Origin of the sequence: Agrobacterium tumefaciens str. B6 (assembly GCF_001541315.1) — a bacterium.
Taxonomy (GTDB): domain Bacteria; phylum Pseudomonadota; class Alphaproteobacteria; order Rhizobiales; family Rhizobiaceae; genus Agrobacterium; species Agrobacterium radiobacter.
In genome coordinates this window covers 1-53,271 of record NZ_LMVK01000004.1, presented here as the reverse complement: position 1 = coordinate 53,271, position 53,271 = coordinate 1, and the positions used below count along the sequence as shown (strand labels likewise).

General features: G+C 57.3%; 69 protein-coding genes (1 of these 69 only partly in view). 53 read left to right on the top strand and 16 right to left on the bottom strand.

Annotated elements, in window-relative coordinates:
• The 4 genes from ASB65_RS05185 to ASB65_RS05170 all read left to right on the top strand — a co-directional run.
• Positions 1 to 164: the end of a helix-turn-helix domain-containing protein gene (locus tag ASB65_RS05185; protein ID WP_139786511.1), read on the top strand. Its footprint begins 202 nt before the window's first position; 164 of the gene's 366 nt are visible here — the last part of the coding sequence; its start codon lies beyond the left edge, outside the window; its stop codon occupies positions 162 to 164.
• A gap of 15 nt (positions 165 to 179) precedes the next feature.
• Entirely contained in the window at positions 180 to 728 is a 549-nt protein-coding gene (locus tag ASB65_RS05180; protein ID WP_065695029.1) for a hypothetical protein, read from the top strand.
• A 105-nt stretch (positions 729 to 833) separates the two neighbouring features.
• On the top strand, positions 834 to 1,187 hold the full coding sequence (locus ASB65_RS05175) for a winged helix-turn-helix domain-containing protein (RefSeq protein ID WP_158006589.1): 354 nt from the start codon (positions 834 to 836) through the stop codon (positions 1,185 to 1,187).
• Positions 1,184 to 2,005, top strand: coding sequence for a hypothetical protein (locus ASB65_RS05170; protein ID WP_236734545.1), 822 nt, complete (start codon positions 1,184 to 1,186; stop codon positions 2,003 to 2,005). The genes ASB65_RS05175 and ASB65_RS05170 overlap by 4 nt, the downstream gene beginning before the upstream one ends.
• 2 nt (positions 2,006 to 2,007) lie before the next feature.
• Here the strand turns inward: ASB65_RS05170 and ASB65_RS05165 are convergent, their stop codons facing one another.
• The gene (locus ASB65_RS05165) at positions 2,008 to 2,259 is read right to left on the bottom strand and encodes a DUF982 domain-containing protein (protein ID WP_060723225.1); all 252 of its coding nucleotides are present in this window, start codon (positions 2,257 to 2,259) and stop codon (positions 2,008 to 2,010) included.
• A gap of 62 nt (positions 2,260 to 2,321) precedes the next feature.
• Here ASB65_RS05165 and ASB65_RS05160 point away from each other — a divergent pair, with 62 nt between their 5' ends.
• The 31 genes from ASB65_RS05160 (at position 2,322) to ASB65_RS05005 (ending at position 22,006) form a co-directional block, all read left to right on the top strand.
• Positions 2,322 to 2,990 carry a hypothetical protein gene (locus ASB65_RS05160; RefSeq protein WP_060723224.1) on the top strand — a complete coding sequence of 223 codons (669 nt, stop codon included), beginning with the start codon at positions 2,322 to 2,324 and terminating at the stop codon, positions 2,988 to 2,990.
• On the top strand, positions 2,987 to 4,474 hold the full coding sequence (locus tag ASB65_RS05155; protein ID WP_060723223.1) for a replicative DNA helicase: 1,488 nt from the start codon (positions 2,987 to 2,989) through the stop codon (positions 4,472 to 4,474). The genes ASB65_RS05160 and ASB65_RS05155 overlap by 4 nt, the downstream gene beginning before the upstream one ends.
• A gap of 85 nt (positions 4,475 to 4,559) precedes the next feature.
• Entirely contained in the window at positions 4,560 to 5,321 is a 762-nt protein-coding gene (locus ASB65_RS05150) for a DNA cytosine methyltransferase (protein ID WP_060723222.1), read from the top strand.
• Positions 5,318 to 5,617, top strand: a complete 300-nt coding sequence (locus tag ASB65_RS05145) for a hypothetical protein (protein WP_060723221.1) — start codon at positions 5,318 to 5,320, stop codon at positions 5,615 to 5,617. Before ASB65_RS05150 ends, ASB65_RS05145 begins: the two co-directional genes overlap by 4 nt.
• Entirely contained in the window at positions 5,614 to 6,255 is a 642-nt protein-coding gene (locus ASB65_RS05140; protein WP_060723220.1) for a metallophosphoesterase family protein, read from the top strand. The genes ASB65_RS05145 and ASB65_RS05140 overlap by 4 nt, the downstream gene beginning before the upstream one ends.
• Positions 6,252 to 6,584, top strand: a complete 333-nt coding sequence (locus ASB65_RS05135; protein ID WP_060723219.1) for a hypothetical protein — start codon at positions 6,252 to 6,254, stop codon at positions 6,582 to 6,584. The genes ASB65_RS05140 and ASB65_RS05135 overlap by 4 nt, the downstream gene beginning before the upstream one ends.
• On the top strand, positions 6,581 to 7,045 hold the full coding sequence (locus ASB65_RS05130; protein WP_060723218.1) for a helix-turn-helix domain-containing protein: 465 nt from the start codon (positions 6,581 to 6,583) through the stop codon (positions 7,043 to 7,045). The genes ASB65_RS05135 and ASB65_RS05130 overlap by 4 nt, the downstream gene beginning before the upstream one ends.
• The gene (locus ASB65_RS05125) at positions 7,042 to 7,494 is read left to right on the top strand and encodes a hypothetical protein (protein WP_060723217.1); all 453 of its coding nucleotides are present in this window, start codon (positions 7,042 to 7,044) and stop codon (positions 7,492 to 7,494) included. Before ASB65_RS05130 ends, ASB65_RS05125 begins: the two co-directional genes overlap by 4 nt.
• Positions 7,491 to 7,754 (top strand): hypothetical protein, encoded by a 264-nt coding sequence (locus tag ASB65_RS05120; protein ID WP_060723216.1) that lies wholly within the window; start codon positions 7,491 to 7,493, stop codon positions 7,752 to 7,754. The genes ASB65_RS05125 and ASB65_RS05120 overlap by 4 nt, the downstream gene beginning before the upstream one ends.
• On the top strand, positions 7,751 to 8,374 hold the full coding sequence (locus ASB65_RS05115; protein ID WP_060723215.1) for a hypothetical protein: 624 nt from the start codon (positions 7,751 to 7,753) through the stop codon (positions 8,372 to 8,374). Before ASB65_RS05120 ends, ASB65_RS05115 begins: the two co-directional genes overlap by 4 nt.
• A 602-nt stretch (positions 8,375 to 8,976) precedes the next feature.
• Positions 8,977 to 9,123 carry a hypothetical protein gene (locus tag ASB65_RS28040; protein ID WP_153464077.1) on the top strand — a complete coding sequence of 49 codons (147 nt, stop codon included), beginning with the start codon at positions 8,977 to 8,979 and terminating at the stop codon, positions 9,121 to 9,123.
• A gap of 30 nt (positions 9,124 to 9,153) precedes the next feature.
• Complete coding sequence (locus ASB65_RS05110) at positions 9,154 to 9,489, top strand: DUF2493 domain-containing protein (protein WP_060723214.1); 336 nt, start codon at positions 9,154 to 9,156, stop codon at positions 9,487 to 9,489.
• Between the two features lie 30 nt (positions 9,490 to 9,519).
• Positions 9,520 to 9,810 (top strand): hypothetical protein, encoded by a 291-nt coding sequence (locus ASB65_RS05105; protein ID WP_060723213.1) that lies wholly within the window; start codon positions 9,520 to 9,522, stop codon positions 9,808 to 9,810.
• 61 nt (positions 9,811 to 9,871) lie between these two features.
• Positions 9,872 to 10,312, top strand: coding sequence for a terminase small subunit (locus ASB65_RS28840; RefSeq protein ID WP_080868550.1), 441 nt, complete (start codon positions 9,872 to 9,874; stop codon positions 10,310 to 10,312).
• Entirely contained in the window at positions 10,230 to 11,567 is a 1,338-nt protein-coding gene (locus ASB65_RS05095; RefSeq protein WP_060723212.1) for a DNA-packaging protein, read from the top strand. The genes ASB65_RS28840 and ASB65_RS05095 overlap by 83 nt, the downstream gene beginning before the upstream one ends.
• Entirely contained in the window at positions 11,567 to 13,396 is a 1,830-nt protein-coding gene (locus ASB65_RS05090) for an anti-CBASS protein Acb1 family protein (RefSeq protein ID WP_060723211.1), read from the top strand. Before ASB65_RS05095 ends, ASB65_RS05090 begins: the two co-directional genes overlap by 1 nt.
• Positions 13,397 to 13,774: 378 nt before the next feature.
• On the top strand, positions 13,775 to 14,917 hold the full coding sequence (locus ASB65_RS05080; protein ID WP_060723209.1) for a DUF2213 domain-containing protein: 1,143 nt from the start codon (positions 13,775 to 13,777) through the stop codon (positions 14,915 to 14,917).
• Positions 14,918 to 14,920: 3 nt separating this feature from the next.
• Entirely contained in the window at positions 14,921 to 15,397 is a 477-nt protein-coding gene (locus ASB65_RS05075; protein ID WP_060723208.1) for a hypothetical protein, read from the top strand.
• Positions 15,398 to 15,402: 5 nt separating this feature from the next.
• On the top strand, positions 15,403 to 16,389 hold the full coding sequence (locus tag ASB65_RS05070) for a DUF2184 domain-containing protein (protein WP_060723207.1): 987 nt from the start codon (positions 15,403 to 15,405) through the stop codon (positions 16,387 to 16,389).
• 64 nt (positions 16,390 to 16,453) lie between these two features.
• Complete coding sequence (locus ASB65_RS05065; protein WP_060723206.1) at positions 16,454 to 16,768, top strand: hypothetical protein; 315 nt, start codon at positions 16,454 to 16,456, stop codon at positions 16,766 to 16,768.
• Positions 16,769 to 16,786: 18 nt separating this feature from the next.
• The gene (locus ASB65_RS05060) at positions 16,787 to 17,047 is read left to right on the top strand and encodes a spike base protein, RCAP_Rcc01079 family (RefSeq protein WP_060723205.1); all 261 of its coding nucleotides are present in this window, start codon (positions 16,787 to 16,789) and stop codon (positions 17,045 to 17,047) included.
• Positions 17,047 to 17,541, top strand: a complete 495-nt coding sequence (locus ASB65_RS05055; protein WP_060723204.1) for a DnaT-like ssDNA-binding protein — start codon at positions 17,047 to 17,049, stop codon at positions 17,539 to 17,541. Before ASB65_RS05060 ends, ASB65_RS05055 begins: the two co-directional genes overlap by 1 nt.
• Entirely contained in the window at positions 17,542 to 17,898 is a 357-nt protein-coding gene (locus ASB65_RS05050; protein WP_060723203.1) for a hypothetical protein, read from the top strand.
• 282 nt (positions 17,899 to 18,180) lie between these two features.
• Positions 18,181 to 18,444 carry a hypothetical protein gene (locus ASB65_RS05040; RefSeq protein ID WP_065695028.1) on the top strand — a complete coding sequence of 88 codons (264 nt, stop codon included), beginning with the start codon at positions 18,181 to 18,183 and terminating at the stop codon, positions 18,442 to 18,444.
• A 3-nt stretch (positions 18,445 to 18,447) separates the two neighbouring features.
• A complete protein-coding gene (locus ASB65_RS29070; protein WP_269085673.1) occupies positions 18,448 to 18,570 on the top strand; it encodes a hypothetical protein in 123 nt (40 codons plus the stop codon).
• A complete protein-coding gene (locus tag ASB65_RS05035; RefSeq protein WP_141681086.1) occupies positions 18,571 to 19,605 on the top strand; it encodes a phage minor head protein in 1,035 nt (344 codons plus the stop codon).
• Positions 19,605 to 20,099, top strand: a complete 495-nt coding sequence (locus tag ASB65_RS05030) for a hypothetical protein (protein ID WP_060723199.1) — start codon at positions 19,605 to 19,607, stop codon at positions 20,097 to 20,099. Before ASB65_RS05035 ends, ASB65_RS05030 begins: the two co-directional genes overlap by 1 nt.
• A gap of 206 nt (positions 20,100 to 20,305) precedes the next feature.
• Positions 20,306 to 20,731: a phage tail terminator-like protein gene (locus ASB65_RS05020; RefSeq protein ID WP_060723197.1), complete on the top strand. Its 426-nt coding sequence runs from the start codon at positions 20,306 to 20,308 to the stop codon at positions 20,729 to 20,731.
• Between the two features lie 14 nt (positions 20,732 to 20,745).
• Positions 20,746 to 21,234, top strand: coding sequence for a hypothetical protein (locus ASB65_RS05015; RefSeq protein WP_060723196.1), 489 nt, complete (start codon positions 20,746 to 20,748; stop codon positions 21,232 to 21,234).
• An 8-nt stretch (positions 21,235 to 21,242) separates the two neighbouring features.
• Positions 21,243 to 21,629 carry a hypothetical protein gene (locus ASB65_RS05010; RefSeq protein WP_060723195.1) on the top strand — a complete coding sequence of 129 codons (387 nt, stop codon included), beginning with the start codon at positions 21,243 to 21,245 and terminating at the stop codon, positions 21,627 to 21,629.
• A 182-nt stretch (positions 21,630 to 21,811) separates the two neighbouring features.
• Positions 21,812 to 22,006, top strand: coding sequence for a hypothetical protein (locus tag ASB65_RS05005; RefSeq protein ID WP_060723194.1), 195 nt, complete (start codon positions 21,812 to 21,814; stop codon positions 22,004 to 22,006).
• Here ASB65_RS05005 and ASB65_RS05000 read toward each other — a convergent pair.
• Complete coding sequence (locus ASB65_RS05000; RefSeq protein WP_060723193.1) at positions 22,003 to 22,263, bottom strand: hypothetical protein; 261 nt, start codon at positions 22,261 to 22,263, stop codon at positions 22,003 to 22,005. The two genes, ASB65_RS05005 and ASB65_RS05000, sit on opposite strands and share 4 nt — an antisense overlap.
• A 60-nt stretch (positions 22,264 to 22,323) precedes the next feature.
• Here ASB65_RS05000 and ASB65_RS04995 point away from each other — a divergent pair, with 60 nt between their 5' ends.
• From ASB65_RS04995 to ASB65_RS04955, 8 genes are all read left to right on the top strand, one after another.
• Entirely contained in the window at positions 22,324 to 24,444 is a 2,121-nt protein-coding gene (locus tag ASB65_RS04995) for a phage tail length tape measure family protein (protein WP_060723192.1), read from the top strand.
• The gene (locus ASB65_RS04990; protein WP_060723191.1) at positions 24,437 to 25,090 is read left to right on the top strand and encodes a hypothetical protein; all 654 of its coding nucleotides are present in this window, start codon (positions 24,437 to 24,439) and stop codon (positions 25,088 to 25,090) included. Before ASB65_RS04995 ends, ASB65_RS04990 begins: the two co-directional genes overlap by 8 nt.
• Before the next feature lie 270 nt (positions 25,091 to 25,360).
• Positions 25,361 to 25,948, top strand: a complete 588-nt coding sequence (locus ASB65_RS04980; protein ID WP_060723189.1) for a hypothetical protein — start codon at positions 25,361 to 25,363, stop codon at positions 25,946 to 25,948.
• A gap of 4 nt (positions 25,949 to 25,952) precedes the next feature.
• Positions 25,953 to 26,357: a DUF6950 family protein gene (locus tag ASB65_RS04975; protein ID WP_060723188.1), complete on the top strand. Its 405-nt coding sequence runs from the start codon at positions 25,953 to 25,955 to the stop codon at positions 26,355 to 26,357.
• 6 nt (positions 26,358 to 26,363) lie between these two features.
• Entirely contained in the window at positions 26,364 to 29,174 is a 2,811-nt protein-coding gene (locus ASB65_RS04970; RefSeq protein WP_060723187.1) for a hypothetical protein, read from the top strand.
• 9 nt (positions 29,175 to 29,183) lie between these two features.
• Complete coding sequence (locus tag ASB65_RS04965) at positions 29,184 to 29,384, top strand: hypothetical protein (protein ID WP_060723186.1); 201 nt, start codon at positions 29,184 to 29,186, stop codon at positions 29,382 to 29,384.
• Complete coding sequence (locus ASB65_RS04960; RefSeq protein WP_080868441.1) at positions 29,384 to 30,943, top strand: fusion protein; 1,560 nt, start codon at positions 29,384 to 29,386, stop codon at positions 30,941 to 30,943. The genes ASB65_RS04965 and ASB65_RS04960 overlap by 1 nt, the downstream gene beginning before the upstream one ends.
• A complete protein-coding gene (locus ASB65_RS04955; protein ID WP_060723185.1) occupies positions 30,940 to 31,311 on the top strand; it encodes a hypothetical protein in 372 nt (123 codons plus the stop codon). The genes ASB65_RS04960 and ASB65_RS04955 overlap by 4 nt, the downstream gene beginning before the upstream one ends.
• Positions 31,312 to 31,337: 26 nt before the next feature.
• Here the strand turns inward: ASB65_RS04955 and ASB65_RS04950 are convergent, their stop codons facing one another.
• Positions 31,338 to 31,646 carry a hypothetical protein gene (locus ASB65_RS04950; RefSeq protein WP_236734544.1) on the bottom strand — a complete coding sequence of 103 codons (309 nt, stop codon included), beginning with the start codon at positions 31,644 to 31,646 and terminating at the stop codon, positions 31,338 to 31,340.
• Between the two features lie 338 nt (positions 31,647 to 31,984).
• A complete protein-coding gene (locus tag ASB65_RS04945; RefSeq protein ID WP_060723183.1) occupies positions 31,985 to 33,007 on the bottom strand; it encodes a porin in 1,023 nt (340 codons plus the stop codon).
• Positions 33,008 to 33,669: 662 nt separating this feature from the next.
• Here ASB65_RS04945 and ASB65_RS04940 point away from each other — a divergent pair.
• The 3 genes from ASB65_RS04940 (at position 33,670) to ASB65_RS04930 (ending at position 35,203) form a co-directional block, all read left to right on the top strand.
• Complete coding sequence (locus ASB65_RS04940) at positions 33,670 to 34,353, top strand: lysozyme (RefSeq protein WP_060723182.1); 684 nt, start codon at positions 33,670 to 33,672, stop codon at positions 34,351 to 34,353.
• Positions 34,350 to 34,607, top strand: coding sequence for a hypothetical protein (locus ASB65_RS04935; RefSeq protein WP_060723181.1), 258 nt, complete (start codon positions 34,350 to 34,352; stop codon positions 34,605 to 34,607). The genes ASB65_RS04940 and ASB65_RS04935 overlap by 4 nt, the downstream gene beginning before the upstream one ends.
• A 62-nt stretch (positions 34,608 to 34,669) precedes the next feature.
• A complete protein-coding gene (locus ASB65_RS04930; RefSeq protein ID WP_236734543.1) occupies positions 34,670 to 35,203 on the top strand; it encodes a hypothetical protein in 534 nt (177 codons plus the stop codon).
• A 149-nt stretch (positions 35,204 to 35,352) separates the two neighbouring features.
• Here the strand turns inward: ASB65_RS04930 and ASB65_RS28035 are convergent, their stop codons facing one another.
• From ASB65_RS28035 to ASB65_RS04920, 3 genes are all read right to left on the bottom strand, one after another.
• Entirely contained in the window at positions 35,353 to 35,676 is a 324-nt protein-coding gene (locus tag ASB65_RS28035) for a hypothetical protein (protein WP_139786508.1), read from the bottom strand.
• A 257-nt stretch (positions 35,677 to 35,933) separates the two neighbouring features.
• Entirely contained in the window at positions 35,934 to 37,076 is a 1,143-nt protein-coding gene (locus tag ASB65_RS04925; RefSeq protein ID WP_060723289.1) for a ceramide glucosyltransferase, read from the bottom strand.
• A gap of 214 nt (positions 37,077 to 37,290) precedes the next feature.
• A complete protein-coding gene (locus tag ASB65_RS04920) occupies positions 37,291 to 37,560 on the bottom strand; it encodes a DUF982 domain-containing protein (protein WP_035213169.1) in 270 nt (89 codons plus the stop codon).
• Positions 37,561 to 37,773: 213 nt separating this feature from the next.
• Between ASB65_RS04920 and ASB65_RS04915 the strand changes: the two genes are divergently transcribed.
• The gene (locus ASB65_RS04915; RefSeq protein WP_003507987.1) at positions 37,774 to 38,022 is read left to right on the top strand and encodes a BON domain-containing protein; all 249 of its coding nucleotides are present in this window, start codon (positions 37,774 to 37,776) and stop codon (positions 38,020 to 38,022) included.
• Between the two features lie 60 nt (positions 38,023 to 38,082).
• Here the strand turns inward: ASB65_RS04915 and ASB65_RS04910 are convergent, their stop codons facing one another.
• Together ASB65_RS04910 and ASB65_RS04905 are read right to left on the bottom strand one after the other, a co-directional pair.
• On the bottom strand, positions 38,083 to 38,565 hold the full coding sequence (locus tag ASB65_RS04910; protein ID WP_060723180.1) for a DUF192 domain-containing protein: 483 nt from the start codon (positions 38,563 to 38,565) through the stop codon (positions 38,083 to 38,085).
• The gene (locus tag ASB65_RS04905) at positions 38,565 to 39,143 is read right to left on the bottom strand and encodes a cold-shock protein (RefSeq protein WP_035213171.1); all 579 of its coding nucleotides are present in this window, start codon (positions 39,141 to 39,143) and stop codon (positions 38,565 to 38,567) included. Before ASB65_RS04905 ends, ASB65_RS04910 begins: the two co-directional genes overlap by 1 nt.
• A 192-nt stretch (positions 39,144 to 39,335) precedes the next feature.
• Here ASB65_RS04905 and ASB65_RS04900 point away from each other — a divergent pair, with 192 nt between their 5' ends.
• Positions 39,336 to 39,776 carry a VOC family protein gene (locus ASB65_RS04900; protein WP_020809227.1) on the top strand — a complete coding sequence of 147 codons (441 nt, stop codon included), beginning with the start codon at positions 39,336 to 39,338 and terminating at the stop codon, positions 39,774 to 39,776.
• Between the two features lie 156 nt (positions 39,777 to 39,932).
• Entirely contained in the window at positions 39,933 to 41,195 is a 1,263-nt protein-coding gene (locus ASB65_RS04895) for a YcbK family protein (protein ID WP_060723179.1), read from the top strand.
• A 599-nt stretch (positions 41,196 to 41,794) separates the two neighbouring features.
• Here the strand turns inward: ASB65_RS04895 and ASB65_RS04890 are convergent.
• The 5 genes from ASB65_RS04890 to ASB65_RS04870 form a co-directional block, all read right to left on the bottom strand.
• On the bottom strand, positions 41,795 to 43,837 hold the full coding sequence (locus tag ASB65_RS04890; protein WP_065695025.1) for a hypothetical protein: 2,043 nt from the start codon (positions 43,835 to 43,837) through the stop codon (positions 41,795 to 41,797).
• Positions 43,824 to 45,371 (bottom strand): VPA1262 family N-terminal domain-containing protein, encoded by a 1,548-nt coding sequence (locus ASB65_RS04885; RefSeq protein WP_236734542.1) that lies wholly within the window; start codon positions 45,369 to 45,371, stop codon positions 43,824 to 43,826. Before ASB65_RS04885 ends, ASB65_RS04890 begins: the two co-directional genes overlap by 14 nt.
• Before the next feature lie 51 nt (positions 45,372 to 45,422).
• Complete coding sequence (locus ASB65_RS27045; RefSeq protein ID WP_080868438.1) at positions 45,423 to 45,728, bottom strand: type II toxin-antitoxin system RelE/ParE family toxin; 306 nt, start codon at positions 45,726 to 45,728, stop codon at positions 45,423 to 45,425.
• Positions 45,729 to 45,730: 2 nt separating this feature from the next.
• Positions 45,731 to 46,006, bottom strand: a complete 276-nt coding sequence (locus tag ASB65_RS04875; protein WP_060723287.1) for a ribbon-helix-helix domain-containing protein — start codon at positions 46,004 to 46,006, stop codon at positions 45,731 to 45,733.
• 142 nt (positions 46,007 to 46,148) lie between these two features.
• A complete protein-coding gene (locus ASB65_RS04870) occupies positions 46,149 to 48,107 on the bottom strand; it encodes a ParB/RepB/Spo0J family partition protein (protein ID WP_060723176.1) in 1,959 nt (652 codons plus the stop codon).
• Between the two features lie 545 nt (positions 48,108 to 48,652).
• On the opposite strand from ASB65_RS04870, the gene ASB65_RS04865 reads away from it, so the two are divergent.
• Positions 48,653 to 48,904 (top strand): hypothetical protein, encoded by a 252-nt coding sequence (locus ASB65_RS04865; protein WP_060723175.1) that lies wholly within the window; start codon positions 48,653 to 48,655, stop codon positions 48,902 to 48,904.
• 497 nt (positions 48,905 to 49,401) lie between these two features.
• On the opposite strand, the gene ASB65_RS04860 is transcribed toward ASB65_RS04865, so the two are convergent.
• Entirely contained in the window at positions 49,402 to 49,734 is a 333-nt protein-coding gene (locus tag ASB65_RS04860) for a DUF3768 domain-containing protein (RefSeq protein ID WP_060723174.1), read from the bottom strand.
• Positions 49,735 to 50,395: 661 nt separating this feature from the next.
• On the opposite strand from ASB65_RS04860, the gene ASB65_RS04855 reads away from it, so the two are divergent.
• The 3 genes from ASB65_RS04855 to ASB65_RS04845 all read left to right on the top strand — a co-directional run bounded on the left by ASB65_RS04855 (position 50,396) and on the right by ASB65_RS04845 (position 52,917).
• Positions 50,396 to 51,091, top strand: a complete 696-nt coding sequence (locus ASB65_RS04855; protein ID WP_060723173.1) for a hypothetical protein — start codon at positions 50,396 to 50,398, stop codon at positions 51,089 to 51,091.
• Positions 51,092 to 51,426: 335 nt separating this feature from the next.
• A complete protein-coding gene (locus ASB65_RS04850) occupies positions 51,427 to 51,993 on the top strand; it encodes a thermonuclease family protein (RefSeq protein ID WP_060723286.1) in 567 nt (188 codons plus the stop codon).
• Positions 51,994 to 52,173: 180 nt separating this feature from the next.
• Positions 52,174 to 52,917, top strand: a complete 744-nt coding sequence (locus ASB65_RS04845; protein WP_139786507.1) for a hypothetical protein — start codon at positions 52,174 to 52,176, stop codon at positions 52,915 to 52,917.
• Positions 52,918 to 53,084: 167 nt separating this feature from the next.
• Here ASB65_RS04845 and ASB65_RS04840 read toward each other — a convergent pair.
• Positions 53,085 to 53,271, bottom strand: a 187-nt coding sequence (locus ASB65_RS04840) for a transposase domain-containing protein (RefSeq protein ID WP_162266768.1), incomplete at its 5' end; no start/stop codon positions are given.

The following is a 53,271-nucleotide window of genomic DNA, read 5'->3' as shown; positions in this document are numbered from 1 at the left end:
CTGGCTACCTCAATCTCTGCGAACGACGAATTAAACGCCTTCAGCACGATCTGGAGGTCGAGAAAGGGAGGTTCGGCAGTGATCCTTTTGCGGACATTGATGGAAGAATTTCGGCTCTGGCTGAGGAAGTGCGCAGAGCGAAGGAAGCAACGAAACGAGGATAGGAAAGGGAAGGGCGAATGACCGTAGGGCATAACAGCAAGCTTACAGAGGCGGAAAGCCAAGCCCTATGGGGCCACCACACCCGGCAGCGCGTGAAGCTCTATCACGAGCAGCAGGAGCTGAAGTCCAAGGAGCAGAAATACAAGGCGGACGCCAAGAACGATGGCGTCTCCGAAAAGGACCTGAAGGATTTCATCGAACTGACCTTCACGACCGACAAGCAGAAGAAGATTGACGAGTTCGCCCGCCGGAAGCGGATCATGATCAATTCAGGTCTGATCCCCGATGACAGGCAGGGCGATCTGCTGACAGACCGCGTCGGCAAGCTCGAGATGATTTACGCCGAAGGATTCCAGGCTGGCCTTGCCGCGCTGGACCGGGTGTCCAAACAGAACGGTGGCAGCGACGAGGATCGCGAATGGCTGCGCGGGTATGACGACGCACAGAAGGTCATGCTCGAAAACCTGCAGGCGGCGATGGAAAAGCGCAACGCCAACAAAAGCAAGGAGGAGCCGCCGGCGAACATCGATGGCGACGACCCTTTCACCCTCAAGCAAGACGACTGAGTTCCCCGGCCAGCAAAGCTCCTCCCAAGCGCTGGCCTAACTAACCCGGTGCGAGAACTGATCGAACGGAAATCGCACCGGGTTCTTTCTTCCACGAGGATGGCAATGAACCACATACCTCAGACCAGTCAGTTTTGTTGCCCGTCGTGCGGCGGCCATATTGGAACAGCCGCTCCACTGGAACAGGTTGTCGAAAACATCACCCAGCCGTCGCGCCGCATCATCATGGCGATGCTCGCAGAAAAGCCGGGTAAGGCCGTCTATCGGGACCGCATCATTGACCGGATTTATGGCGGGCGCGCCGATGGCGGACCAGACACCGCTGATCACGTCATAGCGGCAATCGTCAGCCAGTTGCGCCGGCAGATCGAGCCGTTCGGATGGACCATCACCAACTCCCGCGGTGGCGCTGGCAACTTGGCGCAGTGGCGGCTTATCCCGGTCGAGGTGACGCCATGAGCACCTATGCGCCTGGGAAAATAAATGGTCGCCTCAAGCTTATGGACTTCGACGGCATGCAGTGGAGCTGCGAATGCTCCTGTGGCCGAACCGCATTCTTTTGCGAAGAAGACCTTCCAAATGTCCGGTCCTGCGGCTGCATTATCATCCTTGCACTGGATCTCGCGACGAATAGCGGCTGGGCAGTTCGCTATAGCTGGCGATCACCGGCGGCAATTAAGTGCGGCGTGTTCAACGTCGGCACGAACGATAACGGCGATGATGTCTCTTGGGAGACTAAGTACGCTCTTACCAGCAATATGGTCTATCGGCTTATTCTGGAGCACAAGCCAGATTTCGTTGTCATCGAAGAGCCCGAGCACCGCGTCACTCAGTTCAGCCGGAAGAAGAAAAACCCGGTCACCGGTGCGATCGAGGAAAGCAGCACGATCAACCCGAACGCATTGCAGCTCACCGGAATATCTGGTGCCGCTATCGGCGTATGCATGAACATGAAGGTGCCGTGCGGCACGATCCCCTCTCGCTCCTGGCATTCGAAGTATCACGGGAAGGGCGTAAAGCCCGGACCGAACGAAGACTGGAAAGACGTCGCTATCCGGTCTTGCGAACAGGAGAACATTGAACTTCCAAACACCAAGAAAGACAAGAAGGACGCGGCAGAAGCCGTCTGCATCTCTGCTTGCTGGCACTGGTGCAACGTCCTCGACATCACATGGATGCGCAATCGCTTTGTGGCCCTTCGTACCGGCGCGGCAAAGGCGCTGGCGAGAAAGAAAGCTCAGGCGTCTGGCGATCTATTCGCGGGAGCGCCGGCATGACCTCACTTATCCCGAACAAACACATGCGCCTCTTCTGCAGCCTTAAGGAAGGCATTGCGAGCCTTAACCGGCTCCTCGCGCCCTTCCAGCACCGCAAGGCAAATCTTCTTCGCGCTGGTCAGCTTCTTGCCGCTATCCGTCGGCCACTGGTTCATCAGCGTCAGCGCGGCTTCGCTGGTGCTGTCTATCGTTCGGTACTGGCCAATCTTGCCGGTCTGGAATGTCACCGGCTTGTTCCATCGTTTCGGGTCCATAACGCGATACCTCCCGGTGGGATTCAACTGGAAAGCAATCGCATTGTTCCGGGAGGCGCAGCATGAATGCGCCATCAGCACGCGGCTTATTCCGCGCCACCGGCAAGAAGAGCAAGCCAGTTCCGGTCAAGCTTCTCGATGGCACCTACTCGAAGATCGATGCGCTGGAGCGTGAAGAGAATGAATTCTACCCGACGCCAATCGATCCCATCCGCGCAGTCATCCATGCCGAAATGGAACGCCTAAAGGATTTCCCAATCATTTGGGGCCCTGCCTGCGGAACAGGCGTTATAGGCAGCGAACTCCGAGCACATGGGATCGGGACCTATGACAGCGATCTGATCGACCGTGGCTGCGGGGCAGAGATCAAGGACTTCTACGATTTCAAGGAAGCTCCAGCACCGGCCATTCTCGAAAACCCACCGTTCGCTGAGTGTGGATGGGGTAATGGAAAGGCTCGCTGGCTGTATCACGCTCTGGAGACATTGGGCGTCGAGTACATGGGTCTGCTCATGAATTGGGGATTCCCCGGCGCAGGCGGACTAGCGCCTTTCTGGGCGAAATATCCGCCAGCTCGCGTCTATCTGATGCGCTGGAAGATCGATTTCACGGGGCAGGGCGCGCCGCCGATGCTCAACGGTTGGTTCATCTGGGACAAGAAACACGAAGGCGAAACGGTCTTGCGGATGCTCGACCGGAAAGATGCTCGTCAAGGGGAGTTGGAGCTATGAACGCCATGAACCAAGACTTCCCGCAGGACATGAGCATGCATGGCGGATACCAGAACGCTGCCAAAGTGATCCCGGAAAACCTCATCGCTGAGCAGCAGGTTCTAGGTGCCATAGTAATCAATAGCATGGCGCTGTCAGCCATTTTGAGCCGCGTTCCTTTGGCCCCAGAGCATTTCTTCGAGCCGCTTCATCAGCGGATATTCGAAGGGATGGCAAGTCTCCTCAATGAGAACCGCCCGATCTTGCCAGCAACATTGGAGCCTTACCTGCCTAAAGGCGAGAAAGTCGGCGGGTTGAGCGTGACTGAGTATGTCGCGCGGCTTGCATCTGAAGCGTGCTCTATCGTTCACGCGCCGTTCCTTGCCGAAGACATTATCAAGGCATTCGCAGCCCGAAACGCGATATCGTTCGCTCACCAAGTCGAGGAACTTGCGTTCAATAGCTGGGGTGAGCTGACCTTCATTGATGAGATCGAGAAGCTTTCTTCGAAGCTTGTAGACGCTGTTGAGCTCGCAAAGGCAAAGGAACGCCAGCGTCCCGGCGATGCCTACATGGACCGGTTCAAGGCATCATATCAGAATAATGGTGCCGTCGGCGTGGCCATCGGCCTGAAAGAGCTAAAGCGCGTCCTTAACGAGAGCGTGTTCGAAGCAGGAAATCTGTACGGGCTCCTCTCATCTTCTGGCGAAGGCAAGACCAGCCTAACGATCCAGATCATGCTCTATGCGCTCAAGCAAGGACACCCGGTCCTGTTCCTTTCCTATGACCAGTCACAGGCACAGTGCGTTGCCCAGATGATCGCTCAGGAGAAGGGGATAGATTCCAAGCAGCAGAAAGACCCAGAGCGCAGCATGAGCGAGAGCGAGCGGGACATGAGCGTCCAGTTCGCATCATGGCTGAACAGTCAGCCGATCGAGATCATCCGCTGCCAGCGCGAAAGCAATGTCAGGCTGCTCAGCTACGCGCGGCAGTTCGTGAAGCGCCACAGCAGCCGGGGGAAGACCCCGCTCATCGTCATCGACCACATCAAGAAAATCCCCCCGAGAGACTACCGTCTGTCGCCTGACAAGATCGCCAGCGAGATCAACGTCGAATGGAAGTCCTTCGCTGATGAAACGAAGTCCGCGGTGATCATGCTCAATCAGCGTAACGGAGAAATGAACAAGCGCACCAACCCGCGCCCGATCGGCAGGGACCTCTACGGCGGTGAGGGCGCCCGCGATGACTACGACACGATGATCTATCTTTACCGGCCAGCAAAGTACCGCAGGGAAATGATCGCGACGTGCAGCGACGACAAGCAGATGACCGCAATCAACCGTGTCTTCGCAGAGTTTGGCGATGAGGAAGCAATCGAGACGGTTGCCGAGATCGGCGCCATCAAGGTTCGCTTCGGTGATCCCTCAGTTCGTGAACGCCTGAAATTCGAGGGCCGATACACCCGCTACGTCAGCATGCGGACAGAAGAGGAGCGGCTGTTCTGATGACCCGCCCCATCCAATGGAACGGCTCAAGCACCAGATTTGGACCGGCATTTGACGACAGCCGCATGGCGAGGAGGTTGGTGTGATGGCCGCCTATTACAACGAGATCGACCCATACGCCGCCCAATGGCTTCGCAACCTCATAGCAAAGAACCTCATCGCGCCTGGCGATGTTGACGAAAGGAGCATCGTTGATGTCCAGCCGGATGACCTCAAGGGCTACACGCAGTGCCACTTCTTCACAGGAATTGGAGGGTGGCCACTCGCTCTTAGGATTGCCGGATGGAGCGACGATAGACCTGTTTGGACAGGTTCATGTCCCTGCCAGCCTTACTCGGTCGCCAGCGTTGCTCATGGCGGAGCGCAAGGCCAAGGCGATGAGCGGCATCTCTGGCCTGTTTGGGCAGGCCACATCCGAGAGCATCGCCCTCCAGTTATCTTTGGAGAGCAGGTTAAGAGCGCGATTGGCTGGGGATGGTGGGACGAGGTTTGCCGGGACATGGAAGCGCTGTCATACGCCTGCGCGGCGGCATCTATGCCAGCTAGTGCCGTTGAAGCCGATCATGAAAGAACGAGGCTATCTTGGGTTGCCGACGCCGGCGGCCCGCGATGGGAAGGACATCAGCCGATCGACAGCGTTTCTATCTCAGCGTCTCAGGCACTCCCCGTCATTGGCGACACATTCTCTAGAGTCCGGCGTGCCTTGGCAGGCGATTACGGCGATCTACTGCTTGGCGATGGGGTTTCCGTTGCTGTGGAACGAGATGCGACCAAGGGATACGGGAACGCAATTGTCCCGGAAATCCAAGCAGAATTCGTGATGGCTTACATGGAGATCGCGGCATGAACGAGTTTTCCGGTTATGCAGTCCAGCGCGGCGGCCAGTGGTGGGCAATGGTTAGATTTGCCCGCGATGCCAAGCCAAAACCGATCATGGGCGCCGGCGACAAGCCAGAAGGTTTCCCAGACGAGCTGGCAGCCACCAAGGCAGCGCTTCGTCATGTGCTCGCATATTTCAACGGGCATCTCGTCTGCTCTCGCGAGATCGAAGGCGCCTCCATCAAGCAGGTTCGTCGGGCCCAGGCAGAGCGCATTTTCAGCAAGGGCAAAGAGATCAGCGTGGAAAGGAGAGAAATGGCATGACCTACACATTTGCAATCGGTGACGTTCACGGCTGCCTTCGCCAACTCGATAAAATGCTGCTGGCCATTGAAAGCTATGTGGCCACAGGGACGGTTGTTTTCCTCGGGGATTACATCGATCGCGGTCCCGACAGCAAAGGTGTCATTGATCGTTTGATGGCCGGTCCGAAAGAGGGGTGGGGCTGGACAGCTCTTCGCGGAAACCACGAGGAAATGCTGCAGCTTGCCTACAGAGACTCCCGTCACCTTGGCTGGTGGCGTGGCAACGGAGGAACAGAGACCGAGATTTCCTACGGCGGTTCTGTCTCGCCTGCACACGCAATGTGGCTCGAAGACTTGCCCATAATCTACGTCGATCCACATCGGATATACGTACACGCGGGTCTGGATGAGGAATTGCCGCTAGATCAGCAGGATCAGGAAGTGTTGCTGTGGAAGCGCGTGCCACCTCACTATTCTGGCGCCTATCACGGAAAGCACCTTGTGCACGGTCACACGCCGGCGCGCACTAACCCCGAGACAATCGGCAACAGGACCAACGTCGATAGCGGATGTGTCTTCTGGGGAAAGCTCTCATGCGCAGTCTTTGATGATGACAAGGCCGGCGGCCCGGTCGAATTTATCGAGGTGAGGGCATGACCCACCACCGCTCCCTATACACCAAGGAACAGATAGCCGCTGCTGCATCCCTATGGCGAGACGGCTACACCATGTACGACATGGCCGAGAAGCTCGGAATGACATGGAGCGCGGTCAAGAACATGACCAGCACGCGCCGCGGAACATTCCCATACCGCAAGAGGAATACCAGACGCGCAGAACCGATCGTCAAGCAGGTGGGTGATGAACCGGTGCCAGCGCCTCTCAAGGCTGGCTGTGTGGTAAGAACCACATTCACCGGGGCCAAGGTCACTCTACCGCGTGTCGCGTTTATCGACGGCCCAGAGCCGGAAAGCGAGGCAGCATGAACCAAATGGTGACAACAAGCTATCAGGACATGAGCGGCGTCTGGCCTATGCCCAAGATTACCCGCACGACGAAGGCGGCTCGCCGGGCATCCAAATACATGCTGCTGCGTGTATCGAAGCTCACCACAAGCCACACTCTCATCGTCTCGTGGGAGAGCGAATACATGCCATACGCCGGCGGCTCTACGTCGCGGGAACGGCGCAGGTCAATGACCGAGATCGCCAAGCGCGTGCTTGAGAGATACCCAGACTTCACGCTGGCGGAGATCAAGGGCCCGAGGCGCAGCGATTATCTCATCAAGGCAAGGTTCGCCGTCATTGACGCAATCAGGAGGGAGAGGCCGGACCTCAGCTATCCCCAGATTGGCAGGTTCCTCGGCGGACGTGATCATTCGACCATTATGTCGGCTGTCAGAGCCATTGCCGAGCGCAAGGCTAAGAAGGAGTGGGACGATCTATGACCAACCACCCGAGGGCCGAAGCAATATTCGAGGAGTTCGGCGTTCGCATCGTGCCGGCGAATGTTGTCCCGGCCGTTGGGGAAACTCGGGCTGTGGCGACACTCGCCAGGATCATCAAACGGTATGGCGAGGATCACGCCCGGTTCGTCATCATGTCTCTGGCCGACTGCGCCAATAACCGGGCCAGCCTCGATGAAACAGCGCTGTGGGCAACGAGCGATATCGTTCTCGCATTCCGCAAAAACTACCCGCAAATCATGGAGAGTGATGTGTCCCGCTTCCTGAGCTTCTTTGACGGCATTCCCGTCGGTAAGCTACAATACTGGTGCTTCGGGCTAGACGGCATCACAAACAAGCGTGCGGCCCTTGTAGGCCTTATCTGGGAACGGGCTTGCCGCGTCTTTGGCGAAACCCAAGGTGAACTTTTCGATGGAAGGGTGAGGGCATGAGGAAAGAGCTACTCGGCAAAATCGTTGATGAGGTCTTTGACGGTGGGATCGAAGACGCCTCCATCATTGAGAAGATTTATGCCGTAATCGAACGGGAAGAGATCAGGCAGCTACGGCGCGAAAAGAATGCCCTCCAGAATGCCCGCCAGAATAACCTCCGCCAGATTGGAGAGCTTACGCTGGTACTAAAGCGAAACGGCTTGATGGATGAAGCGTCCAAAGCCATTCGCGATGCGGCCGAAACGGGGGAACTGCAATGAACGAAGGACAGATTATCGAGCTTTTCATTCGAGCCGCCGAGGTCGATCGCAAGCTACCCGATACCGCGCGACCGGCACAAGCCAAGGCCATCAACTACGGCTATATCCACGACACCGGCGATATCAACGGCTGGTCAGCCGAAGACAAGCACGCCAACAATTGGTCATGGCTCGACCCGAAGAAGCTGCGCAACACGACCAACGATATGGGTCTCTGGGAAGCCGCAATGGAGGTCATCAAGCTGGTGCCGAGCGAGAAGAACCGGCGCGCACTGTGGGCATGGGCCATATCCGAAGCAGGCGGTAAGGCATTCGCGAAGTGGTGTCGGAACGTCGAAGGTATCAGCCGACAGCTTGGCGATTACCGGAAAAATTCGGCGGTTAAATGCATTTTCTTAGCTTTCTCCCGCAAGCCATTGCAGCATAACGATTTTGGCGATGAAAGGGACTTGCAAAATCACCCCGAAATAGAGGATAAAAAGTCCAACATCGGAGTTTGGCGCGCAGATGACGCAAAGCCTTCTCTGGACTTCGACGCCGATCTTCGGGATTTCAGTTGGGCAGATGCGCAGAACGCCAGACGGCGGGAACGTGAAGCTCGAAAGCGCGAGGCGGCATAACATATACCTGGGGTCGCCAAATCCTCTAGGTGCCATCCCGTGGGGAGACGCCACTGCCAAGAGTAGTGTTGTAGCCGCAAGGTGGCCTTCGGGCCTTGTCCTCACGGGACAAATTCGCCCAATGGGCAACGATGCAAACAGCCGGTCACGCGGCCCCTTGCTGGACGGTTAACCAGCCAGCGAGGCTTATTCGCCCAACAGGGCAACGGAATGCGAGGCGGCGCTGAAAGCAGAAGCGCCCCATTGAAGGTAGGAGCCGAAATCGCGGAGCTGGCGTCAATGCGACGCACATCCGATCACGATTTACCCGGAGCCACGGTAGCGTGTGGCCCTCGCAGCAAATCAGGGAACTTTGGCAAGTAGCCAGCAGCCGTCTGATCAACGGTGTTCGATCCTCTAAAGGGATCGTGAGCTGAATGTCTCGGGCAGAACGAGCGGTTTCCACCAGATCGGGCGCTGAGCGCGGAATGCAGCCCTTAAGAGGGTAGGCCGTTCGATACGGCTAGGCTAATCCATCGGACGCGGTGGACCCGATACATTTCACCAGCCCCGCCCGTAACAAGGTGGGGCTTTCGCATATCCACACCAGAGAGGATTAAGCCATGAAGGTTCGTTTCTTTACATCTGTTCGGTTCGCTGGTGATTGGGAACTGAATTTCATCGGCAAGCGGCTTAATCTGCGCATTGGTCGTAGCCAGTTCGCCTTCTGGCGCGATTATCAGCCAATCTGGAACTTTGTCGCCGCCTAACCCCATTCACCCGCCCACATGGAGAGAGCGATGCGAGTGCTTGTCTGCGGTGGACGGAACTATAGTAACATCGCACAGGTCTTCTACGCGCTGGATATGCTGCAGCCTCAGGTAATTATTGAGGGTGGAGCATCTGGTGCCGATGCGCTCGATCGAAGGTACGCAGCCAAGCGTGGAGTTAGCCTGCAGACATTCCCGGCCGAGTGGGAGAAATACGGCAATGCTGCCGGTCCAATTCGAAATCGCAAGATGCTCAACGAAGGCAAGCCAGACATCGTCGTTGCCTTCCCCGGCGGTCGCGGCACGGCTGACATGGTTCGCAGAGCCGAAGTCGCTGGCATTCACATCAAGAAGATCACCCCATGACCACCTCCGAGCAAGAGCGGGAGAGAGACAATGGCTGAAATGATAATCGACGCCCCCAAGATCACTGTCGGCGTGAAGATCAGGTTCCCGCGCTTCTATGGCCTGAGGATGAAGGCGCTGCTCTGGGTGTTTCGTCTAGCGCAGTATGTCGCGCCTCCCGGTGTTCTGGTTGAGGTGCTGCCGATCAAGCCTGAGGGCGATATGGTTCGCTTCGAAGGCGACACCACAGAGGGCGGTAAGATCGTTCTTTGTGAATATCCCGAAGGCTACATACTTCGTCATCATGGCGAGGTTGTATGGCGTGAGTGGGATAGGAAGTAGCAGCCAATGCCGGTTCTGAAAAATGCACGGCACGAGACATTCGCGCAAGGGTTGGCAAGACATGGCTAAGCTGACCGATAGGCAAGAGGCATTCGTCGCTGAATACCTCATTGACCTGAACGCCACCCAGGCAGCGATACGCGCCGGGTACAGCGAGAAGACGGCGCAAGAACAAGGATCGCGACTGTTATCAAATGTTATGGTCGCAGAGGCAATTGCCGAAGGCGCCAGCAAACGCATCAGGAAAGCCGAAATAACGGCTCAGGACGTGCTTGAAGGGCTTTACCTTGAGGCTAACCGTACCGGTGAAGGATCGAGCCACGGGGCTCGTGTGTCGGCGTGGGGGCTGCTGGGCAAATACCACAAACTGTTCACTGACAAGATCGAGGCGGACATTTCCGGGGACATAACGGTGACCGATGCAAAGTCCAAGCTTCAACATATCGTCTCTCGCCTCGCTTCCGCCACTTCAACGTCAGGCGGTTCTGGCAAGTCTGAGTGAAAAGGAATGCCAAGACCTCATCCACGATTGGAGGTTCTTCGCTCGTCATAACCAGATCGCTCCTGAGGGCAACTGGCAAACGTGGCTGGTGTTGGCCGGCCGTGGGTTTGGAAAGACCCGAACCGGGGCTGAGTGGGTTCGGGAACAGGTGAAGATGGGGAAGGGGCGCATTGCCCTGATAGCCCCGACTGCATCTGACGCCCGCGACGTTATGGTGGAAGGCGAGAGTGGACTACTTGCAGTGTGCTGGGCCGGTGACAAGTCGGCAAACGGTGACATGCTCGGCCGGCCTTCCTACGAACCATCCAAGCGACGGGTAACATGGGCGAATGGAGCGGTAGCAACACTGTTCTCTGCCGAAGAGCCGGAACGCCTTCGTGGTCCGCAGCATGAGGCTATGTGGTGCGATGAGTTGGCCGCGTGGAAGTATCTGCGCGAGACATGGGATATGGCGATGTTCGGCCTGCGTCTGGGCAATGACCCACGCACCATAATTACCACGACGCCCAAGCCTCTGCCGCTGATCAAGGAAATCATTAAAGACCCGACGACGGTTGTTACGAAGGGGTCGACATTCGACAATTCGGGCAACCTGGCGCCGAAGTTCCTCAAGACGATCAAGGACAAGTACGAGGGCAGCCGACTTGGCCGCCAAGAGCTTGAGGCCGAGATCCTTGACGATCTACCTGGCGCGCTCTGGTCGCGGTCTGAGATAGACCAGCACCGCGTCACCACGGCTCCTGAGCTGCAGCGTGTCGTGGTTTCCATCGACCCATCTGGCACCAAAGGCGCGACTGATGACGGGGATAGCGTCGGCATTGTGGTGGCTGGTCTAGGCGTCGACGGCCGGGCTTATGTAATGGCCGATCGCACTTGCAAGCTCTCCCCGGCAGGGTGGGGCAAGCGCGCGGTGCAGGCCTACTACGAATTTGAAGCTGACAGGATCGTCGCAGAACGGAACTTCGGTGGCGCCATGGTGCAGCATGTGGTTTCGACCACTGACAGCAAGGTAGCCTACAAGGAAGTGACAGCCAGCCGCGGCAAAGTTGCCCGTGCTGAGCCAGTCGCTGCTCTCTACGAACAAGGTAAGGTCTCCCATGTGGGATCGCTGCCAGACCTCGAAGACCAGATGTGCCAGATCGCACCGGAAGGTTACGTCGGCGAAGGTTCGCCAGACCGTGCAGATGCGCTCGTATGGGCCATCACTGAGCTTATGCTTGGCGGTTATCACTACGGAATGTTGGATGTTGTCTAATGCTGTTTCTTGACCGCCTACAGAACTTCGTGAGCGGCCTTGGTACAGCCAAGGACAAACGCGTCGGGAATGCCTTTGTTTTTCAGCAGATCGACCCTGCCCAGCTTGTGGCCATGCACCGGTCTGACTGGATGGCCCGCAAGGTCGTAGACATCATCCCAGATGACATGACCCGTGAGTGGCGCGAGTGGAAGGCAGATGAGGCGATTGTTGAAGCGATCGAGAAGGTCGAGCGCGCGCCGCAGATCAACATCCAGGCAAAAGTGAATGAAGCTCTCCAGCTTGCTCGCCTTCGCGGCGGTTCGATCCTCGTTCTTGGTGTTGATGTCGGAAGCCCTGAAGATGAGCTTGTCGTTGAACGTGTCGGCAAGGATACGCTCAAATACGTGCATGTTCTTGGACGCGATCAGGTCAGCCACACCGATATCAATCGCGATATCACGTCCCCCTATTATGGCGAGCCCACCATGTGGGAGTTCACCGGCAAGAACGGGCAGATGGTGCGCATCCACCCGTCGAGGGTGATCAAGTTCATCGGCGCGCCTATCCTCGATAAGTCGGCGGCGCCTGATGAGATTTGGGGCGATAGCATTCTGCAGGTCGTCTACGACGCGCTCCAGAACGCCGCCTCATCTCAGGAACATACTGCATCTTTAATCCCAGAGGCGAAGACAGACGTTATCTACATTCCAAGTCTGTCGAAGTATCTGGAGAACGAGAAAACCACGCAGAAGCTCACTGAGCGTTTTACCTACGCCAACACCATGAAGAGCATGTTCAACATGCTGCTCTTGGAAGGTGACGGGAACGGCGCGGGTGAGAAGTGGGAACAGAAGACGATCAACTTCGGGCAGTTCCCAGAGCTGCTTCGCCAATACTTGCAGGTGGCGTCCGGTGCGGCCGATATTCCAATGGTCCGCTTCCTACAGGATGCGCCGTCTGGCCTTGGGTCTAATGGCGAGGTGACTCTGAAGAACTACTATGACCGGATCGGCGCAGACCAGCGCAACGACCTGTCGCCGGCTCTCTGGCGCTTTGACGAGATTGCGATCCGATCAGCAACCGGCAGCCGCGACCCAAAAATCTATTACGAGTGGGCGCCGCTCTACAGCCAGACCGAAAAGGAACGGGCAGAGGTGTTCAAGCTGAATGCTGAAGCCGCGCGCGCCATTGTTGGGTCTGGTACAGGCCAAGAGCTGATCACCCGCGAGGCTGTCTCAAAGTCTCTCATCTCTCGCATCGAGGAAGATGGAAACCTACCTGGCCTTGCCGCTGCTGTCGAAGAGTATGGCGACCTGGAAGAGAACGAGCCAACGGAAGAAGAGCTTGCCGCAGCAGCAGCCACGCAGGCAGCGAACACCAACAACGTGACCCGGATGCAGCAGGCGGCTAACGATGCCGCGCCACGGGCGCTGTATGTACGACGTGACGTACTGAACCGGGCAGACATCGTGAAGTGGGCAACCGCTCAAGGTTTCACAGACATCGTGCCTGACCTGCATGTTACGATTGCCTACTCCACTCAGCCGGTCGACTGGTTTGCTGTCGGCGAAAGCTGGTCGCCTAAGCTGGAAATCAGCGCGGGCGGTCCGCGTCAGATGGAGACGCTCGGGGATGGCGGGAAATACAAGGCTTTGCTGATCTCGGCTTCCGAGCTTGTGTGGCGTCATAAGGCGATCATTGAGGCTGGAGCCTCGTGGTCGGGGCCTGAATATCAACCGCATATCTCCATCCAGATTGGCGGCGACATCGATCTTTCGAAGGTTGAGCCATATCAGGGCAAGATCATCCTTGGGCCCGAGATATTCGAAGAACTAAAAGATGAATGAGGGGCAGACTGAAACTGCCCCTTTGGAATTGTCACTTAGCCCAGCAATCAATGAGCTTTTGGTCTGACACAAGTAGCTTTCTAAACGACATATCCGTGGCATCAACCACGATATAAGAATCGTTATTGCTCAGTATTGCACTCACGTAGGTCGCCATATCTTGACGCGTTTTGGTAGAGTTCACATACCAAACCGTTTCGAGTATGCGATAGGCGCAAGTTCCGAGTTTCTCGATGTGCTTGTCCATCTCAGCGTGCGTAGGCCTTTGACCGTTTAGGTCATACGAAATTATGTAGTTTGCCATTTCATTCTCCCTGTTGGCACAACAAGAAAACTCTAAATCAACCCAGAGTCGAGTCCGACTAAAGGACAATCAACATGCAATTCACCGACGCTGTAACGGTGTCCGGCACGCGTCGGACTGCCGACGGATATCTCATTGCCGAAGCCAAGTCGGTTCGCACCGGCATCCAGCTGTATTCGGGCGATGAGGTTGGCAAGCCAGAGATGCCGATTGTGCGGGTCTATCGCCCAGCCGAACAGGTCTTTGCCGACACCAGCCTGCAGAGCTTCACCCACGCACCGGTGACGATGAACCACCCTGACGAGGCGGTGACGGCTGAAAACTGGAAAGACCTCGCCATTGGTGAAGTCAGCACGGCTGCCAAGAAGGACGGCGAGTGGGTTCACCTGCCGCTGATCCTGAAGGACGCCAAGGCCATCGCAGAGGTTGAGGAAGGCAAGCGGGAGCTTTCCGCCGGCTACACCTGCGAACTGGTCTGGGGCGACGGCGTAACGCCAGACGGGCAGCAGTTCGACGCCACCCAGACCAACATCAAGATCAACCATCTCGCCGTGGTGACACGGGCCAGGGCTGGTTCTCAAGCTCGCATCGGTGACGGTGCGTCATGGGGCGCTGCCCCTTTCATCCCTGATCACAATCCAAAGAAGGAAACGATCATGACCCTGAAGACGGTTACCGTCGATGGCATCCCGGTTGAAGTAACCGATCAGGGTGCCGTGGTTATCGGCACGCTGCAGACGCGGCTCGCTGATGCCAATGCGAAGGCTGAGAAGGCCGAGGCAGCCCACACCGCAGCTCTTGCGGCAAAGGATGCTGAACTGGCGAAGAAGGACGCCGAACTCGACGCCATGAAGGCGAAGGTTCTCTCCGACGCCGATCTCGACAAGCGCGTGCAGGACCGTGCTGACCTCATTGCTGTGGCCTCGGTCATTGCCAAAGACGTCAAGACCACCGGCCTTTCTGACGCTGCCATTCGTAAAGCTGTTGTCGCCGCCAAGCTGGGCGATGCTGCGATTGCCGGCAAGGCCGACGCCTATATCGATGCCCGTTTCGACATCTTGGCTGAAGACGCCAAGAAGGAAGCTGGCGCCGATCCATTCGCTCGTGTCGTCTCTGACGGCCTGAAGTCGAACCTCAATGATGCCGGTCGCGAAAACAAGGCGTGGTCCGACGGCGTGTCCGATCTCAACGCCTGGCGCCACCAGAAGGAGGCCTGATCCATGCCTATCACTTTCAAGCAGTCCATTGACGCCTATGCACTTGGCCGTCGTGCCAACATGGAAGAGTGGAACACCATCACCCGCACCAAGGAAGGCTCTGGCACCCTTGGGTTTGGTGTCCCGGTCATGCCCGGAACTGGTGAGCACACCTGCATCGAGCTTGATGCCACCACGGGCCGCACGGTTCTCGGCATCACTGAGGCCTCGCAGGTTCTGCCGCACACCGGTGACAGCTATGCGCAGTACGACAACGTCGGCATCTGCGAAAGTGGTGTGATCGGCGTTCTTCTCGGTGCCAACGTCACGGCTCGTTCGCCGGCGCGGTGGAACACCGCCAACAAGACCTGGACCGGCGCGGCACAGTCCGCAACGGTCGTATCCATCCCCGGCGCAGAGTTCGAAGTCGCAGGCTCCAGCGGAGCAATCGGCCTCGTTCGCTACCGTCGTCCGGTTCCCTCTCTCTCTGTCTCGGGTTGATCGCTATGAACCAACGTATCGTTATCGACGCTCAGGCCCTGTCGTTCGTGCAGGGGCAGGCGTACAAAATCAACAGCACGGTTTACGAAGCGCGTTATCCCGATTGGGACTTCGGCCGGCTTGTTTTCGTGGATACCTCCGGCCCCGCGTGGTCTCCGGGTATTCTCACCTATCTGTCGGATCTTTCCGGCAAGGCAAACTGGCAGTCCGGCTACGCCAAGGATATCCCGCTGGCTGATGTCAATCAGGACATGCAGCTCAGCACGTTCCATCTGGCGGCGATCGGCTACCAGTACAACATCGAGGAGGTGAATACCGCCCTCAATGTGGTCGGCGGCACCCTCACCAACCGCCGCGCCCGTGCTGCTCGCTTGGCCTACACGAAGTTCATGTGGGACCTGACCATTCAGGGCTCCGCTGAAAAGGGCAAGAACGGCCTCATCAACCAGTCAGGCGTCACTCCCGTTGCAGCTACTGCCGATGGCACCGGCTCTGCCCGCCATTGGATTGCCAACGACGGCACGGTGACCAAGACAGCAGCTCAGATCCTGCGCGACATCAACCAGGCACTCACCGGCACCAATACGGCGACGAATGCTCTGGAATATGCCGACACGATCCTGCTGCCGGTCGAGGCTTACAACCTCATCGCGTCTACGCCGTTCAATGCGCTCGGCAACGACACGATCCTGACATGGCTGCTGCGCACCAACGTTTACACGCTGGCAACCGGCCGTCCGCTCACGATCCGCGCCGTTCCGTTCCTCCGCACCGCGTCCACGCAGACGGTAGTCGGCGGCGGTCGTATGGTGGCCTACAAGAACGACGAGAACTATGTGAAGCTCAACCTTCCGATGCCTCACCAGTTCCTGCCGGTCTATCCGGACGGCCCGCTCAACTTCCAGATCCCCGGCATCTTCCGTACCGGCGGCATCGAGTTGATGACCACGGCGACGTTCTACTATCTCGATGGCATTCTCCCGGCGCCGTGATAGCGCATGAGCCACGCCCGCCCGGTTATGCTGGGCGGGCATATCCAACACTCTGAGGTCAGCTATGCCCTACACACTCAAGAACCTGTCCGGCTTCCCGCTGGACGTGCCCACGCTGCACGGCCCGGTTATCCTGCCTTCCTATGGTGAGGTCATTGCTGAACTCGGCGCGTTCGATGCTGAAGTCATGCGCCAATCGCCCTATGTCGAAGTGACCGAAGGCGGCAAGGCGAAGGAGACGGAGCGCGCCAAGGAAACTGAAGACGACAAGCTATCGACGCTTCGGTCTGAGTATCAGGATCTATACGGCAAGCGCGCCTACCATGGCTGGTCTGCCGGAGAGCTTCAGGAAAAGATTGACGCCAATCTGGCGGAATAAGCCCTAACGGAGATCGACATGGCAACGAATCCCTTCAATCGAGGCTTGAACGTCGCCTCCGATCTTGTTCCGGTCACGCCGAACGACAGCACCGATCTTGCCGAACCAGGCCGTGCGATCCGTTGCCGCCCTGATGGTGCCGCCGGAACGCTCCGGTTCAGCAACAATGCTGGCGTGGTGCGCAACACCTACATCGACGCCGGAGAAACCATCCTTGTGGCTGTAACCCGCGTCCACGCCACCGGCACCACCGCGACGAACCTTGAGGTTCTGGTCTGATGGCTGGATACGGCACCAACGAGGCGTTCACGGCTTACACTGAAGCAGCAGGTTATGTCTTTCCGGAAGGAACGACTGAGCCGCAGAAAACAGCCGCCCGTCAGCGGGGTTCCCTGTTTATTGATCGCTACGAACCTCGGTTCAGTGGTTCACGCACTGGCGGATATGCTCAGGAGCGCGCTTGGCCGCGTACAGGGGCGTCTACCTACTACGGCGAGCCCATCCCCTCTGACGTCGTTCCTGTGGCTATAGAGAACGCTTCCTACGAGGCTGCATATCTCGAATTGACCAATCCCGGCAGTTTGTCTCCGGTAGTGACAGGGTCATCTACGGTGAAGCGTGAGAAGGTCGGCAGTCTCGAAGTGGAGTATGCCACATCGTCGTCAACCGATATCGCGGACATCGTTGCCATGGCCACGCCGGTGGTCACCGCTATTGAGGGCATGCTTTGGCTGTTCATGTGTCCCGTGCTCCCGGCAATCTTGGTGGTCTGAATGGCAACCTTCGACTATGCCCGCGCCCGCCAGACTGCCGAGAGATTGATCGCCAAGTTCGGCACGACCGGCGCCATCCGCCGCGCGGTGACATCCGGCCCCGATTACGACCCAGAGATCACCGAGACGGACTATCCGTGCACGCTGGTAACGCTGGAATATGACGACCGGGACATCGATGGAACTCTGGTTCTGTCCACCGACAAGAAGATTTACGTGAGCACTCAGGGCCTGCAGATCGCGCTCGAAAAGAGCGACAGGGTAATTGCCGACGGCAAAGCATATGCCATTGAGCGCCTGAAACCGCTTTCACCGGCCGGTATCGTGGTTTTCTGGGAAGTTCAAGGAAGGCGATAAGCATGCATCAAGAACGTGAATACGAAGACACAAATAGCTTGAAGGTTCTGGCTGTCGATGTTGCGACTACTCTAATGCCTCACCTTAAGGTGATAGCTTCCGACAATCTCAGTGTTGAGCTTGAGGTGTCGGAGTTCAAGATGGTGGGAAGCCTTTCGACCACCAGTTCAGTCAAGATCACCGTTTCAGCGACAGAGCAATAACCATTGAACCAAGCTGCTGTCACCGGCTGGTATTGTGGTTTATTACGAGGTTCAGGGCAGGCGATAGAGGCAGGGTGAAATGGCTGAAACGATGATTGAACGAGTGGCTAGGGCAATCTGTGTCGCCTCCGGGCTTGACCCGGACAGGCCATTCTCATCCTCAAACTACAGCAAGGAAACCGAGCCCCAGGAGTTCGCTTGGCATGAGTTCCTGCCTGAGGCTCGCGCGGCTATCAACGCGATGCGGGAACCCACCCGAGCCATGCATGAAGCCGGTCTGGAGACGACTGGCATGCCGAGCAACACCTTCCGCGACATGATCGACGCGGCCCTCAAGGAATAACCATTGAACGACAACGTGTCGCCATCGATCGCAGCCCGCATTCTCGTGCGCGGCGTGATCATCGGCTTCCTCATTGCATGCGCCGCAAGGCTGGGTTGGGCCGCTGGTGGCTGGATAATCGGGTGATTGATGGCACGCAAACCAACGGCCAAGCAGCAAATCCGAAAGCTGCTGGATGATCTTGAGCCGACGGTTCAGAAGGCCTTCTTCGACAGCATCGACAGCCTGAAATCGAACATTGAACTGAATCGTATTGTCGAGCGATTGGAGCAGCAGGACATCGACGGGGCCATGAGGGCCTTGAACATCGACCCCGCCGCCTACAGACCGCTACAGAAGGCCACGGAAGAGGTTTTTGAGAGCGGCGGCAACCAAGCCGCCAAGAAGGTGCCGAAAGCTCCTGAGGCAGCTACCACGACGTTTCGCTTCGACATCCGCCACCCCACGGCAGAGCAAGAGCTGCGGCAGTATAGCTCGACGCTCGTCACGCGGATCACCGAAGACCAGCGCCAGGCTATTCGTGACGCTCTCGCAGATGGGATTTCGCAGGGCAGGGCGCCCCGGCAGACGGCGCTGAATATCGTTGGCAGGCTCAGCAAGGTCACAGGACGCCGTGAGGGCGGGATTATTGGCCTGTCTGGGCCTCAGGCCGGATATGTCGAGAACATGCGCCAGCGGCTTCTCTCGGGCGATAAGGACGAACTTAAGAAGGTTCTGACCATGGAGCGCCGTGACAAGCGCTTCGACCGGACCATTCTAGACGCCATCAAGACCGGCAAGAAGCTGGATCAGGCAACGGTCGACCGGATGACTGGACGCTATGCCGACCGGTTGCTTCTGCTGCGCGGTGAGACAATCGCCCGCACCGAGACAATGACCGCCTTCAACAAGGGGCAGATGTCCTCGATGAGCCAAGCGATTGCAGAAGGACGGGTATCGGCGTCTGTGGTGGTGAAGATCTGGCATGCCTTCATGGATGAGCGGACACGCTTCACGCACCGACTGTTGAACAAGACGCGCGTTGCCTTCTATGACAAGTTCCAGACGGCGCGGGGCCGCTTCATGGCTCATCCCGGTGACCCGGAAGGCGGAGTAGAGGAATGCGCCTGCTGCCGGTGCTGGATGGAATTTGCAATCGACTTCCTGGCGGATCTGGACTGATGGCACGCGGCGTAACGGTCACCACTCGATCAGGCAGGGCATCATTCGGCCAAGCCCGCTTCGGTGCGCAGGTTGATGCATGGGTGCAGCAGACAGAAAAGCGGCTGAATGCCGTCTTCCGTCTCTCCACGCAAAAGGTCATCAGCTACATGCAGGAGAGTGTCCCGGTCAGGGATGGCTTCTTGCGCGCCTCTCTGGTGGTTCTGGTCAATCAGGATCCGCCGAAGGCAGACAAGACCGATGAAGACGGCATGGGGCCTTATACCGACGCATACATGAAGGTCGCCATTGCCGGCGCTGTTGCTGGTGATCGCATCGTCTCAGCCTACACGATGGTTTATGCCCGCAGGCTGGAGTACGGCTTCAATGGTACGGACTCTCTCGGACGGTCATACAATCAGGCGCCAAGGGGCTGGACGCGCGCTGCGGTGGCTCGATGGAACGAAGCAGTTCAGGAAGCGACCAAGGAAGCTATAGCGCGCTCGGGTCGATGATTGCCCCGTTGTTCGGGTCTCCGCGCTCGGCGGCTATGAGCAGGCATCCTTGCAGATTTACCAGCGCAGACAGAGCGGCGGCCATGGTGGCCGTGCCCAACGGCGTCAGACATGTGTTGTCTCCAAGCGCCTGTATCGCATCGTGCAGGCGGTCGTAGACGTCGTTATCGCTGAGCGGTGACTTTTCAGACATAGAGGTTGAATACATGGCGACGGGAACGGACGCAACAATCCTTGCTGCGCTGATCGAGCATCTTAAAACGCTCTCGTTCTCGCCCGCGCTTCAGATCGCGATGCCTGGTGTCGATTTCCCGGCTGCAGGGCAGACCAAGCCTGACAATTATCTCGCGGCGTTCTTTATGCCAAACCAGACGACCAACAGCGAGGTTGGGGCAGGGCAGGAACAGCACCGCGGCGTCTTTCAGGTCTCGGTGTTCTGGAAGAAGGGCGTCGGCCACATCAAGCCGCTTGAAGCCGCTGACAAGATCATCGCCCACTTCGCAAAGGGCACCACGATTTACGCCGACGGGCTCAAGATCATCATCGATCGCAAGCCCTACGCTGCGTCACCACTCCAAGAAACCGACCGCGTGCAAGTGCCGGTCAGCATTCGTTATCACGCCTTCGCATAGGAAAGGATATCCCCATGGCAGGCATCAAAACCACGCTGGCAGGCACGAAAGTGTCGATCAGCACCGCCCCGGTTACGCTCCCGCTCAATGCCGCTGCTTTCGGCGCGCTCACGTTCACCGAAATCAAGTCGGTTGGAAACCTGGGCGACTACGGCTCGGCGCCGAACATCGTCAACTACGACACGCTCGACACGGACGTTCGTTCCAAGGCCAAGGGCGTGGAAGACGCCGGCGAACTGTCGATCGAGGTCGCGCGCATCTTCGATGATCCCGGCCAGATCGCCATCCGCGCCGCTGCGCTGACCAAGTTCTATTATGCGGTCAAGGTCGAATACGCCGATGCGCCGTCCGAGGACTGGTCGAACACCATCATGTATGCGGCCGGTCCGGTAACGGGTCCGCAGCTTCTCGGCGGTGGCACGGATGATTTCGTGCGCGAGAGCTATACTGTGGCCTTCACGGATCAGCGCCCGCTCTTCATCGCCCCTGTCGAAACTCCGTAAGGTGACCAATGGACCTTCTGAAACTCGTACCGAACACCATCACCGTCGACCTTAAGCACCCCGGCACTGACGCGCCGCTGGGCGTGAAGGTCGAACTGCAGAGCCTCGAGAGCGACGAGGTGAAGACTGTTGAGCGCACCCTGAAAAACAAGGCCCTCAGGGGCGGCCGCAACAATGTCACTGCCGAGAGGATTGACGACAACACTGTCGCGATCCTGTCGGCTGCTATCGTCGGCTGGGAGTTCACCGGTGACGCCAATCTGGCCGGTGACAAGAAACCCGCCTGCAACGCCGCCAACAAGCGCAAGCTTCTCCAAGTGCCGGCGCTGGCGAAGCAGATCGATCTCGCTCTGGGGAATGAAGCCGCTTTTTTCGAGCAGTCGGCGACGAGCTAGTCGCCGCTGTCTCCCACATCGCAAAATGGGAGACGCCCGGATACGAGCTCAACGACGGGCCGAAAACGAAAGTCATCCTCACCCGTCGGGAGTTCAATGAGCGCTTCGATAAGGCAGACGAGAACCCGGAAGAACCAGAAATCCGCGAGGATATAGAGCATATCTGGGCTTGGTTCTGGCAATTGCATGCCAGACGTCAGCACGGCGCTAATGGGCCGCAGGCGATCAGCTATCCCGAGATCGACGCATGGTCTCGCATCACCGGTGAGCTGCTTCTGCGTGAGGAAGTAGGCATCCTGATCCGCATGGATGACGGATATCGGAATGCGCTGGCCGAAGAGATGGAAGTGCAGCGGAAGGCGAGGGCGGCCGGTTAGTTTGTGAACTCGCCTCTGTCGGCCTTCGCGGCCTGTTCGCGAGTGATGTATCCATTCGCCGCACAGTGATCCCGTAGCGCCTTTGATGGCGATCCTTCGCGCGTCAGAGTGGCGCGACAACCATTGATCATCGTTCTTTCTTGAGAAGCTGCCTCGGCGGCCTTTTTCTGCTGGTACTCACTCCAAGCGAAATACCCGCCGCCCGCGATAATCACGACGCAGGCAGTAGCAATCAGAAATTTCAACCAACCGTCCATTCTGGCTCCCTCTGAGGTTGCCGGAACCATACGCATTGAAACGCCGGAAGGTAAAGCCCTATGGATATCGCGCAGCTTGGCATTGAGGTCCAATCCGGCGGCGTGAAGAGCGCAACCAACGACCTGAAACAGTTCACGAATGCCTCTCGCGTTGCTGAACGTGCCGCTGCTGGCCTGTCTGATGCATCTGGCAAGTTTTCCACATCTGAGATCACGGCTATGGCCGCGGCTATGGGCTCGGTTGAGAAGACGTCGAACGCTGCGGCCAAGGCGCTTGCGGCTGCTTCTCTGGCCGCCCAGCGCGCTGGTTCCCTCGGCACTACGGGCGTCAGATCACTTGGACAGTCTGCGGGTGTTGCGCGGCAGCAGGTGCAAAACTTGGCTTTCCAGTTCCAGGACATCGCGACGATGATGGCGATGGGGCAGTCTCCTTTTATGCTCCTTGCTCAGCAGTTGCCACAGGTGACGATGTACGGCGGGCAGCTTACCGGCGTCATGGGCGCACTGAGGTCCACTCTCGCTGGGTTCATCAGCCCTCTTGGCCTTATCACTACGGGCTTCGTTCTGCTCGGCACGGCTGCTATCTCGTATTTCTCGGAATGGTTCTCGCGCGGGTCCGAGGCAAACATGACGCTCAAGGAGCAGAGCGCACTCATCCAGCAGGTCGCGAGCGATTGGGGCGATGCCGCGCCCCAGATGCGGGCCTATGCCGATGAGATGGAGCGCGCCGCCAAGGCGAAAGGCCTGATGGATGCGGCAAACGTCGCTTCCGCTGCGCAATACACCGCCGTCGAGCACGTGCTGGCCCGCATCAACGAAGAATATACGGCCGCAATCCGCAATCTCCGCGGTTATGGCGACGAGACCAACGGCGTTGTCAAAAACCTCACGTCTTCCTTTACGGACCTGCAGTCCAAGATCATGGAGGGCAACGCCACGTCGGAAGACCTGAAGCGCGCGCAAGACGCAGTCAACGTCGCTGTCGACCAGTACGGCACGCCTGCGGTCCTTCGATATGCGGCTGCGTTCGCTACGCTGGTGCCGCAAATCAACTCGGCAATCAATGCCGCCGCGAACTTCCGCAACGAAGCCTCCAGCCTTCCTGGGCTCGATCGCATGAATGACCCAAGGACATGGCGCAGCGCAGGTCGCACAGACCAGTTCGGCGCTGATGCAACGATCCAAGGAACGGCTTTCCCGCTCCCTGACAATGGACCTGTACCCGGAGGCCGCCCGACTGTGGAGTTGTCGGGGCTCCCGAAGGTCAAAGGATCCGGCGGCGCAAAGCAGAAGGCATATCAGACGGCCACAGCCTCGATCGCCGAACAGACCCGCGCCTTGCAGGCTCAGACAGCCGCACAGGCTACGTTGAACCCGCTGGTGAGCGATTACGGCTATGCCGTCGCAAAGGCGAAGGTCGAAACGGATCTGCTGCTGGCGGCCGAGAAGGACAAGAAGGCGATAACGCCTGAACTGACGGCCCAGATCAGTGCACAGGCGGAAAGCTACGCGCAGGCTGTTGTCGAGCAGAACAAGCTCACAGAGGCGACTAAAAAGGCCACGGAAGCGGTCAACTTCGTGAAGAACACGACGGCGGGCTTCATCAACGATCTGCGCGACGGGTTGAAGAACGGCGAATCCTTCTGGGAATCGTTCAGCAATGCGGCTCTGAACGTTCTGGATCGGATCACTGATAAACTGCTGAATGAGGTTCTCGACGCGGTTTTCAAGGTGTCGAATGCCGGTTCCTCGTCTGGGGGCGGTGGCTGGCTTTCTAGTCTGTTCGGCGGTCTATTCGGTGGAGGTGGCAAGGGGCTGAATTACTTCCCAGCTGCACCAACAGGAGCGATGTATGCAAGCGGCACAGCTTCGGCTCGGGCAGGATATGCGCTTGTTGGCGAAGAAGGCCCGGAAATCGTTAAGTTCGGCGGCGGCGAACAGGTAGTGCCTAATCATCGGCTTGGAACCGCTTTCTCTGGCGGCGCGGCGGCTGCAAACAGCAATATGCCGCAGTCTATGCATGTCACGGTTGGGGTTTCGGTCGATGAAAACGGGAACCTCCAAGCCTACGTCAAAGACGTGGCCCGTAGTGAGGCGGTCCACGTGTCAACAGCCGTCGTAAAGCAGAACAACAAGGCACAGCAGAACCTCTATCAGAACGGGCAGGCGCAGAATGGCTGATCCTATTTCGCTCCCTGCTGTCGGGTGGAGGGAATGCAACTTCGACCCGGTGCAGCCACGCAGCATCAACCGAATGGAAGGCCGAAGGACGGAATCTCAGTCGTTTGGCACTCCGTACTGGCGGGCAACCTATCAGGCCACTTGGCTGGACAAGGCCAAGTTCGGCCTGATGGATGCCTTCATGATGCAGGCGGGAGACGACGGGGAAACGTTCCTTGGTTACGATGTCTTCCGTCCACGGCCAATCGCAATGGACACAGGCTCTCCGCTCTCCGGCACCAAGGCGGGCGGGGGTGCCTTCAACGGTGACGCTTTCCTTCAGGCGATCACCGGAACCACGCAGTTGAACGTTGGCGGTCTGCCGGCGGCGTTCATCTTCTCCCCCGGCGATTATGTCGAACTGCGAATGTCGGTCCTCAAGCGGTCTCTGCACCGGGTGATTGCTCCGGCGACATCCGACGTGAACGGCTTTGTCACACTCAATGTCCGCCATCCAGTCGACAGAGATCATTTCACATCAAGCGCGACGGTTCATTTCGAAAAGCCGTCCTGCACGATGCAGATTGATCCAGACAGCTATTCCGGCGCCAAGTCGTGGGATAACCGCGAGCCCTCATTCCGCGCGACAGAGGTCTTCGTATCATGAGCAATACCCCAGAAAAGTTGGTCGTGTCGCAGTCTGCCTGCTATGTCGATGTCAGATACATCACGGCAAATTACGATCCGTTCGAGCATATTCGGCCAAGGGTCGAGGAAGAAATCGGGCAGATTAATTCGGTTATCCCTGAGGATACGCAGGACCCTGTTTTGGCGGAGCGTAGAGCATGCGCCATAAGAGCCCTGCACCAGATGTCCCCGCACTACATGTCGGTGTCGACGGCAATTGCCATCGCTGATGCTATAATGAGGCGGGGCCATGAGCCTTGATCCAGTCGTCGCAGCACAGATTGAAAAGGGGCGGATCGCCCGCCTCGACCTCATTCGCTTCGATCTCCCCGGCAAAACGGTAGGTTACCATCGCGGCGGCCGGTCCTACACCTATAATGGCCTCGTCTATCTGCCGAACCGGTTTCTGGACATCGGAAGCATGACGTCGGCGGTGGGAACGGCGGTCACGACGCGCACCATCACGTTCTCAAATATCCCGGTGACCGATCCAGAGGATGCAATCGCCAAGATCGAGGAGTTCGACTACCAGAACTCCCCGGTCATTATTGCCCATCTCTGCGGCGTGCCTAACAGCAACGAGGTCTTGGGCATCCTCGCATCGTCCATCTATGAGATCGACCAGGTGCGTTACAACAAGGGTGCCGTATCGGGGTCTGAGCGAACGCTGACGATGGAAATCGATCTGCAGCCGCCGGGGCGTTCGGCGCGCGGCTCCACGGGCGTCAAGCGCTCCATCGCAGAACAGCAATTCGACAATAGCCCCACAGACACCGGCCTCGAATATGTGGCCACGAATGCCACCATTCCCGAGGAATGGGGCCAGAGGCAAGGCTGACCACATGAACCGTTTCCGAATTGTCGAAGCTACGCTGAACGCGGAGCTGGCGAAGCCGTATGCCTATGGCTCTGCCGATTGCTTCTTCTTGGGCTGCGCGATGATTGACGCGCTCACGGGCGCTGAGACGGCCAAGAAGTATCTCGGCAGCTACAAGACCCTCGCAGGCGCCCAGAGAGCGCTCAGGAAGCGCAAGCACAAGTCTCTGGTAACATTCTTTGAAACCGAGCTTGAACAAGCTCCTAAGGGGGCCGGTGAGGCGCGGCTGGGCGATCTCGTCATTCTTCGCCTCGCTGATGGCGCCGAGCATGTCGGCATCTGCCTCGGAACACGCTTCGTCACGAAAACACCGGACGGCCGACAGGATTACGGCCTCGGGGAAGTCATCGCCGCCTTTCACATCGGATAATCGTCAATGATTTTTACCGCTATCGGGACGGCGATTGCCGGAGCGCTTTTTGCTGGCTCTACGCTTGCGGCAACGCTAATCGGCGGCGCGCTGGCTTTCGGCACCAGCCTTGCATTCAGCTACCTCAAGCGGCCCAAGAAGCGCACCTATACGGCTGTGCAGGGTGAGACGCAGTACGGCGGCGACATTGACGTTCAGGCGCTCTACGGCCACGGCAAGACTAAAGGCCAGCGCCTCTATTATGCCAAATGGGGGCAGGGCAATAAGTTCAACGGCGAAGTCTTTGCTCTCGCGAACGGTTGGTGCGATGGCCTCGAAAACTATTGCTTCGTCTATGGCGAACGCCGTGCGCTGATTCAGGTCGGGAACGTCGGCGGGGAGGCTGCGCACTATCACGTTGATGGCTTCAGCGACAAGATTTCGATCCGGTTCTACGATGGCCGTCCCGGTCAGCCTGTGGATGCTAAACTGGTCGCTGACACGGTGGTCGTCGGTAATGTCTGGAAAAGCACAAGCGTCAACGCCGGCCTTTGCTATGTAGTTGTCGAACGCCTCTATGACAGCGCGCTATTCGAGAAGGGCAAGCCCGATTTCGAATTCGTCATGCGTGGTCTGCGCGAGTATGACCCGCGCAAGGACTCCACGGTTGCCGGCGGCTCTGGCCCGCAGCGCATCAACGATCCGGCGACGTGGGTATTCACGCGCAACCCGGCTGTGCACCGCTTGAACTATCAGCTTGGTCTTCGGGCGCTGAACTCTGGCCGCACACTGATCGGTGAGGGCAAGTCGCTCGGTCAACTGGATCTGGCAACGTACTTCGTCGCCATGAACGTCTGCGACACCATCAAGGCCGGGAAGCCGACCTATGAATGCGGTATTTGGGTAACCGGAGCTGACGACCACACGGAAATCCTGAAGGAGTTCGAAGACGCGATGGCGGGCTATGGCCTGAATCGTCGCGGACTTTCTGGCGTGATTGCCGGCGCTCCTCAAATTCCGGTGCTGGAGATTACAAAGGACGATCTCGATATCGGTCGAGACAGCGAGTACCAGTTCAAGAAGTCGGCTTTCGAGCGGTATAACCATATCTCCGGCCAGTTCCTGTCCATTGAGGACCTGTGGAACCCGCAGAGCCTTAAGCCTGTCTATTCAAATGCCGACGTGGCCGCCGACGGTCGCAATCGGCAGACCAGCAACGATTTCCTTCAGGTCACTGACCCGGATATTGCGCAGTACCTCCTGACCATCCGCTATCGCCAGAACCGTATGGGTGGCACGGCAACCTTGCCTGTCAGCCTGCGGGTCGGCCTGAAGGTGCAGGAAGGTGAGTGGATCGTCTGGAATGGCCGCACATGGATGATTTCCGAGTGGCTGTGCGACGAGAGCTTCAACATTACGTTGCGGCTGTCCGAGACCAGCGCCGATATCTATGATGATGGTGATATTGACCCCGGCCCGGTAGTTATCCCGCCGACGCCGCCGATCAACCCTTCTATCCTGACGACCGTGCAAAACTTCACGGTTGCTACCGGCATGATTGAGGGAGCCGAAGGGTTCCAGACCCCTGTGTTGCGGTTCACCTGGGATCCGCCGCAAGACCCATCGATCATTGAAGTTATCTTTGAGTATCGGATCAGCGGCCAGACGACGGTTTACACCGATGTCTGCAAAGACCCGGAGGCCGGCACATATCAGACCTCCAAGGATGTGATCTCTGGCGTCTTCTACAACGCTCGGGCTACGATCCGCACGGTTCCTGACCGGTTCAAGACATACACGCCGTGGGTTACCTCCGCGAACATTACCGGCAACCAGACGGTTTTTGCCGAGGTTGATCTGTCCGGCGTGGAAGAAGCTCTTGGCTGGCTGCGGAACAGCACCAGAACCGCACAGGATGCCATAGACGGCCTGATAGCGGGCATGATGGAACTGGCGACGGTTGCCTATAAGGACACGCGAAATCTCGCCAGAGAGCTTTCTGTGGAGCTTGGCGCCGCGCGTGCTGAATATCGAGAAGATATCCAGCTTGCCGTCAATGAGACCATGGCCGTTGCTGGCAAAGTTGAAAGCCTGACGGCGGCGCTGGGCGGCAACACGGCGTCTATCAACATCGCATGGGCTGCTGTTGCAGCTCCTGTCGGTTACTCTGCCCGATATGGCATCACGGCTGCTGTCAACGATGAGAACTATCGTTCGGCATCATTCCTGATGGATGTGCCCTCGAACCCGGCCAATCCGACGCGCATCATCATGAAAGCCGGGCAGGTCGTCATGGTAAGCGACGACGATGCCACGATAAAGCGCCCGTTCGTCTTCCAGTCGGGTGTTCTCTATCTCGATGAGGTCAGGGTAAATATGCTTTCGGCTTTGTCGGGAGTTCTGGGCAACGTCGATATCTCGAATGCATACATCGGGACACTGACCGTCGGCACATCGAACATCGAGCCTGGCGCGATTACAAGAGTAGACGCCAATTCAAGAAATGACACAGGGACATTCGATGTCACCGTTAGTCACGGGTTCGGCTCACCAACTGTGCGCCTCGATATCGCAAGCAAGCTGATTTCTGGCGGAACAGTCAATGGCAAGTCACAAATTGTCACCCAGAACATCACGAACGGCGGCGAAGTGAGCAACTTCTGCATCTTCAACTCGACCGATGATGCCAGCGGATTCCGTTACGTTGGGAGCGACATCGTTCTCTACACCCCTGCGTTCGGTCAATCTTCCACGACGTTCAGAGTTACAGTTTCTGGCGGTCCATTCATTGGATCGGTAGACAGGACAACTTTGATCGCCTCCACCTTCAAGCGCTGAGGAAATCCCATGTCTACGGGCAATAAGATGCAGGTCGACGCTTCCGTCATCCTGCAAGAGGCGGAAGTGCGCGAAACGTTCCTAGTGAACCGCACGCTTCTTCTGTCCCAGCAGCTTCTTATGCAGAAGCAGGAGAACCAGATCCTTCTCGACAAGATCAACGGCCTTGAAGCCGATCTGCGCAAGGCGCGCGATGATGGAGAAGAATAATGGCTAACACCACATGGTACGGCGATGGTACGGCTACCGTCGCTGTCGGCTCTCGCACTGTGACCGGCACTGACACCGGCTGGCTGACGGAAGTTGCCGGCCTGACGCCGATCAAGGTCGGTGACAAGTACGGCATCCACGTTGGCCGCCCTATAGTCATTGAGCAGATCATCAGCGACACGGAACTGTTGCTTGCCGATGATTGGCCCGGTCCTGCGCAGACGGACGCGCCTTATAAGGTCGAACTGACGTCGCCAACGATTGCCGCAGTCGAGGCCATGCGCCGGCTGCTGGCCTCCCTTTCAAATGGCAACCTCGACAGCCTGTCTGAAATCACTGTTGGCACGGATGACATTCCGATTGGTATCGGGCCGGGTGTGTTTGGGACGATCAACAAGTTCACATTGAAGGATGGCGTCCAGTTTGACGTTGCCGTTCCGAATATGGCTGGCCGAGCGGCTTATAACGGCGCTGCGGCGGGCTTCCGCGTGCTTGTTGCAGATATTGGAGATGGGCGTTCGGCGCTCTACATCAAGAACTCTGCGACGTCTGGCGACTGGAGCGTTCCCTACTACATCACCGGTCCTGTCGGCCCTGCTGGCGTTAATCAGCGCGGCAACTACAGCGCGGGCACGGCCTATGCGATCCGCGATATCGTGCAGTACGGCGGCTCGACGTGGATTGCAAAGGTTGCGACTACTGGCAATGCGCCGCCGACGCTTCCGACGACCGAGAACACGCAGTGGCTACTCTTCGCTCGCTCTGGCACGGCTGGTGTTGTGGATCGTGGCGCATACAGCGCGGGGGCGGCCTATGCGACGAATGACATCGCCCTGGACAACGGCTCAACGTGGATTGCCATTCAACCGACAACCGGCAATGCGCCGCCTGTGCTGCCAGTAGAAAGCAATGCTTACTGGCGGCTATTGGCGCGCAAGGGCACGGACGGCACGGGTACGGGGGATGTCACTGGCGCGGCGTCCGCAGTAGACGGGCAGTTCGCTGTCGCCAACGGGACCACGGGAAAGAGTATCAAGTTTCTGACGCCAGCACAGGCAAGTCAGGCTCTGGGCGGATGGGAGCCAATCGGCCTGATCAATATGGCTGGTTTGACGACCGCGGTGATCACGAACCTATCAGCGTTTAGCCGCCTAAGGTGCACCTCGAGCTTTTCGGTTCCCAGCGGCACGTACCTGACTATTCAAGTGTCGACTGATAACGGCGTGACCTTCCTGAGTGCCGTGTCTGATTATGAGTTCACGCTTGATGATGCGATCTATAACGGGTCAACAACCACATCGTCAGTGTCAAGCGCTCAGTTCCCTGGCATATTCGTCGGTGACATCACATGCGCAGGAACCACCGAAATCTTCAATTTCAACAAGGCGAGACCGGCGCTTTCAATCGGCCAGTTCGTAAGTCGGTCGCCCACCTCGCGGGTCAACAGGACCATAGGCACAACGACTGCCGCATCGGTGGCGCGAAATGCGTTGCGGATACAGAGCTCCGTAGCAGCGGCGACTTACGGCGAGCTGTTCTTTGAGGGGGTGAGAGGATGAAGATATCTTTTCTGGACGCAGCAACCGGTGAAAGTGTTAGCCGCGATATGACGGCCGATGAAATAGCCGAGTTCGAAGAACAACTCCCGCAGTCACCCACCATCACCGAATACGAAAACGCCATTCAGAGCCTTGTCGACAGAACAGCGCGTGAGCGTCAGTTCCGCGATGGCGTGACGCTGGCATCCTACATCGGCTCAACAAAGCCTAAATGGGCTGCGGAGGCGCAGGCCTTCGTCGCGTGGCGCGATAATGTCTGGTTCTACGCCTACGGCGAATTGGCGAAGGTTCAGGCGGGCCAACGCCAGCAGCCGACCGTCGAGCAGTTCCTTGGCGAGATCTCGCCCATCGCTTGGCCGTTAGCGTAACCCGCCATCATCCCGTATGTCTGCGCTCAGTCAGCATTTCGATACAAAATGTGCGGACGTATCACGCGATTGTTGCCGCCAGATTCAGGCTGGCGCGGCTGTTCACTGCGCCACTCCCTACGATCCTCGCGCCTGTCTCTCGATTCTCTCCGATCGCGCCAATCGCGGCGGTCATAGTCGCGGCGGTACCGGTCTCCATAATAGCGGTCTCGATCGTATGAACGGTAGGAAACGCCCGACGAATAATAGCCGCCAGTACGGTACCCGCCATCTTCAACGCATCCACTAAGGATACCGACGGATACGAGCGCAATTGCTGCGGTCAGAAGCTTCATAATCTCATCTCCCATTGAGGCACTCAAACGTGTGTCGGTGCCTTCGGTTCCATGACTGGGAGAATGCGGCGGCAGGGATGAACCGGGGCTGAACATTTGCGTAGGAAATCAAATGCCAATCACCAAATATCCACTCTGGGAGGGCCTTCTCCTCGACCCAGGGACGGGCCGAGGAGATTGACTGGGATCTACTGGCGAAAGCCTTTCGGCTGTGGATCTTCGCTAGAACATCGAAGCAACATTACAATCTTTTGATGCGGCTGTCTTGTGGATTTTTCAAAGTAAAAAAGCCCCGGCATTACTGCCGAGGCTTCCATCACTGACAATGTCAGATCAGATTAGAACGAACGCTGCAGACGGATGAAGCCGTTCCACTCTTCGTCAACGTTGTCGACGTCGAGGTAGTTAGCTGCAACCTTCATGGAGAGGCCCTGCGTGATCTTGTAGTCAACCGTCAGGCCAGCCTGCCAAGCGTCGTCGTTGGTGAAGTCAGGACCACCAGCGTAGTAGTTGCCGAAGTACTGTGCACCGGGGGTGATGGTCAGCTTGTCGGTTGCCTTGATGGCGTATTCACCAGCAATCGCCCACTCAGATTCGGTGTAGTAAGCGTTCGGGCCGGAAGCCCATACGCCTGCCAGGCCGAGGGTGCCGGGGCCTACGTCAGCCGTTGCGATCAGGCGAACAGAGCCTTCTTCGCGGTCGGTGTCGTAGCCGCCGATGAGCTGCAGCGAAGCTGCGCCGAGCTTCGCGCCGAGACCGAGAGCAACACCAACGTTGTTGTCGGGCTCGTCCCAACCAACAGTGAGGCCTTCGAGTTCGTCAACCGAAACGCCTGCCCAGAAGGAACCAGCGTCGTAGGTGTAACGAATGGAGTTGAAGAGAGCGTTCGTGGAGAGAACGTCGGACTCGCCAGAGAGGCCATCATCCCACCAGCTGTAGAACTTACCGACCTTCAGGCCGCCGAGTTCGATGAAGGCCTGGTCAACGTGAACGCCAGACTGAGCGGCAGAGCCGTTGTCAGCGTTGCCGCGGAAGCCGATGAAGCCACGCAGAGCGCCGAGCTCGGTGTCGGTGCGGGTGTCAACTTCGAACTGAGCGCGCGTGAACGAATCCCAGTCGGAAGTGCCACGGCCAGAGTTGAATTCGTCACGGCCGATGTTCGTCTGGAAACGGATGTAACCGCCGAACTTCAGGCAGGTTTCGGTGCCGGGGATGTAGAAGAAGCCGGTGCCGAAAGCGTCGCAAACGCGAACGTATTCCAGGGGCTCAGGCTCAGCGGCGACGATAGCGTCGGCAGCCTGTGCGCCGGATACTGCTGCGAGAGCCGCAGCGGAGCCGATAAGAAGGCTCTTAATGTTCATGATTGACCTCCAGTCAAAATTTATTTCCACCAACGCAAAGTCCGAAACTGGTTGTCCCCGCCTCATTAGCCCTGCGCTGACTCGGTAAATGACAGAAAGTCTTCTGATACCGCAATCATGTTTCACTGTTTTTGTGTGCTAGGCGGGACATGAAGCGATCGTAGTGTGTCCAATAAGTAACAGAATCTCCTTCGCCCTGTTGGTAACGTTAAGAGACTGTTAGGAGATTGGCTTGCTCACCCCCGGGGCAGCGGTGGCAGTTTTCTAGGCATTGTGCTCCGACAAAAGCCAATTCGGCCTTTCGATTCTACTGTGAGTGAAACCGATACACCCTAATACGAGCGCAGGGTTCACCAGAACATTTCGACTGTTGTGATTATCCGCAACTGGCGACCCGTAGCGCAACTCGGCACTTTATGGCGGGATGCTAAATGAGGCTCGCACGGGAACCGGGGGGTATTGAGTGCGAGCCTCGGTGCTGTGTGCAAATCACTACACGGCGGCAGAGAATGCATAACCTCTGAAATAGTTCCATGAGGTGGAGGCCCGTCGCTCCTCGTAAGCGCCATGGCCTCCATACCGCAGCCTGTTTCAGGGGACATGCGGCGCATCCCTATGGCGACAGACAAGCTCGCCGTCAATCAACAATCATGGAGAACATCATGGCACGACGCATCAACGCGGCGGGGCTTTCACACATCATGCAGTGGGAAGGCAAACGGCTTGTCGCATATCAGGACGTGGCTGGCATCTGGACTATCGGCTATGGCCACACCACGGCGGCCGGCATTCCGCGTGTCCGAGAGGGTATGCGCATCAGCGACAAGGAAGCCGAAGACATCCTGAAAAACGACCTCCGAAAGTTCGAGGATCGCGTTAGCCGCTTGGTGAAAGTCCCGCTGACGGACAACCAGTTTGCGGTTCTTGTGTCGTTCGACTTCAATACTGGAGCGCTCCACAAGTCCACACTTCTGAAAAAGCTGAACGCAGGCGACTATGACGCCGTGCCGGCCGAACTCATGAAGTGGGTCAATGCTGGCGGCAAGCGCGTGCAGGGCCTTGTCAATCGCCGTGCTGCCGAAGCCGGACTGTGGGCAAAGGGCGAGTTCGTATCGAGCAACACCGTCGAGGCTAAGAAAGCCGTGCCGGTCAAAGATGTTGCCGTCATCGGCGGCACTGGCACCACGGGCGCGGTTGCGACTATAGGCCCAGCTATCCCGGATATTGTCGACGCGGTGTCCAGCCAGCGCGATGAACTGACGAGCGGGCAGTGGGCGCGCGTCATCGTCGCCGTCCTGATCCTCGGCCTCACGCTCTACGGTATCTGGCGCAAGGTGAAGTCATGATCTGGGCTCTCATTCCTAACTGGCTCAAAATCGCCGCTGGTGGGCTTCTCTGTGCCGTTGTGCTGGCCTCGGGCTCCTACTGGCTCGGCAAGCGCGAAGGTCGCTCACAGACCCAGATTGAGGCCGCCAAGGAAGCGCTCGATCGCATCAACGAATTGGAGAAGAACAATGCGTCTTTCCGCAGTCTTACGGATCGCGGCCGTTGCCTCGTGTTCATGCGCGATAGCGGCTTGCCAGACAGCGCCTGCGACTAACGGGGCAGGTTACAGCTTCGTCAAGTTCTCGGACCCGCAGGCGGCTCGGCTGGCTTCACAAGATGATACAGCCGGTCCAGCAATCAACTCGAATAACAGGCAATGCGCGGCTGACGCTGCGTGTCGCAAATGATGGCATTTTAGGGCAGGGGCAGGCTTACGGGATGGCGGAGAACACCAATATGCAGATAAGTCGCGCTCCTAAACTGGAATGGAACCTAAATACAATCATCAGCCTCTTCACCCTTGCAAGCATGATTGTGGGCGGCGTGGCTATCTGGGTCGACAAGAGCCGGGATATCGAGGAGTTGCAGGAGTGGCGGCAGGGCCATGAGCAGCTTCACAAAGACCGTCTGGTAGAGGTGAAAACCATCGAGGCTCGAGCGGATGAGCGTTTCAAGAGTATTGAGGCAGATGTCCGCAGGCTCTCTGCTAAGTCAGAAAACCTTGATTACCGAATGACCAGCAGTGAGCAGGCCGTAGGCAGTTTGGTGCAGACCACCAAGGATATCCAGCAAGCCGTGTCAGCACAGTCAGGTGACCTTCGGGAGATCAAGGTCATCGTTCAAAGGATGGAGAAAGGCCAGAGGCCCTGAACTTGTCGCGGTGTGGGTAATGCTCGGGGCACCACCAATGCGGTTTCTCAGCTTTCGACTGGCTAAAACCCCATCCGCCCCACTTGCGACACCCCGGATGCTCGCACCAGTGGTTCTCGTGAATGCCGTCTCCGGCCTTATTGGTCTGGTCACTCATACCCGTACCTCTCCTTAAGCTCGACCTTCCGGCGCTCCATCTCCGCTATCACCTCTGGGTTCTCGTATGGTCTGCTCATGTCGGTATGTGGCGGGCTTAGCTTCGAATCTCCCGGCCGCCCACATTGATCACAGACGAAGCGTCGGTTCAAATACCTCTCATTTGGATTGATCTTCGAAAGGTCAACGTCAACACGGCGCTCACACGGCGTGCAGTAGGCGGTTATCGAATAAGCGTTGATGTAGAGATACCCAAAGGTTCCAGTGCGCACGGGCTTTCCCTCCGGTGACAGAGTTTCGTTTTCCCTTGATGTCATGATGCGCGCCGCCCAGCGCTGGGTCTGATTATGGGACAGGCGGGGAGGGAGTCAATGTGGGAGCAGCGTGGGAGCAGTTTTATTTTGTTCTCCGGGTGTTCTCAAATGTTCCAAGCAGCCATTCCAGCTTTTCTGGGCTTTTTGAATTCCAGAGTGCGGTTTGGGACCAGAGGGTCGGGAGTTCGAATCTCTCCACTCCGACCATTTTAAAGCAAAACATCAGCTTTCCGGCGTAACCCTATCCTAAAGGTGACAATTTATTCTGCTGACGGACCGGCCAGTGTGCTCTCGGCCGTGCCGATCGTCATGACATTGCCACGCCAAGCGACCGCGCTGCCGATCCAGCTGCGGGCCCAGACGAGGGGCATGATCATATCCCTGCTGATCATGGCTGGCAGCGTGTAGAGCGAAACCGGCCAGCGGTTGAGGGCGGCAAGCACGAGTTCCGGTACGTACATGAGGGCGAGGACGGCAAAGGCGGTTGCGGTAAGGTTCACGTCCATCATGGCAGGGGCGGCGAGCGCGAAGAGAAGCGGGGGAAGCGTGCCGGTCAGGATTTCCGGTGCGAAATATTGCGGGAAGGTCACGCGTCGCAGCCGCGCCCAGCGGGTCTGGCGCGACCAGATTTCACCGGCATGGCGCTGGCCGAGCGGTTGCTCGAACGGGGCGGAGACCAGATGCACCCTGCGGCCGGCGCTTCTGACCAGCTTCGTCGAGGCGGCGTCTTCGGCGATTTCGGCGGCGAGTGCACGAATGCCGCCATTGTCCTCCAGGAACGGCTTGTTCCACAACATCGACTTGCCTTGCGCGAAACCCATGCCGATGGCTTCCGCCGCATATTGCCAGCGGCCCTGCGATCCGTTGAGGAAGGCGCATTCCACATGCGCCCAGAAACCCGCAGGCCGTGAACCGAGCGGCGGCGAGCAGACGAGCCCGCTGTCCTTCCGCCAGGCCGACATCATGGTGGCAATATAGGATTTCGGCATCAACACGTTCGAATCGGCGAGAATCACCCATTCATGCCGGGCGGCGCGCCAGCCCTTCACGCAATTGTTCAGCTTCGGATTGGCGCTGATGCGGTCGTCACCGATGAGCAATTGTGTGGAAACCGATGGAAAGGCGGCTTCAGCTTTGCGGACTTCCTCGATCACGGGATCGAATTCATCAGCGACGCAGAACAGCAGCTCGTAGTCGGTCCAGTTGAGCTGAAAGGCGCGCGATAGTGTCAGCGTCGTGAAGTTTTCCACGCCACGCAACGGCACCACAAGCGAGACAGGCGGTTTTTTCCGGACAAGATCGTTTTCCGCATCCCGTCTTGTCAGTCGCCAGCCGGCGAGAACGATGCCGAGAAGATTGAAGGCGAGGAGCAGGATTGCGCAAAGGGCAAAAACGGTTTCCATGCTGGCCAGTTCCACTCCCAAGCTTTCGGCGGTCCACCCGCCAATCGATTCCATGGAATTCGTCTCTGCCGATTATAACGTTTGCGTGACAGTTACATGTCATGATCGGACAGGCAGGGAGATCGAGCGGCGCATGAGAGGCGTCACGACGGCTGCGCTCAAAAGAAAAGCCCTCCGGATAGAAGGGCCCAATCGTCATGATGGTCGATGAATTTTAGTGGACGTTCAGGATATGGGCATGACTGCTTGCGACGAGAAACGATTCCCGTGCTTTCTCGATGTCGCATCTGCCGGCGATGGCATCGAGGCAGTTCCTGCGCGCTTCCTCATATTCCGGCCCATGTTCCTCGGGCCAGCGGTACATCAGCATATCAAGTGCCACCAGCGGGCTGTAGATTTCCACGGCCGCCGAAAGCGGCAGATGGATCGCCACCGGTTTCATCCACGCGGCGTGGTGACACGGCTCTGTTCTGTGAATCAGCATGTCATTTTCCTCCCTGTTTTACCTGGCTTGAAAGCCTCTCACACTCCCATGCGCGAAATGCCCGCCTCACGAAATGGTTCCCGATCACCTAAAATGTGATCGATCAGGGGGTTCCAATTTTCCAAGATGAATGGAAGATGAACAAATAGATGAACCGGAGATGAACAAAACCGCCGCTACGGCGTTGGTATGTTCATAAGAAGGAGAACACATATGTTTAATTTGTCAGGCATTCAGGAAAGCTTCTTCGGAGACCGCATGGCTGGCGTATGCGAGGCGATCACCTCGGCTCTGGCCTTCGAATCAGGGCTCGAAAAGTCGCGCATTTCCGCAAGTGTCGAAAATGATGTGATTTATCTGGAAGGTACGGCCGATTCGGTCGAGGCGATCGATATCGCCATCAATCTTGCCGCTTCCATTTCCAATTGCCGGATTCTGAGCCATATCGAGCCGGTTTACTGAATATTGTGCCAGCCGGGCGAAACCTCGTCCGGCTCATTCAGACGCAATAACGCGGCAATGTCATTTCCGGTTGCCGATTTGCGCGCTGCGGACCATATCGCCGGGCTTGATGCCAGAACGTTTCGCGGCGCCGCCATTCAGCTCAAGCACAAATTTTACGGGTCCGCGGGAGCTGATGATCGCTTCCGAATGCGGAACGGCGTTTTCGTGAATATGGGTGATTCGGCCATCGCTGCCGATGAACAGCATATCGAGCGGAATGAGGGTGTTGCGCATCCACATGGCGACAGCGCGCGCCTCACCGAAATCGAACAACATGCCGTTTTCAGACGGCATGGATTTACGGAACATCAGACCCTGCGCGCGCTGGGCGTCGTCCAGCGCCAGTTCGGCAACGAAGTCGTGCGTTTTCCCGGAAGCGGTTTCAATGGTGAGCGGCTCTGACGTGAAGGCCTGGCGTTCCTGAGTCTGCGCGGCACCGGCCAGCGTGAAAAAAAGAAGCGCCATAACGGCGCTTTTCACCATATGGCGCAGGGCGGACATCAATGCGACATCCCGATGGCAACCGGGTTGTCGGGATGGATTTCCGCCGCCATCAGGCCCTTGTCGCCATCGCCGAAGCGCACCAGAACCACCTGACCGGGACGAAGCTCCGTCAGGCCGAAACGGCGCAGCGTTTCCATATGCACGAAAATATCTTCCGTTCCTTCGCCACGCGTCAGGAAGCCGAAACCCTTGGTGCGGTTGAACCACTTGACGATGGCGCGCTCAAGCCCGCTCGACGGCGTCACCTGCACATGGGTGCGCACCGGGGGCAGCTGCGAGGGGTGAACGGCGGTCGACTGATCCATGGAGAGAATGCGGAAAGCCTGGAAACCGCGATCGCGCCGCTGGATGAGGGCGACGATGCGCGTGCCTTCGAGGATAGTCTGGTAACCGTCGCGGCGCAGGCAGGAGACGTGCAGCAGCACATCCTGCGTGCCGTTGTCAGGCACGATGAAGCCGAAACCCTTGGCGACATCGAACCACTTCACGACGCCGGTAATCTCGGTCAGGTCCACGGCATCGCCCGAAAGGTCCTCGACATCGACTATCGTTTTCGATGACATCCTATCAGCCATATCCTGCCAACCCCTCGATTACGCGCCATACACCGGTCAACTGATTCCTGTGCGCCAGATTAACATCTTGGTAACGGTTTCACGCAAGCCCTAGTTTTTGATTTACGCAGCTGCTTTTATGTCGCCGTCCTTGTCCGGGGCTTGCCATCACGCGTTTAACGGCTTCGGACCCGTGTAATGGAGAGGAATAAAATGCGGTATCTGCACACGATGGTTCGCGTCAAAGACCTTGGCGAATCACTTAAATTCTATGTCGACCTGCTCGGTCTTACGGAAATACGCCGAATCGAGAACGAAAAAGGCCGCTTCACTCTCGTGTTTCTTGCGGCGCGCGACGACATTGCTGCGGCGAAGGAAAACAAGGCGCCGTGCCTGGAGCTCACCTATAACTGGGACACCGAGGATTATACCGGCGGCCGCAATTTCGGCCATCTGGCATACGAGGTCGACAATATCTACGATTTCTGCGCCCGGCTGCAGGAGAACGGCATCGTCATCAACCGGCCGCCGCGCGACGGACATATGGCCTTCGTGCGTTCGCCTGACGGTATTTCCTTCGAAATTCTGCAGAAGGGCGAAAGCCTCGCACCAGCCGAACCGTGGATATCTATGCAGAATACCGGTTCCTGGTAGGGATTTTCCGGTGAGTAGCGGTGTTTTCGGGTGCTCTTGCCTTGTCCTGAGGGGATGAGGCATAGTCCGCGAATCGAAACGGCCAGTCCCGTTTTGGGGAAGCACACGATTCCGTTCCCGTGCTGCTGTTGGAAATGCAAGATACGGAGGCCAGCCATGAAAACTGTCGAAAGCGCGAAAAGACGCCTTGTCTGTCCGCGTCTTGTCATCGCGGTTTCGCTGCTTGGGCTTTCCGGATGTGTTTCGGCGGGGACCGACGACGAGATGGCCGCCGCTACCAAGAAGCCGGAAATTGCCGCCCAACAGAAGCCGCAAACAGCAGCCCCCGCCGCCGCCGGCCCGCAACCGGGACATTATGTGGCTCCCGCCGTGGCATCGGCGGCCGGCGCGGCTGCGCCTGCCCAGGCGCCGGGCGGCCCGGCGCAGGCTTATGGCGCCGCCGCCGATATTGGCGGATTGACGACGCAGCCCACGGCGATTTCCGCCGGGACGACAAGCATTTATTCCAATGGGGCGCCCGCCGGTGCTGCAGGTGCACCCGGCACGGCCGCCGCCACGGGCGCCCCCTCTCACAAAATCATTCCCGCGGTCAGCAGCGTCTATTCGGCGCCCATGCAGGCGGCGCAACCGCAGCCTCAGCCGGTATCAGCGCCGGTTCAGGTCCCGCCAGCCGGACAGGTGCCGGCGGAACAGCATAGCGAAAAACGTCAGCCGGTTCCTGTGCCCGCGCCGCAGTCCGCCTCGGAACAGCTCGCGGCTGTCGCGGCGCAGCCGGCCGTGGACGCTGCCAAGATGGTGGGCGAGGCGCAGGGAGGCGACGGTAAGGGCGTGACGCTTGCGGCATTTTTCGCCGGCGCGGCCAAGAAGCGCCTGCCCAAGATGATTGAAAGCGGCACGGCGGACAATACGCAGGTCGCATCATTGCCCGGAGCCGCGGACGGGACGATGGGCATTGCGCTTTCCGGCCGCTCTGTCATGTCCGACGAGTTTGATGATGCCCATCTCGATGAAGAGGATGACCAGCCGACAGGCCTGATGAAACTCGCCTCGCTCTCCGGCCTGAGCCGCGTCGCCCCGAACGGGCTTTTCCTGCAGACGGATCGCGTCGAAGTTGGCTGCTTCAAGCCGGAACTGGTGCGGATGATCAAGGATGTGGAGCGCCACTATAACAGCCCGGCGATCGTCACCTCGGGCTATCGTCCTCCAAAGGGCATAAGGCAGGGCTCCAAACACTATACCTGCGATGCCGCCGACATCCAGATCAAGGGCGTCTCCAAATGGGAGCTTGCGACCTATCTGCGTTCCCTGCCGGAGCGCGGCGGTGTGGGCACCTATTGCCATACCGAATCGGTCCATATGGACACGGGTGAGCCAAGAGACTGGAACTGGCGCTGCCGCCGTACCGCCCAGCGCAAATGATCTCTGGCCGGGTTTGTCGGAATATCAAACCCGATGCTTTCCGAGCCTGAAACTTTATGCCTGAGGACTGTTCCAAACGTTTTAGAGACGGTCCGGTCGTCCTGGGGGGGTGGTGTTTGAGCCGATAGCCCTGATTGTTGCTACGGCGGTGTGGGGGCCGGTTGCCTGATTGATGCGCGCAGCGGGTATTCTGAAACCAGGCTTGCCATGGATACAGCCTAAGACTGCAAACGCATCTTTTCCGCTCACATCAGAGTCCTGTCACTCGTGGTGATAACTCTTTGCAAAATATCAGAAAATGTAGATTTGAGGTGGTGAGAGCGCAGGGATTCGAACCCTGGACCTACTGATTAAAAGTCAGTGAGGTCTATCTATATGTAATTGTTTTTATTTTACTATTTTAAATGAAAATTTTAGTGTGCGTGGAAATGTGCGTGTGAGGATGCTAGGCGCGTCGCGTTTTTTGACTCTCGTTCACGGAAATGTGATGGCCGCTAGATAATGCAGATCAGCGGCATCTAGCGGTTTTTAGTCGAGACGGCAGCTTAAGTCTTCAACACCAGTTCGGCGTCACTCTCCAGATGCAGCAACTGATGCGGTTACTTCGGCGCTGTCGCAAATGCATGTGCTGTCCGGCTTTGGTTCCAAACGAGATTATCAATCACTTGTTTCTGGGCGATGCAATCTCCATTCACCGCTGCCAGTAACGTCTGAAGATCAAGGCTCCTTGCCAAAGGCGCGTTCGCACATGAGATCGCGAGGGAGTAGGGTATCTCTAGCATCGAAGCGACCTCACTGCGCTTCTCGCGATACATTGCGGCAGCAGCTCGATCCATAAGGTTGATTAAGACCGTGGCGTTCCATTCTCTGACTGTCTGAGTGGTTCCCCGCGCAGCACGTTCCAGCAAAGACCGTGCGAAATCAGGTTTTTCGTGAAGAGTCGCGGCCGATGACCATGCGAGCGCCGCCCTAAGTTTGACGGGCATACGCTCATCTTGAAGCCATTGTGACCGAACTCGCTCTTCAGAAGTCAGTATAGCATCTGCAACCATATTGACTATGGCATCTGCATCCTCTGAGCCGTACATCGAGCGGGATGCGACCGGCAGAAACAATTGCGCAGATGACAAAGCAAGACCCCGCAGTTCCCCAAGCACACCTGATGGGCTGGTGGACACGTGAAAAGCGAATTGAAGCATTAACGACCAGCGGGTGAGGCCATCTTGAAAGCGCTGACCGAATCTTGTCGCGGCAAAGGGCTGAAGGGTGTAAATGCGGACAGCTTTTTCCAGACGAGCAATCCGGATTGCCGCATCGCGTCCCATTTCACTGCCTTTAATTTTAGATAGTTCCACCTGTGAACATGCAGCCCAGTACGCAATGTCCTTACCTGCGCGAATTGTGTCGATGTTCTCGAAAAGAGCTTTCTCGGGTCGGCGTGTCCCTAGAATCTCATCGAAGACTGCGAGAGAAAATTCGAGGGCGGTGCGTCTCGATTCACCTTCGATATGCTCCATGGCGAACCGATGCCGGATTTCCGGTGTGTCGACGAACGACGGGTCAAATAGATTCCAGTGTTCTGTCGGTGTAGCGTCTAACCTAGCCGCTGTGCGCAACGCATCTTCCAGCTTTGCGACGACGGCATCGCGCTGCGTTTCAAAGGCCGGAACCTCTGATTCCAAACGTCTTATCTCGTCGGCTGCATAGCGCGCCCCGCCTGTCGCCTGTTCTGGCGCGTGCCGGAGAGTTTCCTGGCGCCGCCGAGCTTCGGCAGCGCGATCTTTTTGGCGATACCAAGCGTGCACGCACTCTTTGAGCGTCAATGCACTGACCTGTCTTCTGCCTTCATCTGGGACACTGCGTTCTACGAGAATTGCGTCTACTGACGATGCAGACCAACTTTCACCATCGTCACGCGCATTTTGAAGCCTGCCTAGCCCGAGACCGATGATAAATGGCACCCTGCTGTCCAAGGCTTTTAGGGCTATATCTTCTTCCCATATACAAGCTTCGCCCAAAGCAGCGACAACGGGAAGGAGCAATCCACGATCAGCAGATTCTTTTGTGAGCCATTGCAAGTGATCAGGTGCGCAACGCAGAAACAGTCGGGCGATAAAACCCAATCCGTAACCAGCGAAGATAATGGGCCTTGGTGGGTGGCGTGCCCAATCGTAGGCGTACTTTAGGTGGTTCCAGTCACTAACCGAAATGGATTGCGTTTCATAAATGAGCGAATCGTCGTGGCTGTCACCGGCGATTCTGCTTTGAGCAACTTCAAGCGCCTCAATTATTATCTTATGCCTCGCGGTTTTCGAAAACGAGTGGCCGAATAACATCCGGCCAACACCATGTTCAAATTCCGTCAGAGACAGATGGCATCTGGCCGTCAGTTCCCCGATTCCAATTAATATTCGCCCATGAGGCGGCCACTGTTGCGCGTGGATTCGCTTGCTGATTAGACTACCAAGCAATTCTCCATTGCACTTCCAGAGTTCGCCGTGAGGGGTTACCGGCAGTAGCCCTTGGAGACGCGCGGTTTTGAGAATGTTGCGAGCACATGTTTTATCGTCGGCATCGATCAACCAAGCTAAAGCGGCGAGGACACCGGCCACACGGAGCGGAGTGGGTTTAACTGTTCTCATGATGTGGCCATTGGAAAGTCACTTCAGGTTTCGTCGAACCTGAAATATCACGACCCTGTACAAGTCCAACAATGTAGTGTGCTGCATCCCGCGCTGCAGCAGGATCCAGTTTCGATATGCAAAACGGCCAATTGCCCGCCATGCGGTTCAGGCTATTGGATAGAAGGTATACTTCCTGTTCTCCCTCGTGGGGCGACAGTAAAAGATATCGATCATGAAAGGCTTGCTTTCCCCCGTCCGTCAGATTGACCACACGCAATGCGGTGATGGCGCTTTGCTCTGGGTGATGGCGAACCTCTTCGAGCATCTTTTGCAAGTCCGCAAGGAGGCCTTCTTTTGCTTGGTTTGTTTCCGGATCGATGGCGGACAAACTCATGACAACGGTCAGCTTTACGTCAAGGCTTTCGAGGCGGGCGATGACGCGCCGGAGCGTATCGACACCAAAAAATGGATCAACGATGACAGCGGAGCTTATCCGGCCTCCATCTAGCATCGTGTTCAAATGTCGGATAACCTCAATTTCGCTCGCGATCCCCCTCGGGAACCAACGATCCCCCGTGGAGACCGGCGCCAGTCGACGCACAAGACTTCTGGCTTTTGAGAAATGAGCGTCAAAAGCAACGCTACTTACGCCAACAAATGAGCGCGTGGTTGACCTCGGCGTGACCGTCTTTGCCTTTGCCAGTAAATTTTTTCCTACACCCTTTGCGGAGGCTGCTAGATTATCGTTGATGGAGTAAGTCTGTCCCATGGCGGAAAGATTAAAGCCGAACTTCAGCAGTAGGGGGCAGCCTTCTCTGAAGATAAGGCTGCCAGTCTTGTCGAAAACGCTGACGCGGTATTCATCGAAGGGCACAGCATCCACAGTTTGGCTGGTATGGCCGCTGAGTGTCAATAGTGCGGAGTATGCAGGTTCGCTATCGATCAACAACTCAACAAGGACGGCTATCGCACCGTCGATGCTGCCACGAGGTATGAGAGTGAAGCGGTTGGGATGAACCGTTAGGTCCGCACCCTGATCTCGCTCAACCTCGAAACCGACTGATGCAAATACTTCGGTTGCCTGAACGTCCCCAAAAACCAGAAAAGCGCCTAGACGGTCAGGGTGCTTTCTGAAGTCTTCCCCGAAAAGAGATTTCAGAGCTTCTATGGCGTTAAGCCATATTGCGTCCGCAAAATCGGGAAAATCCCCAGCAGTATATGTGATTGTCGGACTAGCTGACTTCCCAAATCCGTCGAGCAGTCTATGTCGCTGGCCAGTCATTAAGATGGTAGGGCCACTGTATGCAGAAAGATCAAGAGAAAACTTTGTTTCAAGCTTCAGCGCGATTTCTGAAGCAGCATCACGAGCTAATAAAGCTTGGATGATATGAAGCTTCGTGCCCCCTAACTCTATCTCGGAATGATGAAGTTCCGGCGGTAAAATCGCCCAAGGCTCCGCGTGGCAAACGAGGCACCCATGGATAAGTTGTCCGTTTTCGTTGGATGCTACGCAAAGCCAATACTGTGAACTTGAAGCCATATCACCGCTCATCTTTAATAGCTTTCAGCGCATTCCATTCTCATGATTATACATCCGCGATGCCTAGTGCTCTCCAAATTCAATTTGCTGGCCGCCGTAGGCAATACGAAGGACAACCACATTGTCGTCATCTACTATGAACGCCACGCTGACGCGATTTTCGAATCCAATAATCCGCAAACCATCACGAATATCGCTTCGAACGGTGCCACGCTCTGGGAATGTTTCGAAGGACGCAAGAAATCCCGTAATGCGGTCAACATAGCGTCGACCCACCTCTCGTGAGGCGGATTTCTCACTGATGAAGGCATAAATGCGCAGTAGGTCGCTTTCCGCCTCCGGACTAAGGCGAACAATATAATGCTTCACTACTATTTGCTCTCGGGATTGGCCATTTTGGCATTCAAACGCTTCATTACGTCGTCCAAGGGCGATGCGCTGGACGGATCAGCTTTATAAGCGTCGTATGCTTTCGCTACGTCGTCATTTAGCCAGCGCTCTACAGCAGCATCGCGCGCAGCGAGGGTGCGCAGGCCATCGCGAATGACTTCGCTTTCCGTTGCGTATTCGCCGGATGCCACCTTCGCCTTGACCATTTCGGCCATGTCGATAGGGAGGGTGATGCTAAGAGATTGGGTGGTGCGCATTGTCGTCACTTTCGTTTCCTCACCCTTATAGCACGCGACACGATTTAATCCTACACTTTTACTGACGACAGAATTACCGATCTGGAACACAAAAAGCCCAGACATGCCGTCCGGGCCTCTCGTTATGACGAAACGCTGCCTTTTATTCGGTGCGGTCTCGTCCACGCAGTAACAATGGAAGCCAGCCCTTGCCCGCAAGGTGCTTCTCAGTTTCCTGTACCGCCTCGGCTTTCGGGGCCTTTTCAACGGCCCGCACCAGTTGGGAAGCGCATCCCGCGTCCTCCAACACCTCGGCAATACCTGCCTTCGATAACCGGTTGAGGAATGTGGCATCGGCTGTCCAGTGATGGCGCATGTCGAGATCAACCGCCTCGGCAATCCGGTCGGCGTTCGCCAGCCGCCCTTTGCTCTGGTCATGTTTGACTTTGACACCGTTTAAATTTGCGGCGGCCACGAATGCCAGCAGTTCCAGCAGCGTGTCGGTGGGCTGATCGAGCAACCATGTCCACAGGTCGGCAGGCTGGCCGGGGAGGGTGTCGCCCCATGCCTCTTTCATCGTTTGCCATGCCGCAAGGGGACGTGCCTCCGCTGGCTCCTTGATGGATGGGGCAAGTTCGCGGCGCTGGCCGCTCACTTCCACGGCCGCCTCGACAGAGGTATAGCTCTCAAGGAAGATACGGCCTACCAATGGGTAAAGCAAAGCTGCGAGGGCAATGGCGGGCCGGTTCGCGAGTTCCACCCGCATCGCGGCGGTGCGGATGGCGGTCAGTTCCTCTACCAATGCGGCAGAATAGCCTGCATCCGGTTGCTGTGGTGCGGGCGAAGCGGCAACCATGCCGCCGTCACTCTCGTGTCCCGCGTCCTCGGTGTCGCCACGGCGAAGCTGTTCGAGCGCTGCCTTGTCCTCGGCCTTCACATAGCCCCGTCCGATCTGCATCGCGCCGAATTGGTCGATATACACAAGGCATCCTGCCAAGGCTTGCTCCTGCGGGTCGTAGGATTTGGTGACGTTCTGGATGACGGCGATGCGCTGTTCGATTTCGGCCAAACGTTGTTCCTCGGCTTCAATAGTGGGGTCGCCTTCGTCAAAGGCTTCAATCCCTGCCTGTATCTCATCGAAGCGTTCTCCGAGCGCCGAAAGCTCGGCCTGCTCGTCCTCGGTCAGTTCGCGGGTGTGCGGATAAATCCGCCCAAAACCGCCGCCATACATGACCGAGGCATCGAGGGAGGTCTGCACCCAACCCCACCCCTCGGCTTTGAGAGGCTCCACGGCCTGCTCAAGAACACCCATGGCAAGCTTGGTCAGTAACGGTTGGTCGGTCAGGAACGTGCTGCTGTCCGCGTTAAACAGGTCACGCAAAACGGTTCCCCCTGCCGCTTCGTAAACCTCCAACCCTACAAAGCGGGCAAGTCGGTCGGTGCTGCGCACATGCTCGCTGGTCAACATGGCATGGAGGGTACGCGGGTCACGGTTAAATGGGCTTTCAAACCACACCCTTTCCTGTTCGTCATGGCTATCGCTGATGGCGAGTGCCTTTGCCTGCTCGATACCCATCCCGTCCTCTCGCATCACCTCCAGCACCTTCGGGGAGAGGTTCGCCAGTTTCAACCGTTGGCGCACGGTGATGACGGATTGACCGAACCTCGCCGCAATGGTCTCGGCTGCCATGCCGTCTTCGGCCAGCTGGCGATATGAGAGAATCTCATCAACGATGTGCATGGCCTCACGCTGTACGTTTTCGGCCAGCGACAACTCGGTATCGCTTTCGGCATCGCGGACGTTGCACGGAATGTCGGCGTTTCCTGCCAAGCGGCCTTCTTTTGCCAGAAGGCGCAATGCGGCCAGTCGGCGCGAACCTGCCACGACCTCATATCTACCCTTCTTGCCCTTGCGCACGGTCAGGTTATGAATAAGCCCATGCGCTTCGATGCTGTCCGCCAGTTCCGATATGCCCACGACGGCATTGACGCGCCGGACGTTGGCCGCACTTGGCACCAGCCGGTTGAGGGCGATGGCTTCCACGGCATGCTGGATGGCCACGGTGGGTTCTGCCACGGTCAGGATGTTGATGGTATCTTGCTGCTGAACGGTCATGTTCATGGTCTTTGTCCTTTGGTTTGATTGACTTCGTAGGACAGGGAAATAGGACCCCGTCCTGCTTCCCGGGGCCGCGCGAGCGGTGGGGCTGGAAGGGGACAACAGGGATTCGCGGGGAACCGGCTGCACGGGAACGCAGTGGAGGAAGCTGGGCGGAAGACCTGTTTGGGGGAGAGAAGGGGCAACGCCCCTCGGCCCCCATAAAAGGCACATTGTGCCGTAGAGAACCTTATTTGTTGGCATGTCTCGGACCGGGTCGGATCGCTCCGAGTTGTGGGCGCTACGTTCACCTTCCCAGCCGCTCGACATCCCAGGGCCACGCGTGGCCGTTCCAGAGAACGGTTACCTAGGTGCCAGAAAACCTCCGGTTACAGGCGTGCGTTCACGCCACCATCCACCACAACCATATCCACACTGCCGTATCAGGCTCACAATAACCCAAAATCAATTCTGCCAAAGTCGTACTAGACTGGCGACAGGTGCAGATTTGCAGGTTGCCGTTTCAATCAGGGTCATTAACTTTCAGCGCGTGTCAGAAGGAGAGCCCCATGCGCAAAGACGAGATAGCTGATTTTGTAGACGAGATAATCGCGACCGGATGCCCGATATGTGCCATCGGCGATGACCTTTATGTTTTGGGGGAAATTGATGTAGCTGAGGAGCACATGGAACGTGTATCCGGTGAGGTGCACGAAATCAGTAAGCGATACGGAGAGCGGGATCACCTCCGAATGGAGATCGCCGCATATCTGCGCTCGATCGGCCGCTATTTTGAACTAGATGTGAGAACGATCAACTAAGGGACGTGGACCTCGCGCATGTAAGGGGACGGTTCCCGAAGCCCCTGCTATCCCGACAGCGCAGATCCTATGTCTGCACTGTGAACCGAACGTTCTGAACAAAAATTCGATTCTGCCGAAGTCGTGCAAAGGAAAAACATAATTATCAGCCGGACACGTTGCGCGCGCCGCGTAGCCAGCGAAGACGTGGCCGTGAAATGAAGAATATCGGAGAAATCAGCATAGCGCCGCGATGACGCGGGATTTCGGGAATTCTCGTCACGCTAAGCGCGGAAGGAGTGCAGCCGCAGGAGACTCAACAGCGTGGTCCGGAGGAGAGGCGGGACCGACTGCACCCGCGTGTGCGTTCCGTAACGGGTGGGGAGGGAGCGCGAGGGGCAGGGTTTCAGGGTGCCCCTCGTTCCTGTCACGCGCTGCTCGCTGCGGCACGGGACAGGCACGCTATGACGGAAGACGTCAATATGACGCCTTCCTATGCTCGCATTCGGTTGATCGGCCTAATATTCCTCAGCCAACATGATGGTAAGTACCCGCTTGGTGACAGCGGGGTTTTCAGGGGCTTCCGAACCGTATTGCAGGGTCGGGTCGTAATAGTCGATTTTCCAGAATACCTTATGCCCCTCAATGGTCACGGCGCCGAAATCATGTTCTCCGTGGGGATCGTTGTCCGGCGTGAAGGCATCGAAGCCTTGCACGGCCTCGGCAATACTGGATTGCGTGCTATCTGGCAGGTTTTGAATGCCGGAGGTCAGAAGCACCTTGCCTGTGAGCCAAGTGGTGCGGAAGACGTCATTCAGTTCACGGATACGGCGGGTTTGCGCGGTTGTCATGGGTTTGTCCCTTGTCTTGATTGAAATGGACAGGGAAACAGGCCCCGTCCTGCTTCCCGGGGCCGCGCGAGCGGTGGGGCTGGAAGGGGACAACAGGGATTCGCGGGGAACCGGCTGCACGGAACGCAGTGGAGGAAGCTGGGCGGAAAACCTGTTTGGGGGAGAGAAGGGGCAAAGCCCCTCGGCCCCCCCCACAAGAGGCACGTCGTGCCGTAAAGACCGTACTTGTTGGCCTGTCGTGGACAATGAAGAGAATCGGAGAAATCAGTATCGCGCCGCCACAGGCGGGATTTCGGGCATTCTCATCACGCTAAGGGCGGAAGGAGTGCAGACGCAGGAGCCTCAACGAAGTGGTCCGTGGGAGAGGCGGGAGCGACTTCACCCCCCCGTGCGTTCCGTATGAAGAGTGGGCAGCTACAACATGATTCATAACCGCGCATTTCTCTCGGTGGGCATTCCTTGCCGAAATCCGCCCAGCAATGAAGGTTCCTAGAAATGGGGCGCGCATAAGCCACAATTCCGATTATGCTTGAACTACCGGGATGAAGTGAACGACACGGGCCAACGGCGAACCTTTGCCCGTCGCTCTTCATGCATGCCGCCATTGCAAAACAGCACACCACACGCCTATGGTCACGAAAAAGGTGCTTAGGGTGATGGTGTGGGTAAGAAAGACGACGATTTAGGGTTTTGGGCAGGTTGGTTTGCTGCATTCGGCATAGTTGCTGTTTTTTTTATCTACACCGTGTTGCAAGCTCCGACAATGAGAGGCCTCGCGTGCGCTCCCGATGAGCAAAACTGCTACAGGGAATGGGTTTCGGCGCTTGGAGGGTGGACGGCTGTTGTGGTCGCAGTACCCACGATAATCTATCTTGCCCGACAAATACGGGACGCAGATAGGCACCACCGGAAAAGCGCGGCCCTTAATCTTAGACGCCTTCGTGCTCTCGCAGTCAACATCGAGCAAAACAGCAAGATGTCGTCCGGAATAGCATACACTTACATGGTGTTTTTCTCCGGATCTAAGGGCAATAGTGCCATAAGGCTCAACAAGCGCACCGACATTGTCAGGGTTCTTAACGGAGCTTTGGATTTGTTCGCAGATAGAAACTATGAAGCATTTGAAACGGAAATATATCTTCCTATGGACCACGCCACGTTTCTTCGCGCCCAACTGGAGAAGATTCGAACTGAGGTCGATGAAGCACCGGAAGTGCTCGATGGTGTCCATGCGCAGGAAATTGCCCAAAAGCTTCATGAGTTCCACGCTCTGGTTAAAAATTACATGGATGACATTGCACTCAACGCTGCGCGGTTTTTGCGCGACACGAGCGACTACGCTTCACTGCGAGACTGAAGCGCTCAGACCAGATCCTCCCCTTCGGGAGGTTCATGCAAGTTCAGCCTCAGCCGTAAACAGTGAAAAATATCGGAGAAATCAGCATACCGCCGCGATTGTGCGGGATTTCGGGCATTCTCGTCACGCTAAGGGCGGAACGAGTGCAGCCGCAGGAGCCTCAACAGTTTGGTCCGAAGGAGAGGCGGGACCGACTGCACCCGCCCGTGCGTTCCGTATGGGCGGAGCTTAGTACGAAGCCCCATATATCTGCATTCTCTAAAATTGCAGCGGTTGGGTTAGCCGAACCTACATGGCATCCCCTGTATTCGATACGGATAGGGGAGACAGCTTTCATGTCCAAGGTTGTTCGGTTGGAATCTCGACGCAAGGCGCAGCCGGTTTCAGAAGGCTCATTTGCCAAGTTGGTTGCCTTTAGCATGCTGGCGAGCTTTGTCGTCGGCGCGGGCGCGTCGTATTTCCTCATGGGTGAAAATGCCGTTCCTGCGCAAGCTTCCGTTCCGAAAGAGCGCAGTGTTTCAATTATTAGGGGAGACCAGCAAACGGCAACGGCGATCGCCACCTATAACTATTGCGCAGGGAGTGTCCGCGTTAACTGCGTCGTGGATGGCGATACCATCTGGAGCAATGGAGTCAAAATTCGTGTTGCCGACATTGACGCGCCCGAAATCGGCACGCCCCGCTGTGCATCTGAAAGGTCGCTGGGGGATCGCGCGACGAGGCGGTTGTTGGAGCTGGTCAATGCCGGTCCCTTTGAGATGCAGTCATGGCCGGGACGTGACGAAGACAAGTACGGGCGTAAACTCAGGGTACTCATCCGGGATGGTCGGTCTCTTGGCGACATTCTTGTGTCGGAAGGGCTGGCGCGGACGTGGATGGGACGACGGCAGCCGTGGTGCTAATCTATTGACTCAGATTCACCACACGGGCAGGATGTACTTGGCCTGACGCACAGGCCGGTGTGCCCATCTCGCGAAGCCTTGCAGTGCGTTTTATAGATCAAGACTGACACCGTTCCTTTGGACGGGTCCGGTCGGCAGTGGGCACCCGGTTGGATTCCGTTACAACAAGGAATGGATATCATGGCCATCGACACCCTCAATACGCTTAAGATTGCCGCCAAGAGGCTGGCACGGAAGCGTTCTATCAAACACATTAACGCCTTGGAAATCGTCGCAGTTGCCTTGGGACAACCCCATTGGTGCGGACTTGCTGAAGCCTATAAGCACGGCTGGAGGCCGACGCCCGCGCAGATGGACAAACTGCCGGATCTTCTTTCGGAATCCGCAGACCCAATTGACTTCAGCGTGTACGGTAACGCGCTTATTTTTACCCACTGGGTTCCTGAGGATGCAAAACCCATGGAGGCCGATGAGCTTCATGGCGAACTGGACGGCCACAGATTCTATTTGGCTGGGGATGAGTTCGAGGTTGCCTTCGGCTCGCAAGGCTGGGAGATCGTTCTTGACCAAGCGCCTTCGGCCAAACCGCAACTCAAACGTCTGGGCCGGCGCGTGAAATCCGTGGCTGCTCTTGACCCTGCCTTTATCGAGCGGGCCACCCGATTGCTGAAGATGCGTGCCGGCCGCATGTATGCGGCCGTCTCGGCCGACTGGCCACGCCGCTCAACCATGCCTGACCAAGTGGGCAGGGCGTCTCATCCCCTAGGTCGTGGATTATCGGCCGAGTGGCATTGCCTGCATTGTGACGCTGTACATGATGGGCACGCTATGGCCAAAAATCTTTGGCATTGCACCGCTTGCGGGGCATCACCGATAGACATGTTCCCAACACCATTCTGGAATGGCGTTGAACAGCCTGCTTAACTAGGCGGTAAACTCATAAATTCTCTTGGCGCATTGCGTTCCGCGTGATTCAAGGCTTCCGAATTAGGAGCTATGATGACACGCCGCCGCTACGAACTCACCGACCACGAGTGGTCAATCATTTCGTCCCTACTGCCGAACAAGCGTAAGCGGCAAGCTGAGACCGTTCAGCGCGTGTAATTCCACGGCATGAGTGCATCGAGATCGCTGCTGGGCCAACCATTGGCTATGCGCTCGAGTGTCTGGGTGAGCCAGGCCTGCGGATCGACATTGTTCATTTTCGCTGTTTGAAGGAGCGTGGCGATTGTTGCCCAGGTCCTTCCACCGCCATCGCTGCCGGCGAAGAGGCTATTC

Coding starts and splice junctions, on each gene's coding strand:
- ASB65_RS05050 (WP_060723203.1), top strand. CDS start 17,542: ATGGCAACCTTCGACTATGCCCGCGCCCGCCAGACTGCCGAGAGATTG.
- ASB65_RS05060 (WP_060723205.1), top strand. CDS start 16,787: ATGGCAACGAATCCCTTCAATCGAGGCTTGAACGTCGCCTCCGATCTT.
- ASB65_RS05075 (WP_060723208.1), top strand. CDS start 14,921: ATGCCTATCACTTTCAAGCAGTCCATTGACGCCTATGCACTTGGCCGT.
- ASB65_RS04935 (WP_060723181.1), top strand. CDS start 34,350: ATGATCTGGGCTCTCATTCCTAACTGGCTCAAAATCGCCGCTGGTGGG.
- ASB65_RS05080 (WP_060723209.1), top strand. CDS start 13,775: ATGCAATTCACCGACGCTGTAACGGTGTCCGGCACGCGTCGGACTGCC.
- ASB65_RS04980 (WP_060723189.1), top strand. CDS start 25,361: ATGAGCCTTGATCCAGTCGTCGCAGCACAGATTGAAAAGGGGCGGATC.
- ASB65_RS05055 (WP_060723204.1), top strand. CDS start 17,047: ATGGCTGGATACGGCACCAACGAGGCGTTCACGGCTTACACTGAAGCA.
- ASB65_RS04945 (WP_060723183.1), bottom strand. CDS start 33,007: ATGAACATTAAGAGCCTTCTTATCGGCTCCGCTGCGGCTCTCGCAGCA.
- ASB65_RS05015 (WP_060723196.1), top strand. CDS start 20,746: ATGGCAGGCATCAAAACCACGCTGGCAGGCACGAAAGTGTCGATCAGC.
- ASB65_RS05065 (WP_060723206.1), top strand. CDS start 16,454: ATGCCCTACACACTCAAGAACCTGTCCGGCTTCCCGCTGGACGTGCCC.
- ASB65_RS05020 (WP_060723197.1), top strand. CDS start 20,306: ATGGCGACGGGAACGGACGCAACAATCCTTGCTGCGCTGATCGAGCAT.
- ASB65_RS04955 (WP_060723185.1), top strand. CDS start 30,940: ATGAAGATATCTTTTCTGGACGCAGCAACCGGTGAAAGTGTTAGCCGC.
- ASB65_RS04930 (WP_236734543.1), top strand. CDS start 34,670: ATGATACAGCCGGTCCAGCAATCAACTCGAATAACAGGCAATGCGCGG.
- ASB65_RS04915 (WP_003507987.1), top strand. CDS start 37,774: ATGTTTAATTTGTCAGGCATTCAGGAAAGCTTCTTCGGAGACCGCATG.
- ASB65_RS05090 (WP_060723211.1), top strand. CDS start 11,567: ATGCTGTTTCTTGACCGCCTACAGAACTTCGTGAGCGGCCTTGGTACA.
- ASB65_RS05135 (WP_060723219.1), top strand. CDS start 6,252: ATGACCCACCACCGCTCCCTATACACCAAGGAACAGATAGCCGCTGCT.
- ASB65_RS05120 (WP_060723216.1), top strand. CDS start 7,491: ATGAGGAAAGAGCTACTCGGCAAAATCGTTGATGAGGTCTTTGACGGT.
- ASB65_RS05140 (WP_060723220.1), top strand. CDS start 5,614: ATGACCTACACATTTGCAATCGGTGACGTTCACGGCTGCCTTCGCCAA.
- ASB65_RS04950 (WP_236734544.1), bottom strand. CDS start 31,646: ATGAAGCTTCTGACCGCAGCAATTGCGCTCGTATCCGTCGGTATCCTT.
- ASB65_RS05040 (WP_065695028.1), top strand. CDS start 18,181: ATGGCTGAAACGATGATTGAACGAGTGGCTAGGGCAATCTGTGTCGCC.
- ASB65_RS04850 (WP_060723286.1), top strand. CDS start 51,427: ATGTCCAAGGTTGTTCGGTTGGAATCTCGACGCAAGGCGCAGCCGGTT.
- ASB65_RS04865 (WP_060723175.1), top strand. CDS start 48,653: ATGCGCAAAGACGAGATAGCTGATTTTGTAGACGAGATAATCGCGACC.
- ASB65_RS05130 (WP_060723218.1), top strand. CDS start 6,581: ATGAACCAAATGGTGACAACAAGCTATCAGGACATGAGCGGCGTCTGG.
- ASB65_RS04960 (WP_080868441.1), top strand. CDS start 29,384: ATGGCTAACACCACATGGTACGGCGATGGTACGGCTACCGTCGCTGTC.
- ASB65_RS04970 (WP_060723187.1), top strand. CDS start 26,364: ATGATTTTTACCGCTATCGGGACGGCGATTGCCGGAGCGCTTTTTGCT.
- ASB65_RS05070 (WP_060723207.1), top strand. CDS start 15,403: ATGAACCAACGTATCGTTATCGACGCTCAGGCCCTGTCGTTCGTGCAG.
- ASB65_RS04860 (WP_060723174.1), bottom strand. CDS start 49,734: ATGACAACCGCGCAAACCCGCCGTATCCGTGAACTGAATGACGTCTTC.
- ASB65_RS28040 (WP_153464077.1), top strand. CDS start 8,977: ATGAAGGTTCGTTTCTTTACATCTGTTCGGTTCGCTGGTGATTGGGAA.
- ASB65_RS04990 (WP_060723191.1), top strand. CDS start 24,437: ATGGCTGATCCTATTTCGCTCCCTGCTGTCGGGTGGAGGGAATGCAAC.
- ASB65_RS05175 (WP_158006589.1), top strand. CDS start 834: ATGAACCACATACCTCAGACCAGTCAGTTTTGTTGCCCGTCGTGCGGC.
- ASB65_RS05125 (WP_060723217.1), top strand. CDS start 7,042: ATGACCAACCACCCGAGGGCCGAAGCAATATTCGAGGAGTTCGGCGTT.
- ASB65_RS05180 (WP_065695029.1), top strand. CDS start 180: ATGACCGTAGGGCATAACAGCAAGCTTACAGAGGCGGAAAGCCAAGCC.
- ASB65_RS28840 (WP_080868550.1), top strand. CDS start 9,872: ATGGCTAAGCTGACCGATAGGCAAGAGGCATTCGTCGCTGAATACCTC.
- ASB65_RS04905 (WP_035213171.1), bottom strand. CDS start 39,143: ATGGCTGATAGGATGTCATCGAAAACGATAGTCGATGTCGAGGACCTT.
- ASB65_RS04890 (WP_065695025.1), bottom strand. CDS start 43,837: ATGAGAACAGTTAAACCCACTCCGCTCCGTGTGGCCGGTGTCCTCGCC.
- ASB65_RS05170 (WP_236734545.1), top strand. CDS start 1,184: ATGAGCACCTATGCGCCTGGGAAAATAAATGGTCGCCTCAAGCTTATG.
- ASB65_RS04885 (WP_236734542.1), bottom strand. CDS start 45,371: ATGAGCGGTGATATGGCTTCAAGTTCACAGTATTGGCTTTGCGTAGCA.
- ASB65_RS05030 (WP_060723199.1), top strand. CDS start 19,605: ATGGCACGCGGCGTAACGGTCACCACTCGATCAGGCAGGGCATCATTC.
- ASB65_RS05095 (WP_060723212.1), top strand. CDS start 10,230: ATGCAAAGTCCAAGCTTCAACATATCGTCTCTCGCCTCGCTTCCGCCA.
- ASB65_RS05145 (WP_060723221.1), top strand. CDS start 5,318: ATGAACGAGTTTTCCGGTTATGCAGTCCAGCGCGGCGGCCAGTGGTGG.
- ASB65_RS04940 (WP_060723182.1), top strand. CDS start 33,670: ATGGCACGACGCATCAACGCGGCGGGGCTTTCACACATCATGCAGTGG.
- ASB65_RS04910 (WP_060723180.1), bottom strand. CDS start 38,565: ATGTCCGCCCTGCGCCATATGGTGAAAAGCGCCGTTATGGCGCTTCTT.
- ASB65_RS05155 (WP_060723223.1), top strand. CDS start 2,987: ATGAACGCCATGAACCAAGACTTCCCGCAGGACATGAGCATGCATGGC.
- ASB65_RS05105 (WP_060723213.1), top strand. CDS start 9,520: ATGGCTGAAATGATAATCGACGCCCCCAAGATCACTGTCGGCGTGAAG.
- ASB65_RS04845 (WP_139786507.1), top strand. CDS start 52,174: ATGGCCATCGACACCCTCAATACGCTTAAGATTGCCGCCAAGAGGCTG.
- ASB65_RS04875 (WP_060723287.1), bottom strand. CDS start 46,006: ATGCGCACCACCCAATCTCTTAGCATCACCCTCCCTATCGACATGGCC.
- ASB65_RS04895 (WP_060723179.1), top strand. CDS start 39,933: ATGAAAACTGTCGAAAGCGCGAAAAGACGCCTTGTCTGTCCGCGTCTT.
- ASB65_RS05165 (WP_060723225.1), bottom strand. CDS start 2,259: ATGGACCCGAAACGATGGAACAAGCCGGTGACATTCCAGACCGGCAAG.
- ASB65_RS28035 (WP_139786508.1), bottom strand. CDS start 35,676: ATGACATCAAGGGAAAACGAAACTCTGTCACCGGAGGGAAAGCCCGTG.
- ASB65_RS04920 (WP_035213169.1), bottom strand. CDS start 37,560: ATGCTGATTCACAGAACAGAGCCGTGTCACCACGCCGCGTGGATGAAA.
- ASB65_RS05150 (WP_060723222.1), top strand. CDS start 4,560: ATGGCCGCCTATTACAACGAGATCGACCCATACGCCGCCCAATGGCTT.
- ASB65_RS05115 (WP_060723215.1), top strand. CDS start 7,751: ATGAACGAAGGACAGATTATCGAGCTTTTCATTCGAGCCGCCGAGGTC.
- ASB65_RS05010 (WP_060723195.1), top strand. CDS start 21,243: ATGGACCTTCTGAAACTCGTACCGAACACCATCACCGTCGACCTTAAG.
- ASB65_RS05160 (WP_060723224.1), top strand. CDS start 2,322: ATGAATGCGCCATCAGCACGCGGCTTATTCCGCGCCACCGGCAAGAAG.
- ASB65_RS04900 (WP_020809227.1), top strand. CDS start 39,336: ATGCGGTATCTGCACACGATGGTTCGCGTCAAAGACCTTGGCGAATCA.
- ASB65_RS05110 (WP_060723214.1), top strand. CDS start 9,154: ATGCGAGTGCTTGTCTGCGGTGGACGGAACTATAGTAACATCGCACAG.
- ASB65_RS05000 (WP_060723193.1), bottom strand. CDS start 22,263: ATGGACGGTTGGTTGAAATTTCTGATTGCTACTGCCTGCGTCGTGATT.
- ASB65_RS04975 (WP_060723188.1), top strand. CDS start 25,953: ATGAACCGTTTCCGAATTGTCGAAGCTACGCTGAACGCGGAGCTGGCG.
- ASB65_RS04965 (WP_060723186.1), top strand. CDS start 29,184: ATGTCTACGGGCAATAAGATGCAGGTCGACGCTTCCGTCATCCTGCAA.
- ASB65_RS04925 (WP_060723289.1), bottom strand. CDS start 37,076: ATGGAAACCGTTTTTGCCCTTTGCGCAATCCTGCTCCTCGCCTTCAAT.
- ASB65_RS04995 (WP_060723192.1), top strand. CDS start 22,324: ATGGATATCGCGCAGCTTGGCATTGAGGTCCAATCCGGCGGCGTGAAG.
- ASB65_RS04870 (WP_060723176.1), bottom strand. CDS start 48,107: ATGAACATGACCGTTCAGCAGCAAGATACCATCAACATCCTGACCGTG.